Raw genomic sequence first — 55,449 nt, 5'->3', positions numbered from 1 at the left:
CCACCGACGGAGCCGGCCGGCCGGTGACGGCCATCTCCCCGACGTACGGCCGGCGGCGGCACGACCACGTACCGGGACCCCACCGCCGGCGGCTGGTCCGGCTGCCGGCCGCAGCGCAACCCCGCCGTACCGCCGCGCCCCACCAGGGACGCCCGGAACCGGGCGGAACCGGTGGCGCACACCGCCGCCGAACGCCCCACGCCCATCCCGGAGGTCGTCCCGTGGACGTCATGACAGCCCTGCTCACCCGCCGCGCACCGGCACGCCTGTCCGGCCCCGCGCCCGGCGAGCAGGAACTGCGGTACCTGCTCAAGGGCGCGGCCGCGGCATCCGGAGAAGCCCCCCACCCCTGGTACTGGGTCCTCCAGGACGACGGCGCGGCGCCCGCCGCCCCGCTCAGGGCAGGACTGGTGCTGGCACCCGACCGCACACCGCACCTGTCGGACGGGGAGCGCACCCAGCGCGCCTACGCGGCCCTGCACGCCCTCGAACTGCTGCTGCACGCCCGCGGCTACGCCAGCTCCTGGCACTCCGCCGACCACGGGGAACTTCCCGCCCCCTCCCCGCTGCTGCCCGAACTCGCCCCGGGCGAAAGCCTGCTGGGCCTGCTGTCCGTCGGCCGCCCCGAAACGCCGCAGGACCCCTCCCGCCGCCCCCTCGCCGACACCAGCGACCTGCTGTCCCGGAACACCCCGCCGGCCTCCGCGGGCAGCGCGGCGCAGAGCCCGTGCGGCAGGCTTCGTCCGCCGCTCCAACCGTCTTCGAGCGGCCTGGCGGAGGCTGACCGGTGGTTCGTCGACGGCCGGAAGGGGAGCCCGTGACCGCCCTGGACGAGACACCAGTGGGCCATCGGCGCGGCACGGCCGCCGAACTCGCGGCCGTACGCGCCGACATGCGCCGGGGCCCCAGCGACAGGGCCACCCGGGCGCAGCACGCCAAGGGCAAGCTCACCGCCCGCGAACGGCTCGCACTCCTCTTCGACGACGGCCGGTTCACCGAGGTCGAAGGACTGCGCAGACACCGGGCGAGCGGCTTCGGCCTGGAGGACAAGCGCCCCTACACCGACGGCGTCGTCACCGCCTGGGGCCGCGTCTTCGGACAGGTCGTCTTCGCCTACGCCCACGACTTCCGCATCTTCGGGGGCTCCCTCGGCGAGGCGCACGCCGAGAAGATCCACAAGATCATGGACATGGCCGCAACCGCCGGGGCCCCCATCGTGGGCCTGTGCGACGGCGCGGGCGCGCGCATCCAGGAAGGGGTGACCGCGCTCGCCGGCTACGGCGGCATCTTCCAGCGCAACGTCCGCAACTCCGGGGTCATCCCGCAGATCAGCGTGGTGATGGGCCCGTGCGCGGGCGGGGCCGCCTACTCCCCGGCACTGACCGACTTCGTGTTCATGGTGCGCGGCACCTCGCAGATGTTCATCACCGGCCCCGACGTCGTGCAGGCCGTCACCGGGGAACGGATCAGCCACGACGAACTCGGCGGCGCCGACGCCCACACCACCCTCTCCGGAGTCGCCCACTTCGCCTACGACGACGAGGAGAGCTGCCTCGCCGAGGTCCGCTACCTGCTGTCCCTGCTCCCCGCCAACAACCGTGAGCAGCCGCCCTGCGAGCCCGCCGCCGACCGGCCCGACCGGCTCACCCCGGCCCTGCTCGACCTGGTGCCCTCCGACGAGAAACGCGCCTACGACGTGCGCGAGGTCATCGAGGAGTTCGTGGACGCCGGCGACTTCTTCGAGGTGCACGAGGCCTGGGCGCCCAACGTGGTGTGCGCCCTGGCCCGGCTGGACGGCCATGTGGTCGGCATCGTCGCCAACCAGCCCGCGGCCCTGGCCGGAGTCCTCGACATCAAGGGCAGCGAGAAGGCGGCCCGCTTCGTGCAGATGTGCGACTCCTTCAACATCCCGCTCGTGACCCTGGTCGACGTGCCCGGCTTCCTGCCCGGCGTCGGCCAGGAGCACGACGGCATCATCCGGCACGGCGCGAAACTCCTCTACGCCTACTGCAACGCGACCGTCCCCCGTGTCCAGCTCATCCTGCGCAAGGCCTACGGCGGCGCCTACATCGTCATGGACTCCCGCTCCATCGGCTCCGACGTGTCGCTGGCCTGGCCCGGCAACGAGATCGCGGTGATGGGCGCGGAGGGCGCCGCGGGCGTCGTCTTCCGGCGCGAGATCGCCGCCGCGGACGATCCGGAGTCCGCCCGCAGACAGCGCATCAAGGAGTACCGCGAACAGCTCATGCACCCCTACTACGCCGCCGAACGCGGCCTGGTGGACGACGTCATCGACCCCGCCGAGACCCGCGTCAGGCTGATCGACGCACTCGCCGTGCTGCGCACCAAGTACGTGGCCCAGCCCTCCCGCAAGCACGGCAACCAGCCCCAGTGACGGCGGGCGGTCCCGCTACGGAGCGGCGGGCGGCTCGTCGGCGGCGTCCGCGACGAAGCCCTCGGCCGCCGCCGCGTCGACACCCAGCGAGGACAGCAGCCCGGCGCCGTCCTCCTCCTCCAGCAGCCCCAGCAGGACGTGGCCGCTGCCGACGCCGTCCCTGCCGAGCCGCAGGGCCGCCCGCCACGCCAGTTCGAGTGCCTTCTTCGCCCGGGCGTCGTACGGGATCAGCAGCGGATCGGCGTCGCTGCGCGCCGGCAGGGCGGCGAGTGCCGCGTCCCGGGCCCGGCCGGGGTCGGCGTCCTGGGCGCGCAGGGCGTCGACCGCGGTGCCCCCGGCGCCGAGCAGGCCGAGGAGGAGGTGCGCGGGGACGATCTCGGCGTTGCCGGCCTGCTTGGCCTCGTTCATGGAGGCGATGACGGCGCTGCGGGCGGGCAGGGAGAACTTCTCGAAGACGTTCGAGGGCTGGGCGTCGGGCTTGCCGACGAACCGCTTCTGGGCCGCCTGCCGGGTGACGCCCATGCTGCGGCCGATGTCGGTCCAGGAGGCGCCGGAACGGCGGGCCTGGTCGACGAAGTGGCCGATGAGATGGTCGGCGACCTCGCCGATGTGGTCGGCCAGCAGGACCGCGCCGGTCAGCCGGTCGAGGGCGCCGGTGTGGTTCTCGGTGATCGCCGTGATCAGCTCGTCGAGCCTGACCGGCGGAGTCGTCTGCGTCATGTGTCAACCGTAGGTTGTCACCCCTTTGGTGTCAACCGCGAGTTGACATGCCGGTCGTCCCTCGCGGCGCCCCCGGCCCGCCCGGCCGGACTCAGAGCCTGGTCACGAAGACGTGCGCGGCGCTTCGCGCGGGCAGTTCGGCGGCCTGCCCGCCGTTTTCGACCGTCACACCGCGGGGCGACGACGCCACGGTCACGACCGCGCCGGGCCGCACCCCGGCGTGCCGCAGCGCGTACATCAGCCGGGAGTCGGTCTGGACCGGCTCCGCGATGCGCCGTACGACCACGCCGGCGCCGTCCGGCCCGGGCTCCAGGTCGCCGAGGCCGACCGCGTTCTCGTCGGGGAAGGGGTCCGCGGCGCCCGTCCGGCCGAGCTCCTCCAGGCCCGGGATCGGGTTGCCGTAGGGCGAGTGGGTCGGGTGCCGCAGCAGCTCCAGGACGCGGCGTTCGACGGCCTCGCTCATCACGTGCTCCCAGCGGCAGGCCTCGGCGTGGACCTGCTCCCACGCCAGACCGATCACGTCGGCGAGCAGGCACTCGGCGAGCCGGTGCTTGCGCATCACGCGGGTGGCGTCCCGCCGGCCCGTCTGCGTCAGCTCCAGGCGCCGGTCGCCGGCGACGCGCAGCAGGCCGATGCGCTCCATGCGGGCGACGGTCTGGCTGACGGTGGGGCCGCTCTGGCCCAGGCGCTCGGCGATGCGGGCGCGCAGGGGGACCGAGCCCTCGTCCTCCAGCTCCAGGATGGTGCGCAGATACGTCTTCGTGGTGTCGATGAGCCGGGACATGCGGTTCGTCAGGCGGGGGTCTCGGCGGTGGCGGTCAGGACCGCGCGGCCGAGGACGTGGCCGGACATGGTGAAGCCGAGGGCGGCCGGGGTGGCGTCGGCCGCGACGCCGACGGACTCGACGCCGAGGGCGTGCACCACGACGAAGTAGCGGTGCGGGCCGTGCCCGGCCGGCGGCGCGGCGCCGACGAAGCGGGCGGCGCGGGCGTCGTTGGGCAGCTGGAAGGCGCCCGCGGGCAGGCCCGAGCCGGTGTCGTCGCCGGCGCCCTCGGGCAGCTCGGTGACGGTGGCGGGGATGTCGGCGACCGCCCAGTGCCAGAACCCGGACCCGGTGGGCGCGTCGGGGTCGTAGACGGTGACCGCGTAGCTCCTGGTGCCCTCCGGGGCGCCGCTCCAGGACAGCTGCGGGGAGAGATCCTTCCCGCCGGGGACGCCGAACATGCCGGAGAACTGCTCGGGCGGCCAGGTGCCGCCGTCGGTGACGGCGGTGCTGGTGACGGTGAAGGAGGCCGCCTCGGGGAGGCGGGCGAAGGGGTCGTTGGCGCTCATCGCGTGGTTCCTCTCAAGCCGTGCTGCGGGATGACGGTGGCGCGGCAGGCGAAAGGGCGCGCGGCGGCACCGCCGCCCCCTGCCGGCCGATGAATCGACTATAGCAACAATAATCGATTATCTTCGGGATCGTCTATGCTGGCGGCTGTGACTCAGACGGCCCCCCACCCGACCTTGCCGGCGAAGCAGATGCTCTCCGAGCAGGTCCACACACACCTGCGGGACGCGATCATGGGCGGGCGCCACGCCCCCGGTGACGCCCTCAAACCGCAGGACCTCGCCAAGGAGCAGGGCGTGAGCCTGGCCGTCGTGCGCGAGGCGCTCGTGCGGCTGGTCGGCGAGGGCCTCGCCGACCGGCTGCCCAACCGCGGCTTCGCCGTCCCGGCCGTCTCCGACCACCGCTGGCAGGAGATCGCGGAGGCCCGCCGCACCATGGAACCGGTCGTGCTGCGCATGGCCGTCGAACGCGGCGACGTCGACTGGGAGGCCCGCGTGCGGGCCGCCCACCACCGCCTGGCCCGCACTCCGGCGTACGTGCCGGGCGAGGGCGAGCACTACAGCGCCGCGTGGTCCGAGGCCCACCGGGTCTTCCACCGCACCCTGCTGGAGGGCTGCGGCAACCGCGTCCTGCTGGAGACCTTCGACCGGACGTGGACCGCGAGCGAACTGGCCCGCCGCTGGGCGGCCGGCCGCCACCCCGACCGGGACCACGCGGGCGAGCACCGCCGGCTGGAGGAGGCGGCGCTCGCCCGCGACGCCGACACCGCGGCCGAGGTACTGGCCGGGCACCTCGCCCTGACCGCGGCCGGACTGACCTGACGCATCCCCTGCGGACCGGTGAAGGGGGGCCTGACGCGCCTCGGCGCCCTCGCCGGGGGCGAGGGCGCCCCCGGCGAGACCCGCGCCCGGACATGTGCGTCGTGCGGCCTCCGGCCGTCGTGGCCCGTGGTGCCGTCAGCGTGCCGGCGCCCCCGGGGCCGCCGGCCCTTCGCCCAGCTTCCGCTCCCAGAACAGCTCGTCGCGCCAGGCGCCGTCCGCGTAGAAATGCTCGTGGGCGACGCCCCAGGAACGGAAGCCGTGTTTGCGGAGGACGGCCTGGGAGGCGAGGTTCTCGAGCTGGGTGTGCGCCTCCAGGCGGTGCAGGGCCAGTTCGTCCTCGGCGATCCGCAACGCCATGCCCACGGCACGACTCGTGTGCCCGAGTCCTTGGTGGCGGGAGGCGATCCAGTAGCCGAGGAATCCCTTCTGGAACGGTCCGCGCAGGATGGAGCTGATGGTGACCTGCCCGATGACGGTTCCGCCGACGACCACGACACCGGGCCAGGCGAGCCCCCTGGCGTGGGACTCCAGCAGCGACGTGATGACGGTGGCCTGCCCGTCGGGCGTGTAGAACTCCTCGGGTCTCGCGGGCAGCCAGCGCGCGTACACCTGCCTGTCCCGGCTGTGCGACTCGGCCAGCGCGGGTGCGTCGGAGGGGTCGATCAGACGGATCGACGTGGACCTCAAAATGCTTTGCTCCCCAAAATCCTCTGCTCCTTCGTCAGTTGCCGTAGTCGGTCGGCTGCGAGGGGGTCCTGCGCGGGTCGCGCTCGACGACGGGGTCGAGGATCTGGTCGATGCGCTCGACGGTCTCCTCGTCCAGCTCGATCCCGGAGGCCGTGGCGCTCTGCGTGATCTGTCCGGGCTTGGTGGCGCCGACGATCGCGGACGAGACGTTCGGGTTGTGCAGCACCCAGGCGATGGCCAGCTGGGGCATGGTCAGGCCGAGGTCCGAGGCGACCTCGCCGAGCTCGGCGACACGCTTCAGCACGTTGTCGCTCAGCGCCCCCGAGGCGAACTGGGAGGCGGCCGCGCCGGTGGCGCGCGATCCGGCGGGGGGCGGCTTGCCCGGGAGGTACCTGCCCGTCAGCAGGCCCTGGGCCAGTGGTGACCAGGCGAGCTGGCCGATCCCTTCGCGTTCGCACAGCGGGACGACCTCCTCCTCGATGACCCGCCACAGCAGGTTGTACTGGGGCTGGTTGGAGACGATCCGGTCGAGTCCCATGCTGCCGGCCAGTTCCAGAGCCTCCGAGATCTGGGCGGCGGTCCATTCCGACACACCCACGTAGAGGACCTTTCCCTGGCGGATCAGGTCGTCGAAGGCGCGCAGGGTCTCGGCGAGAGGGGTCCGCTCGTCGAAGCGGTGTGCCTGGTAGAGGTCGATGTAGTCGGTACCCAGGCGCCGCAGCGAGCCGTGCGCCGCCTCCATGATGTGCTTGCGCGACAGGCCCCGGTCGTTGGGTCCCGGGCCGACCGGGGAGAAGACCTTGGTCGATATCTCGACGGATTCCCGGCGTGTGTTTGCCAGCGCTTGACCAAGCACGACTTCCGCTTGAGTTCCCCCATAGACATCGGCGGTGTCGAAGGTCGTGATGCCCTGTTCGAGCGCTTCTCGGGCGATTCGTTCGGCTGACGCCTCTGTATAACTGATCCAGCTCCCGTACGTGATTTCGCTGACCTTCAGCCCGCTGCGTCCTAGTGATCGATGCTTCATGGAGCGGGAGTGTACGCCCGGCGAGCAGCTCGTTCCGAGTGCGTGAGATCGGTCAACTCGCAAGCGAACCAACGCAGTTGACGGAACGGGAGTCCTCGCTCAGTTGACCTTCGAGAGGGTGATCATGCGCGACCAACTGACCCGGCGACGGACCGCGGAGCCGGGCCCGTACGGGTTCGAGGACCTCTCGGAACTCATGTCGAGAATGACCGGGGACGAGAAGCACTCCGAGGCCGCGACCTCGACGGTGGACGCGCTCTGGGTGCTCTACGACCGGGTCCTGTCCGTCGGCCCGGACCTGCGCGAGGACCGGGACCGCTTCTACCTGTCCAAGGGCCACGGACCGCAGGCCTACTACGCGGTGCTGTGCGCCAAGGGGTTCTTCGGACCCGAACTGTTCGACATGTTCGGCGCGTTCGGGTCACCGCTCGGCTATCACCCCGATCGCACGCTCGTCCCGGGCGTCGAGATCTCCAGCGGATCCCTGGGACACGGCCTGCCCCTCGCGGTGGGGACGGCACTGGGACTGCGGGCGCGCGGACTCACCGACTCCCGTGTCTGGGTCCTGCTCGGTGACGGCGAGTTCGACGAGGGCTCCAATCACGAGGCGGTCGTCTACGCCGCCCGTGCCGCTCTGGACCGGCTGAACGTCGTGGTCGTCGACAACCACTCGGCGACCCAGGGCTGGCCCGGCGGTCTGGAGTCGCGCTTCGCGTGCGAGGGCTGGGCGACCCGGCGGGTCGACGGCCGCGACCACGACGCCCTGGAAGAGGCTTTCACGGCCCCGCACCCGGGCCGGCCCGGCCTGGTCGTCGCCGACGTGGGTGCCGCGGCCGACCGCTGACCCCCGACCCCCGAGACACCCAGACCTCGAGCCATCCGAAGGAGCGTCCTTGGCCGGCATCATGCGTCAGCGTTTCGTCGACGTCACGACAGAACTGCTGGACGCCCACGAGAACCTCGCCCTGGTGACCGCCGATCTCACCGCAGGTCTGTTCGGCGCCGCCCAAAAGAGCCACCCCGAACGCGTGCTCAACCTGGGCATCAGGGAGCAGCTGCTGGTGAGCGTGGCGGGAGGCCTGTCGCTGGCGGGAATGCGGCCGATCGCCCACAGCTTCGCCCCCTTCCTCGTCGAGCGGCCCTTCGAACAGATCAAGATCGACCTGAACCACCAGGACGTGGGCGCGGTCCTGGTCAGCGCCGGCGCCTCCTACGACATGGCCAGCAGCGGCCGCTCCCACCAGGCACCCGGTGATGTCGCGCTGCTGTCGACGCTCCCGGACTGGACCATCCAGGTGCCGGGCCACCCGGACGAGGCCGAGGAACAGCTGCGCGAGGCCGCGACGGGCGACGGACTCGTCTACGTCCGCCTGTCCAACCAGTCGAACCGCGAGCCGTACGGTCTGCGCTCCGGGCCGGGATTCCGGGTCCTGCGCCGCGGGAGACGGGCGACGGTCATCGCGGTGGGCCCCACGGCCGACTCCGTGCTGCGGGCCACCGAACAGCTCGACGTCACGGTCCTCTACGCCGCCACGATCCGCCCCTTCGACGCCGGGGGACTGCGCGCCGCGCTGCACGGACAAGCGGTGCCCTCCGTCGTCCTGGTCGAGCCCTATCTGGCGGGAACCTCGACGGCCGAGATATCCCACGCCCTGACGGACATACCGCACCGAGTGCTCGCTCTCGGGGTCGCCAAAGCGGAACTCCGGAACTACGGATCATCGCGCCAGCACTCCATCGCGCACGGCCTCGGCCCGGCGGGAATGCGTCAGAGAATTATTTCCTTCCTTTCCTCTTGACGTGCCACCCGCCCTCTTATCTACTATTCCCCGAACCGCCGTCCGGCGGAATTCGAAAAAACAAGAAAAGGAGAAAGCAAATGTCCATCAACGACAAGCTCGCCGCCACCACCGAAGAGGCCGTCCTGTCCGCCGCCGAGGCCGAGGCCGAGGTCGCGGAGCTCTCCAGCCACGACCGCCCGATGGTCGTCGGCGTCATCAACGAGGCCTGACAGCGCGCCCGTTCGGAGACGGCCCCCGGGCCGTCTCCGAACAGCCCACCCGACCGAAAGGATTCTCATGGGAATTCTGCATCCGCTTCCTCGCCTCATTGACGAAGTCGATCTCATGGGGACCTTCTGGAACAAGAAACACGGCTTTTTCAAAAACGCCTCTCCCGTTACGGGAATGCTGGACGAGGCGGCCATTCAGGAAACACTGGAAGTCGGCCTGCTGCGCTGGCCGTATTTCATGCTCCTGAAGGAGGGGATCCAGCCCGCGATCTCGGACTTCACACGGACCAGGAACGTCCGCGGCCAGAAAGTGAGCGGCTTCGCCGACGCCCGAAAGGTCCGCGCCCTCCTCGAGAACGGCGCCACGATGAAGCTCAGCCAGCTCGAGGACTGGCACCTGCCGACACGACAGCTCATGGACGAGATCGAGAGCCGGCTCCCGGCGGAGCTCAAGGCCTACGTCTTCTACACCCCGCGCGACAACACCGGCATGCTCCCGCACCGGGACCCCTCCCACGTACTGGCCCTGCAGATCGCGGGCGCCAAGGAATGGCGCATCTACGACACCCCGGAGCACGTCGACTCCCGGGGCGGGCTCCTGCCCGGCCTGGACGCGGACAGCCACTCGCACTCCTTCGTCATGGAGCCCGGGGACGTCCTCTACCTGCCGCACGGCATCCCGCACGTCGCGACGGCCCGTACGGGCACCTCGCTCCACCTGACCCTGACCCTCACGGAGCCGGCCCCGCTGGAACTCGTCGAGTCCCTGATGGAGGACTTCGGCGACGCGGCGGACCGGCTGGAGGCCGCCGCCCCGGGCATCCCCACCGAGGACAAGACCAAGGCGGTGACAAGCGGACTGCTCGACCACCTGGACCGGATGGATCCGGACGCACTCGTCGACTCCGCCGTGGCACGCATGCGGAACCGGAGGGCCTGAACCGATGGCGACCGACCTCTCCTCGCGAACGGACACCACGTCCCCGCGGACGGACGAGAACACACGGACCCAAGAGCCCGTGCGCACGCCCGGGAACCTCGCCGACCTCGTCGGCGACGCCGAGTCGTTCCTCACCGAGGTGTGGGGACACCGGACGGCCACCTTCACCTGCGAACCGGCGACGACGCTGCTCTCCACCGCGCACGTATGGCACGAGCTGGACTGCGGCGGGCTGGTCGCCCCCTACTTCGGCGTCCTCGGGGACGGCACCACGCCCACGAGCCCGGGCGTGTCCGAGACCCGGATCGTCCAGACCAAGCCCCGCCCGGGGTACGCGAAGCCCGCCGCGGTACGCGCACAGGTCGCCTCCGGCCACGTCTTCGTGCTGAGCCAGCTGGAGGACTGGAACGCCGGGATCGGCGCCCTGGCCGGCGCACTGCGCGGCCAGTGCCGTGCCCAGGTCACCACCGACGCCTACCTCTGGGCCGCCGGATCCGACGGCGTGCCGGCCCGGAACGACGGCGCCCACGCCCTGGTCGTGCAACTGGACGGCCGGACCCGCTGGACCGTGGACGGGCACGCCGGCGAAAGCGTCCTCGAGACCGGCGACGTCCTCTACGTCCCCGCAGGACGGGTACGGCAGGGATTCCCGGCCGGCACCGACGCGCTCCACCTGGTGATCTCCCTCCAGCAGCCGACGGCCCGCGATCTCGCCGAACTGGCCCTCGCCCGGTTCCTCAAGAGCCCGGCCGCAGCCGGGATCGCGGGAACGCACCACTTCCGGTCCCCCGCGCAGAAGGCCGCCTGGCTCCGTGACGAACTGCGCGCCCACCTGGCCGGCCACGACCACGAAGCGCTGGCGGAGCAGGCCGTGCGGCTCCGGCAACGAGAAGGCAGGGCGTAGGACCGTGAGCGAGCCCACCACCGAAGGCACCGCCGGGACCGCCCTGTTCGACCTCATCAGGGCACAACAGCGGCTCAAGAGGGCACACCGGCTCGGCAGCCGTCTCCTCGTCGAATCCGACATCGAGCGCGAGGGCCGACCCGACCTCGTCCCCTTCGTCCTGGGCTACTCCTTCGACCACGCCGGCGAACCGACCCTGCGGCACGCCCACGCGGGCGCCTCGTCGGTGACCGTCATCGGCGACGACGACTACCTGTTCCTCTCCGACCGGCGCCCCCCGGCACCGGACCCCGTCGGCGGCCGGTCACTGTGGCGGCACCGCGAAGGACGAGAGCCGAAAGCACTGCTCGGCACCGCCCGCGACGTGGTCTGCTACGCCGCCGCCGGACGGACGGCCGTCGCGGCGGCCTGGTTCCACGCGCAGGCGGACTCCTTCGCCGCGGACCGCGCGCTGCGGCGGGAGCCGGCCCGCCAGGGCCTGACCGCGGTGACCGTCGACGGCGACCTCTGGCCCCGCTCCGGCCACCGGTACGGCACCGAGGTGCTCAGACTCGTCGCCGTGCCCTTGGACACGGACACCGCCGGCCCGCAACCGCTGGACACCCCGCTCGGCCAGGACACCCTTCTGACCGGCCAGCTCGCGCTGACCCCCGACGGCCTGCGGTGCGCCGCAGGTCTCGTCCGCTTCCTTCCCGGCGGACACCGCCGCCACGGACTGCTGGTCTTCCCCCTCGGCGCACCGCACGACGCCCGGCAGGTCTGGGCCGACGACGACCTGAGCGACATGATCGCCTCCCCGGACGGCACCTGGTTCGCCTGCACCGCCGAACGGATCGCGGTCCCCGGGAGCGCACCCCGCCAAGAAGCGGTCCTGGTCTCGAGCGACGGCCTCGTCGTGCGCAGAGTCGGCCAGGACCACCGCGACTGGCTCCAGCCCCGCGCCTGGCAGGACCCCGGGAACCTGCTGTGCTCCGGCGAGCAGGACGGACAGCGCCACCTGTGGCGGGTCGCCGTCGACGGGGACGCCGTCACCCGGGTCGACACCGGCGGTTCGGTGCTCTCCGTGACGGCCGGCCCGCACGAGGCCCTGGCCGTCCGCTCCTCCATCGCCTCACCCCCCTCGGTCGTCGGCCTCGCACTCGCCCCGCCAAAGGCCCCCCGGACGGAGATCTTCGCCCCGGCCGCCGCGGCCACCCCCCACGGACTGCTGGAACGCCTCACCTACACGGCACCCGACGGCGCGAAATGGAGCAGCTGGCTCTGCCTGCCCGAGCACGTCGAGCGGGAACTGCCCGTCCTGGTCTGGTGCCACGGCGGACCGATGCTGAGCTGGACCGACTGGTCCTGGCGATGGAACCCGTGGCCGTTCGTGGCCGACGGGTACGCGGTCCTGATGCCCGACCCGCCCCTGTCGGTCGGCTACGGCCAGGACGCCATCGAACGGGGATGGGGAAAGTGGACCTCGGAGGTGGCCGCCGTGGCCGCCGGACAGGTCACGCACGCACTGCTCGATCCACGCCTGGACGCCGACCGCGTGGCGGTGATGGGAGCGAGCTTCGGCGGTTTCCTGTCACTGGCCCTGGGAACGCTCCTGCACGACCCGCGCCTGATCGTCAGCCACTGCGGCTGGGCCGACTTCCCGGCGGTCGCGCGAGCGTGCGACCTGCACTGGCACTGGCTGCGCGAGTACGGCCCGGTGGACTCCTCACCCTCCTACCGCTCGGAGAGCCTGCGCCTGGAGACGCTTTCGCCACGGACGAAGGTGCTGCTGTCCCACGGCTGCGAGGACACCCACGTACCCGTCGGTGAATCCCGCGCCGTCTACCGGACGCTGGACGCCCTGGGCATGGACGTCGAGCTCATGCTCGTCCCCGACGAGAGGCACAGCATCCTCAGACCCGCGAACGCCGCCGCCTGGCACCGGTGGGTGGCCCGCGCGTGCCGCGAGACACTCGGCGGCCGATCGGCCCGAAAGGAACTCAGCATCAGATGACGACCCTTGCCACCGACATCCCCGCAGGGGCCCGTACGGGTGCCCCCGCACGGGACGTTCCCGCCGGCCCGACCCCGAGCCTCGATCGCGCCCACTGGTTCCCGCCCTCCAAGGACGCGCCCGCCACCGCCTGCGGCACCTCCCTGCGGACCCGGACGCTGCAGGAGACCGAAGCACTGGCCCGGGCCTCCTTCACCCGGTGCGGCATCACCCGGATCGCCGACGTCACCGAACTCGACGACCTCGGCATCCCCGTCTTCAACAGCTTCCGCCCCACCGCGGCCCCCGGCCTCAACACGGTGACCAGCGGCAAGGGCATGACCCCGGCCGCGGCCCGGGTGTCGGCCATGATGGAGGCGATCGAACGGACCTGGTGCGAACAGCGCGCCGGCGAGCCCCCGCTGCGGGCCTCGTACGGCGAGCTCCGCGACGCGGGCGTCCCGGTCCTCGACCCGCGGCGCCTGATCCTCAAGCGGGGCCACACCTGGACCGAGGACACCTCCATCGCCTGGTGGCCCGTACGGGAACTGGCCTCGGACATCGAGATCCTGGTGCCCGCCCTCGCGGTCTTCGTCCCGTTCCCGAACGAGTGCGGGATGTTCCGGTCGAACACCATCGGCCTCGCCGTGGGCAACAGCCCGCAGGAAGCCCTGCTGCACGGGCTGCTCGAGACGATCGAGCACGACTGCACGGCCTTCGGCGAGACCCTCAAGAGCGGCTGGAACATCCGGCTGTCCTCACTGCCGGACGCGGCCCGGGAACTGGTCGGGCGATTCCAGCGGATCAGGATCGAGGTCCAGGTCTTCGCCTACGTCAACGAGATCGGGGTGCCGACCTTCTTCGCGACGACCGATGACACCCAGGCGGCCGACGGCATGCTCTTCAACGGCGGTGCAGGCTGCCACCTCGATCCGGTCGTCGCGGTGACCCGGGCACTGACGGAGGCCGCCCAGTCCAGGCTCGCGGTCATCGCGGGCGCACGGGAGGACTTCACCACCCAGGCCTATCGCCGGCACTCCTCCTACAAGGCACTGCAGGAGATGTACCGGAAGTGGAGCGGCGGACGGCCCACGGCGGACTTCGACGTGATCGAAAGCGCCGGCACCGGCACGACGGACGGCGACCTCGACATGGTCCTGGCGGGACTGGCGCACGCCGGGCTCCCCCTGGTGCTCGCCACGGAACTGGCCCCCGACGGCCTCCCCTTCTCGGTGACCAAGGCGATCGTTCCCGGACTCGAGGTCCACCACAACGATCCCGCCCGGCTGGGAACACGCCTGCACCGCGAGATGGTGCGGGCCGGACTCGCGAAGCCCCTGTCATGAGCGCCTCCACCGTCACGGTGTTCACGGGCCCCTCGCTGCGCCCCGCCGACCTGACGCACCTGCACCGGCTCGCCGAGGACCACGACCGGGCCCTCGACCTGCGCCCGCCGGTCCGCCGCCACGACCTGGCGTCCCTCATCGGCACCGAGTCCACGCGCAAGATCGTGATGCTGGACGGGGAGTTCGGCCAGAGCCTCGCGGTCAGCGTGACCGAGGTGCGCGCCCTCCTGTTCGCCGGGCACCGCCTGACCGGCGCGTCCTCCATGGGCGCCCTGCGGGCCGCGGAGTGCCGGACGATCGGGATGACCGGCAGCGGCTGGGTCTACGAGCGGTACGCGAACGGCTCGATCGAGTCCGACGGCGAGGTGGCGCTCCTCTACGACCCGGAGGACTACACGCCCGTCACGATCCCCCTGGTGAACGTCCGCTGGCTGCTGGCCGAACGGGTCAGGGACGAGGACCTCTCCGCCGAGGAGGCCCGCACCGCGCTGGAGATCGCGCGGTCGGTCAACTTCCGCGCCCGGCGCCACCCCGTCCTGCTCAAGCAGTGGAGACGCGGGCTTCCCGAAGGCGCCGCAACGGTCCTGGAGGAACACCTCGCCGACGAGCGCCTCGACGACTGGGACCGCAAACGGCTCGACGCGCTGGAAGCCGTCCGGGCGGCACTGGCGTCCTGAACCACGATCCGCACCCCGGACGGCGTCCTCGGCGCACCGGCGCCGACACCCCCCGGGACACAAGCCCACCCACCACGAGATCCCGGGCCCCGCACGGAGGCCCGGGACCGCCCCGGATCCCGGCAGGAGGACCGCATGCCCCGCTCCGTGACCGAAGAACAGAAAGCCGCCTACCGGCGCGACGGGTTCGTCCACATCCCCGGCATCATCGGCAAGGACGACGCCGCCCGCTACGCCAAGGCGGCACTGGCGGCCCGTGACCGCCAGAAGGACGTTCCTCCCGATCCGACGTTCACCCGCGTGATGCAGGTGTGGCAGCAGGACGAGATCCTCCGCGAGCTCACCCTCGACCCGGTCCTGGCCACCGCGGCCACCGCCCTGGCCGGGGTCCCGCTGCGGCTCTACCACGACCATCTGCTGATCAAGGAGCCGCACAACGACGCCCCCACCGAGTTCCACCAGGACCTGCCTTTCTGGCCGCACCTCGATTCCCGGCACTCCCTGTCCGCCTGGGTCGCCCTCGTCGACGTCCCCGCGAGGCGCGGCTGCATGACCTTCATCCCCGGCTCGCACCGCACGGAGGGCCTGCACCGCCAAGACGTGCGCGACGCCGACAACTTGATGCGGATGGCTCCGGAACTGGTGTGGAAACCCCGCGTCACCGTCCCCGTGCGGGCCGGCGACTGCACCTTCCACCACTCGCTGACCGCCCACAGCGCCTCCCCGAACCTCACCGACGACCCGCGCATCGCCCACGTGGTCGTCTACATGGACGCCGAGACGCGCTACGACCCGCGCAAACGCCCGGGCGGCGAACCCCTGGCCGAGCCGGCCGACACCACCACGGGACGCCCCTTCCCGGACGACGACTTCCCCCCGCTCCCCTGAGGACGGCCCGCCACAGGCGTACAACGCCCCACGCCACGGAGTTCAACGTGATCGCTTCTTTCGTGCGGAACAACTACGCATCGCTGAGGGGACCGGCACGCACACTCGGCCTGCTGCACTTCCTCGACAGCGTGGGCGGCGGGATCTTCATGTCCGGTTCGGCCGTCTACTTCGTCGTGGTCGCCGGTCTTCCCGCGGCACAGGTCGGCCTCGGCCTCTCCCTCGCGGGCCTTTCCGGATTCGTCTCCAGCGTGCTCATGGGCATGGCCGCCGACCGGATCGGGGCCCGGCGCCTGCTGTTCCTCGCCCTGCTGGCGATCGGACTGGCCTACTGCCTCTACCCGGCGGTCGGTTCGCTGCCGGCGTTCTTCCCGCTGGTGGGGCTGATCGGAGCGCTCGAATGGGGCAGCGGCCCGCTGTTCCACACCCTGATCGCGGAGCTGGTCCCGGAGGACGACCGGGTCGGCGCACGCGCGGCCCTGCGGTCGGTGTTCAACGTCGGCTTCTCCATCGGCGCCCTGACAGCGGCGGCGCTGATCGGCGCCGGAGGCGCCGCGATGCAGGCCCTGCCCCTGGGCAACGCCCTCTCCTTCCTGCTGGCGGCGGCAGTCGTGCTGCGGCTGCCCCGCACCCGCGCCCTGCCGGTCAGGACCGAACGCGTCTCCCGCTTCCGCGCACTGAAGGACACGCCCTTCCTCGGCGTCATCGGCGCGTCGAGCCTTCTGGCCCTCCACAGCGCCGTCCTCATGGTCGGCATACCGCTGTGGCTCGTGACCAGCGACAAGCTTCCCCGCAGCGTCATCCCCGTCGTCTTCGTGCTGAACACGATCCTGGTCGTGCTCTTCCAGGTGCGGTGCGCCAAGGGCTCCGAAACCCTGGACGGCGCCGTCGGCGTGGCACGCAGGGCGGGGCTGATCAGCATGGCGGCGTGCCTCGCCCTGGCCATCGGCAACGCGACGACGACAGCCTGGATCGCCGGCGGATTCGCCCTGACAGCGGTCCTCCTGGTCACGTTCGCCGAACTGTGGCAGTCGGCCAGCGCGTTCGGTCTCGGCTTCGGGCTCGCCCCCGAGGAAGCACGCGGGGAGTACCTGGGCGCGTTCCACCTCCACACGGTCGCCCAGGCGACCGTCGGACCGGCCGTGGTCTCCTTCCTGGTGACCCACCACGGCTCGTACGGCTGGCTCGTCCTGTGCCTGACCTTCCTCGTCGGCACGGCCGCGATCGCCCCCGCCGTGCGCCGGGCCCGCAAGGACGACCTGGTCCCGGCACCCCTCTGATGCTCCCGTTCGACATCCTCCCCAAGTCCTGCCGCGACGCCGCCCGCTGCCGCGACACCTGCCGCACCGCCCCCCGGTGCCGCCCCGCACCGCCGCCCCTGAGCCGCGCGGCCTGCCGGATCCGGGATCCCGGACACCCCTGTCAGGTTTCCTTGACATCCGCCACGTGTCAGGGCAGCCTGACACGCATGGGAGCTGAGGACACCCCGGCCTCGCTGGCGGGCCTGGTCACCGACAAGGACCCCGCCGTCGGCCTGGAGGCCGTCGTCGCGTTGCGCCGTCTCCTGGAGGAACTGGAGCGGCTGCACGTCGACAACGCCCGCAGCCAGGGCTGGTCGTGGCAGAGCATCGCCACGTCCCTGAAGGTCAGCAGGCAGTCGGTGCACGAGAAGCACTCGGGCAGGCGCAAGGCCATGGGCTTGGAGGAGTAGAAGTGTTCGAGTTCTTCACCGACCACGGGAAGCAGGCCGTGGCGGCCTCCCAGGACGAGGCGATCGCCCTGGGACACGACTTCATCGGCACCGAACACCTCCTGCTCGGCCTCCTGGCCACCGGATCCGGGACGGCCGCCGGGGTGCTGCACGGGCAGAACGTCGACCTGGAACGGGCCCGGCACGAGACCGTACGCGTCCTGGAGGCGGCCGGGATCCCCGCCACGGGAGGACGGCCCGCACGCGACGCCCTGTCCTCGCTCGGCATCGACGTGACGCAGATCCAGCGCCAGGCCGACACCTCCTTCGGCCCCGGCGCCTTCCAGTTCCCCCGGCCCGCCTACACCCCCGAGGCCCGCACGGCACTGACGAACACCCTCAGCGAGGCCCGGGCACTGGGCCGCGACACGTTCGGCACCGAACACATCCTGCTCGGCCTGCTCACCGTCCCCGAAGGCCACGCCCTGAAGATCCTGGCCTCCTTCCAAGCCGACCCCGCCGCCCTGCGCGAGACGATCCTCGCCCATGCCGCCCCGGAGGGGACGTGAGCACGGGACGCGTCACGGCGGTGAGCCGCAACGCCACTTACGCCTTCAGCAAGCCCAACCACCCCTCCGTCACCCTGCTCGCCGGCCTCGGAGTGGAGGGCGACGTCCACGCCGGCCCGACGATCCGCCACCAGTTCCGCATGACCTACGAACCGGACCTGCCCAACCTGCGCCAGGTCCACCTGATGCACGAGGAACTCTTCGAGGAACTCGCGCCCAAGGGCTACGAGGTCTTTGCCGGACAGCTCGGCGAGAACATCACCACCCGCGGCGTGGACCTCCTCGCCCTGCCCACCGGCACCCTGCTGCGCCTGGGAGCCGACGCGGTGGTCGAGGTGACCGGACTGCGCAACCCCTGCTCGAAGATCAACGACTTCCGGCCCGGCCTGCTGGGCGAGATGTTCGCCCTGGACCCGCACTCCGCCGAGTTCACCTTCAGATGTGGTGTCATGGCCGTCGTCCACCGCGGCGGAACCGTCCGTCCCGGCGATCTTGTCAAGGCCGAACTCCCGGCCCGCCCGCACCGCGCGCTGGAACGCGTCTGAGGGCTGCGACCGCACAGGCCGGCCGGCGCGAGAGAGCCGGGGCCGACCGGCGGCACCGGCCGGCCCCCGGCTCCGCGCGCCCCGGCAGCGGCGGGTCCAGGGGGCCGCCCGTGACGCCCCCGCGCCGGGCGTCAGGAGCCTTGGATCAGCTTCTTGATCTCGGGCAGCCCGGTGCCGGAGCCGGCGTTGACGAAGATGACGTCGTCGGCGGAGTCCTCCAACGCGATCGCGACGCCGGGATCAACTCCCTTGATCGCGTAAGCCGTTGCCGATGCCGGCGTCGCCTGCCCGTCGTTGTCGTCGCCGGGTGTGTCGTCGCAGCCGGGGATCGTGACGGTGCCGAGCTCGTCGCCCAGGACGAAGCCCTTCGCCTCGGCTCCCGTGTACGTGTGCTTCTCGTACTCGACCAGGGCCGCACAGGACGACGCGGCGTCACCGCCCTCGCCGCCGCCCGACGCCGTGCAGGCGGCGGACGCCGTGACCAGGGCCACGGCCAGCAGTGCCCACGCCGGTCCGGCCCTGCCGAACAGGGGTACGGCCTTCATCGGTCTGCCTCCTTCTGGAGCGTTCGCCCCGGTTCGGTGAATGCTGCGGAGGCCGAGGGCATCCCCCTTGCCCAAAGTCCCCGGAGGTGCCCGGCCTCATGAGTACCGACGCCGCAGATGCCGTATTCGTTCGATCGTGCGACCGGGGCGGGGAGGACTTCGGCGAGGCCCGTCATCCTGCCGGCACGGCTCGGCTCGGCTCGGGCCGTGGCCGGCGTCCGGACCGCTCAGGCGGGGACGGGTTCCGGGTCGGCGTCCTCGAAGGGCGGACAGGCGTGCCGGCCCATGCGCTCGGCCGCATCGATGTAGTCGGCGAGGGTGCCGCGGGACTGGGCGGGCCTGTCCATCCGGCCGGGCGGTCCTGTGCGGCGCCCGCCGGCGGCAGTTGGACGACGACGGCCACCCACGGAGGAACCGCCCGCAAGGAGGCGTGCGCCGGCCGGACTACGAAGGGTTCCGGCCTGCCGGGACCGCGGGCGGTGTTCCCCCGGAGCGCGCCGGAGCGGTCCGGGAGAGATCGCGTTCGAGCTCGTCCAGCGCCCGGCGGGCCGCCGCGAGGCGTGCGAGCAGCTGCCTTCGCTCCTCCGGCCCGGCGGCCGGGGGCGCTTCCCGCAGCGTCTCCTCCCTTTCCGTCTCCTCCCTTTCCATCTCCCGGGCCTCCTCCAGGGAGGTGATGACGACGCCGATGAGGACGTTGACGAGGACGAACGAGGCGAGCAGGACGTAGGAGGCGTAGTACAGGAGGCTCCACCGGGAGATCTCCATGCCGGCGTGGACGGCATCTCCGATGCCGTCCAGCGTCGTCAGCAGGAACAGCGTGAGCACCGCCCGGCCGATGGAGCCGAAGTGCGCGGGATCGTGGTGGCCGAAGAAGACCCAGCCGACCATGGCGTACACGTACAGCAGCAGTGTGCCGACGAGCAGGAAGCTCAGCGTGCCGGGCAGGCTGCGGGCGACGGCGGCCAGCACGATGCGCAGCTGGGGCAGGAAGCGGGCGGTGCGCAGCACCCGGGCCAGCCGCAGCAGACGCAGCACCGTGGTGTTCTCACGGACGACGGGCAAGAACGCGCACAGGACCACGGCGAGGTCGAAGAGGTTCCACGGGTCCTCGAGGAAACCGCGTGGCCGTTCGGCGTGCGCGGCCAGGCGCAGCAGGATCTCGGCGGTGAACACGGCCAGGCAGCCGTGCTCGGCCAGCCGTAACCAGCCCTGCCACTCGGAGACCAGTCCGGAGTACGTCTCCAGGCCCAGCAGTGCCGCGTTGAGGAGGATGACGGTGAAGACCGTCAGGGCGAACCACCGGGCCTCCGTGACACCGCGGCAGCGACGCGCCAGCCGCGGGCGGACGGACTGGCAGGTGACGTCACTCGCCTGATCGTGCTGCTCCGGCATCCCGCTGCCCTGGCTCCTCACGCGCGAACGCCCCCGGTCCCGCGGCCGGAAGGCGAGCTTGTTCGATGATCAATCTCCAGGGATACTTCTACACCACTGTAGATGGGCCGGGAGAGAGAAGACCTGATGTTCGGCATGAGTGAACTGGCCTTGATTCTTCTCGTCGTCATCGTGGTCCTCGGCATCAAGAAGCTGCCCGAGCTGACCCGGTCGGCCGGCAAGGCGGCCCGGATCTTCAAGAGCGAGACCAGGGCGCTCAAGGAGCAGGACCCCCCGAACCCGGCAGCCGGGCCCGGGAACGTCGTCCCCGGCACCGTGATCGGAAGGGACGAGGACTCCCCGCGCTCCTGAAGCACCGGACCGGAGGGGGAGTGCCGGACCGGAGAGGGAGTGCCGGACCGAAGGGGGAGTGCCGGACCGAGGCGGAGGCGCCGGGCGCCCCGGCGGAGACCGGGGCACCCGGCGGCGGTCCCGGCCGCAACGACGGAACCGGGGCGAGACCGAGGGGAGAGGGCGCGTGACGGAAGAGGATCCACGCCGTCGACGCAGGGCGCAGGGCGCACTGGAGACACAGGTGCTGGCCGCACTGCACGCGGCCCGCGGACCGGTGACCGCGGGCTGGGTGCAGGACCACCTGGACGCCGACCTGGCCTACACCACGGTGATGACCGTACTGGCCCGCCTCCTGGCCAAGGACGCCGTCACACGCAAACGCCAGGGCCGCTCGTTCGTGTGGACGCCGGCCGCGGACGAGGCCGGCCTCGCCGCACTGAAGATGCACAGGGTCCTGGACCGCGAACAGGACCGCAGGGCCGTGCTGGCCAGCTTCATCACCACGCTGCCCGAGGGCGAGGAGCAGCTGCTGCGCCAACTGCTGGACCAGGCCGACGGCGAGGACTGACCTCACGTGGGCATCTTCGTCGTCCTGCCGCTGGTGCTGCCCCTGACCTGCTGGCCCGTCGCGCGCCTCGCCGAGCAGCGCCTCCACCCCCGCACCGCCACGGTGCCGCTCACCGCCGCCGCCTCCGTCATGGCCGTGTGCAGCACCGTGTGCCTGGCACTGCTGGTGGTGGTCGGCACCGCACAGCTGCCCGGCAACCCGCTGCCGGACGGCTGGTCGGACCCGCAGGTGCGCGCGAGCGTGCCGCAGGACGAGTTCGCGGGAAAGGCGGCGATCCCCGCACTGATCGCGGTGGTCGCCGGGTGCCTTTGCGCCTTGCTGCGCCACCACCGGGTACGGGCACGGGCGCACGCCGCCCTGCAGGCGCTGCCGCGCACCGAGGTGGCGGTCCTGCCGGACCACCGGCCCTACGCCTACGCGCTGCCGGGCGGACCGCGCGACCGCATCGTGGTCTCCACGGCGATGCCGGCCTGCCTGGACTCCCGGGAGCGCCGCGCCCTGTTCGCGCACGAGCGCGCCCACCTGACCGCGCGGCACCACCGCCACCTCCTGCTCGTCCGGCCGGCCGCCGGCGCCAACCCGTTCCTGCTGCCGCTGCGCACCGCGGTGGAGTACACGGCGGAACGCTGGGCGGACGAAGAGGCCGCTCAGGACATCGGCAGCCGCAAGACGGTGGCCCGCGCGATCGGCAAGGCGGCCCTGGTCTCACGCGCCACCCCGGCACCCACGCTCGCGGGCTTCGCCGCGCCCGGCCCGCTTCCCCGGCGGATCGCGGCCCTCCTCGGGCCGGCACCCGCGGCCCGGGTGTGGCCGCCCGCCTTCACCGCGGTGGGCCTGGCCCTGTGGACCGCCGCGACGGGAACCCTCCTGTCGACGATGTTCTCCGCCAACTCGGCGCTCACCCTGCTGCTCCTGCTGCACGCGGCGACCCCGCTGTGACGGCCGCGCGCCACCGGGGCCGGCAGGCCGCCGTCCTGCCGGCCCCGGTGGCGCCCCGCTCCAGGGGGCCGATCAGAGATCGAACTCGTGGGGCGGCAGGTCCAGCGCGAAGCAGGCGTCGCGGACCACGGCACGCTCGGTGGCGTCGAAGTCGCCGTCGGCACCGCCGATGACGATGCCGATCTGGATCACCGCGCGTGCCCCGGCGGGCTTCTTCTTGGCCTTGGCGATCTCCTGCAGCACGCTGACCTTGCCGAGGCCGAAGTCGGCGGTCAGCCTGGCGAGGTTGTCCTCGAAGTGATCGGCGTGGCCTTCGGGGGAGTCGACGGCGGCGTCGGCCGACCGGCCGGTGCCAGACTCGACCGTCATGAGTGACTGGTCCCTGCAGCGAGAACACGGCGTCCGATTCGAGTGGGGCCCGACCGGTGCCCGGCAGATGGCGCGGGACGCCGCCTGCCTGGTGGTGGTCGACGTGCTGTCGTTCACGACGTCGGTGACCGTCGCCGTCGAAGCGGGCACCCAGGTCTTCCCCTACGCCTGGCACGACGAGACGGCGACCGCGTTCGCCCGGGACAGGGCGGCGGCGCTGGCCGTGGGGCGGCGAGCCGCCACCTCGGCCTCACCGTGGTCGCTGTCCCCGGCGGCACTCCGGCGAGCCCCGTTCACCCCCAGGCTCGTGCTGCCCTCTCCCAACGGATCCGCCATCGCCGCGGCAGCGGGCGGTGCGACAGTGGTGGCGGGCTGCCTGCGCAACGCCACCGCCGTCGGACGGTGGCTGGCCCGGCACCGCTACGGGACCGCGGAACGCCCCGTCGCGGTGATCGCCGCCGGTGAGCGGTGGCCGGACGAAAGCCTGCGACCCGCGCTGGAGGACCTGCTGGGTGCCGGGGCGATCATCGCCGAGCTGGAGTCGCGAGGCGTCGGCCCGCTGTCCATCGAGGCGACCGCCGCACGGGCCTGCTTCGTGCAGACCGCCGATGTCGTCGGCGCCGTGGCCGCCTGTTCCTCGGGCATCGAACTGGCCCGGACCGGGTTCGCCGACGACGTGGCCATCGCCGCCGGGCTCGACGCCAGTGCGGTCGTCCCCGTCCTCACCGACGGAGCCTTCGACCACGGCACCGACGGCACGGGGGCGTCGTCGAACCCGTGAAGTCCCGGCAGCGCCTTGCACGAGCCCGCCGGAACAAGTGCGATGTGATGACCGCTCCGGGCATACGCTACGATGATCTTGAACCGCCCGGTGGTCACACCGGCTGGTGATGCGTCGGTGGTCCAAGGAAAGACGCCCCGCTTCCTGCGGGGAAGTGCAGGTGCAAGGCCTGCCCGGCGCTCTGTGAAGACCCCTGTCGCGTTCCGCGCGACAGGGGTCTTTTCGTTGTCCGGCGGGGCCCACGACCGCCCCCGTCGGAAATCACCCGTGCCGGCGTTCGTCAGCGTGAGGCGGCCGCGCGCAACACCCATTCGTGCGTCGCCGCGGCACGCAGGGCGGTCTCCAGGTCGCGGACCTCGTCCGACAGGGGATCGTCGCCGCCGAAGACGCGGTCGGCGAGCTCGGCGAGTGTGTCGCCGTCGTCCGCCGCCGGGGAGAACAGCACGTCGTACAGCGTGTCGCAGCTCTCAAGCCGGACTTCGGCCGCCGCCACGCCGGTCCACACATCCGCGCACCGAAGCCGCAGCAGTGTGACGAACGACCGCAGGACGTCCCGCCGGACGTCCGGGTCGGCGCTGGCGCGCAACCGCGCCCGCAGACCGGCGTACAGCCGTGGCAGGCCGAGGCCCAGGACACGCGTACCCGCGTACGTCCACAGCGCCGATCCGGTGCCGGCGCCGCAGGCTTCCCAGCGGTCGTTCCACAACAGACGGGTGAAAGCGGCGCGCGCACGGTCGCCGTGCAGGGAGATCCCCAGGATCAGACCGCCGTTGCAGTCGACCGAGGCATGGTCCTCACCCCATGCGACGAGCCGGTCCAGCCACGCCGGGTCTTCGGTCCTCGGGGCGAGGACGGGAAGGAACTCGGGGAACAGGGCGGACCCCTCGTGCTTCTCCAGCGCCTCGCCGATCGCGTCCCGCAACTCCTCGCACGGCAGGTGCAGCAGGCCCAGGCACGCGTCCCGCGACACGTGGTGCGAGCCGTCGACGTGTTCCCACAGCAGGGGCGCGGCCGGGGCGTACCCCAGGCGGCCCACGGCGTGGAGCACGCCGGACGGCACGTCGTCGCGCAGCCGTCCCCCCTCGACCGTCGCCTCCAGCAGGCGCGCGGCCAGCCGCCGGTCGCCGTGACGGGCAAGGACCGGCACCAGCGCCTCGTGCGCGGCGGGCGCCGAGAGGAACAGCGGGAGGAGCGCCTGCGCGTCCGCCGGGCCGCCGTGCCGGAGCACGGCCTCGGCGGCCATGGACTCCCACGGCCCCGCCGCCCCCGGGGCGTCGTCGGAGCATCGGTCGAGTATGGCCCGTGTGGCCGGGGACAGCGTCAACTCGGCAACCGCCTCTGTGTGGACAACAGCGCCCATCATGGCCGAAGCCGTTCACGCGACGCCACGCCGTTTTTGCACCTCGCCGAGGTGCCCGGCCAAGGCTGTCCACGGCGGCTGCGGACGCCCCGCTGCGCGCGGCAGTGACCGACGACCCGACAGGGCCACCGCGTCCAGGGCGTGACGCGCGCCACAGGAACTTCGGGCGGGGCACGGAGAGTACCGAGTGTGAGTCATAAACAACCAGCGCAGTCCACGCGCGCGCGGATACGGGCGGGGGAGCGGGCGGCGTTCGCCGAGCTCTACGACCAGTACGCGCGGGCGGTCTACAACCACGCCCTGCGGCTGACCGGCAACTGGTCACAGGCCGAGGAGGTCATGTCCGAGACGTTCCTCGCCGCCTGGCGCGGCCGGGAGCAGGTCGAGCCGGAGGGCGGACCGTTGGGTCCCTGGCTGCTGGGCATCGCCACGCACAAGGCACGCAACGCCAACCGGAGCCTGCGCCGACGCCTCGCCTTCCTCGCCCGCAGCCCGCAGCCGCGTCCCGTGGAGGACTTCGCGGAGGAGACGGCGGGACGGATCGACGACGCCCGCCGGCTCGCGCTGGTCCACCAGGCACTGGGCCGGCTGCGCCGCCAGGAGCGTGAGGTGTTCGCGCTGTGCGTGTCGGCCGGACTCGACTACCGGCAGGCCGCGCAGACACTCGGCATTCCCGTCGGCACCGTACGGTCGAGGCTCTCGCGCGCCCGGGCCCGGCTCGCCCGGCTCAGCTCCGGGCAGGACGGCGCGAGGACGGAACCCCCCGGCCCCCGCGGAGAGACGGAGAGTGAGGCCGCGTTCGCGGCCCTGTTCCTGCAGGAGGGGACCCGATGAACGCCGACGGCCGACAGGCCGAGGACGCACTGGAGTTGCTGTCCGCGCCGGCCCGATGGGACCTCCCGCCGGAGCGGCACCTCCACTACAAGGACGTCCTGATGCAGCAGATCGACCAAGACCTCGCCCACACCCCCGCCCCTGCCCCGGCCACGGTGCCGCGCCGCCGGCCGACGCGTCCGGCCGTCCTGGTCCCCCTCGCCTCGACGGCGCTGGCCGCGGCACTGGCCGCCACCCTCACCCTCACCGGCACGGACGGCCACAGCCCCGCACCGGCGGACCGGGCCGCCACCGGCAGCGCCCGCCCCCAGAACGCCTCCGTCACCCTGAACCGGATCGCCGTCGCCGCCATGGCCAGTGACGCCACGCCGGTCAGGGACGACCAGTTCGTGTACGTCAGGAGCCTGACGGTGGAGAACAAGGGCACGTTCGAAGGCCCCGTGGAACTCGGCGCCCCGCACACGGTGGAGACGTGGACCTCGCAGGACCCCGGACCCCTCACGACCCTCGGCTGGATGCGCGAGTCCGGCAAGGACGCCGTCATGCCCGATGAGACCATCCCCGTCGAGTCGTCCGACCCGGTCCCGGCAGGCATCGACCACCCCACCTACACGTGGCTGTCCTCGCTGCCGACCGACCCCGACACCCTGCTCACCCGGCTGCGCCGCGACGTCCGCGTGTCCGACGGAGAATCCAGGGAACAGGCCGTCTTCTCCCTGATCGGCGACCTGCTGAGCCAGACGCTCATGCCGCCGCGGAACACCGCCGCGCTGTACAAGGCGGCCGCGAGGATACCGGGCGTCGAGGAGATCCCGGACGCCGTCGACGTGGCCGGCCGGCACGGCATCGCCATCACCCGCGAGGACGCCTCCTCCGCCACCCGCGACGAATGGATCTTCGACAGGCGCAGTCTCGCGTTCCTCGGCGCGCGCGGCTTCATCACCCACGACAAGCAGAAGGGCATCACGTCCGACACGCTGATGGGCAGCACCGCCGTCCTGCGGCGCGCCGTCGTCGACCACCACGGCGGGAAAACCGCGGGGACCGACAGCTGAACGGCCAGGGGCGAACCCGGACGGTCCGACCGGCCCGACCGGGTTCGCCCCTGCCTGCCGGGGTCCGGGGGAGGCGAGCAGGCCGGCGAGGCCTTCGAGCGCGCCGGGACCGGGGAAGAGGATGGGATGATCTGTCCTCTCCGGCACGCCTGACGGCGCCACGTGTGCCGGATCGCCGGCGACCGACCCCAGGAGGACGAAGGACCGATGACGCTGAACGTGGGCCAACGGGTGCGGCTGGCGACGGAACTCCGGCTGGCCGGCTCGGTGACCCCGGCCGGGGAGCCCCCGCGGGAGACGGGCGCCTTCACCGCCTCGGTGGCCCTGGCGGCGGGCATCGAGGGCACCGTCGAGCGGGTGGACGAGCACCACCGGGAGCAGGGCCACGAGGTCCGCGAGTACCTGCGCCTCAAGTCCCTCCTCGACGACTTCGGTCACCAGATGCCGCCGGCCAGCAGAAGCCAGCTGGAGGAGCAGGTCGACTCCTTGGAAGAGCAGTGGACCGCCTACCAGCGACAGATGCTCCGCGTCACGGCCCGCGTCCGCCTCGACAACGGATTCGTCCTCGACGACGCCCCCGAGGAGGCTTTCACCCCCGCCTGACCGGGTGCCGCGACACTCGCCGCCCGCGGGCCGGCCACGGCCACGCTCACGGGCAAAGCCAGGCCACAAGGCCAAGGTCACGGCCATGGCCACGGTGAAGCAGGGGCCGCCCTGCCGCGTGCCGACCGGTAAGGATTCCTCCCGGGCGCGGAGCGTCGGCAGAGGAACCGGGCCTGCCGCACTGCCTGGAGGGCGAAGTCCCGGGTCCGGCGCCCGGGGTCACGGCGAGCCGCCGGCAGCCTGACGCCGGGCCGTGCAACCACCCCGGCGACCGCCCTGGGGCCGACGCGGCCGGACTCCTGAACCTGTCCAAGGACCCGGGTAGCCCGCATGGTGGAACGGACGCATCCTTCCTGTTGACGGGTCGTTGGCCCGGCATGAAAAAGATCATGATGCTGACCGCGCTCCCCCTCGCGGCGCTGGCCCTCTCCGCGCCGGCAGCACAGGCCGACAACGACTCCAACTTCGGCCCCGGCGTGAACGCGGCAACCAACTGGACCTTCAGCGCGGCGTCCGTCTGCTTCCAGGAGTTGGCCGTCGTCCCCGTCGGCGGTGCCTCCCTGGGCAACGCGGTCAACCACTGCGTCAACGGCAACGTACTGAACCATTCCTCCTGAGCCCATGAGGGACAGCCGGGCCGGGCGACCTCTTGGCAGGACTTGGCCGGCCCGGCTGTCCGGTCCGTCCCGATCCGGCGGGCGTGCCGCGGTCCGAAACCCGGAGCCGGTCCCGTGCCGGGGCGTCCCGACTTCCCGGATCTGTGCAGGTCACCACGTGTTTCCGGGTGTCGACCTGGCAGGCCGTGCAGAAGGTGGCGGTGCGCATGCCGACGTGGAACGAGGGACCGGCCGCAACGACGCGTTCGCCCGTCGTGCGCTCCCTGCGCCGGGGCGAGCGGGCGCGCTCGGGGGCGCGCTCGTCCAAAACCGAGCAATTCGACGGCAGGTACGGGATCAGGAAGCCGTCGATATCAGGCATCGGCTACGGGAAGAGCGGCGCGCCGCGTTCGCGGCCATCCTTGACCGGTGCAGCGAAGTCGAGGCCACCTTCGGCCCGGTCATCGCTGCCCGTGCCCGGCCGGACTGGGACGATGACGCTGACCACCGGGAACTGTGGACTCCCACCAGCACTGCCTTGGACTCACTTCAGCGGGCTGTGACGGCCGTGGCTATCACCGGCCCGGACCACATGGCCCACTTGGCCGATGCCATCCACGAGGAAGTCCGGGCCAGGGCGAACGCAATGCGCCTTCCCGCGGCGGATTTCGCGCAGCGTGTCCGCATGTTCGCAGAACACGGCACGGTGCTGGAAGAGGCGCAGCGCACCTTCATCCAGGAGGCCAGGACCGTGCTTGCCACTCCGATGCGCTGACTTGAGGCAACAGCAAGAACGCATGAGACGGGACAGCAGTCCGGCTCCCCTGCTCCCGAGACCTGGTGGAGCCTGTTTCTGAACCCGCTGGCGCTACGGGAAGGCGTCACGGGTCTGTCGAACGAACGGTGAACACGACGGTCACCACTGGGTGATGAGCGGTGTGTCCGGTTCGTGCTGCCGCCAGGCGTCGGTGAGACGGGTGAGACGGTCAGGGGCGGCGATGCCGCGCACGGTTGCGATCTTGCCATCTGCGATGTCGAACGTCACGGCGCCGATGACCTGGCCGCCGATCACGAAGAGGACGGCGGGGGCGCCGTTGACGAGCGCGTAGTGGACGGCGGGCGTGCCGCCGGCGAGTCGCCGTTTCGCGGGGGTGGGTTTGAAGCCGGCCCGTGCGACGGCGGCGATGCGCTGCGCGGTGTCGAACTGCAGCAGCTTCTCGGTCAGGCCGGCGCCGTCGGAGATCGCGGTGGCGTCGTCGGTGAGCAGTGCGACCAGCCGTTCGGTGCGGCCCGAGGAGGCGGCGGCGAGGAATTCCTCGACGATCCTGCGGGCGGATGCCCGGTCGACTTCACCGCCGCGGCGGCGCGCGGCGGTGATGCGGCGCCGGGCCCGGTGGAGGTGCTGCTGGCTTGCGGACTCGGTGAGGTCGAGGATCTCGGCGATCTCGGCGTGACTGTGGGAGAACGCTTCGCGCAGGACGTAGACGGCCCGCTCGACGGGTGACAGGCGCTCCATGAGGGTCAGCACGGCGAGGGAGACCGATTCGCGCTGCTCGAACGTGTCGGCCGGGCCGAGCATCGGGTCGCCGTCGAGGAGCGGTTCGGGCAGCCAGGCGCCGGCGGTGCGTTCGCGGCGGGCCTGCGCCGAGCGGAGCCGGTCGAGGCACAGGTTGGTGACGACCTTGGTCAGCCATGCTTCCGGCACCTTGATCCGCTGCCGGTCGGCTGCCTGCCAGTGCAAGAACGCATCCTGCACGGCGTCCTCGGCGTCGGTGGCGGAGCCCAGCATCCGGTACGCCAGCGAGGCCAGCCGGTTCCGGCTGGCCTCGAACCGACTGGTGTCGAAGCGGTCAGTGTCGGCGCTGTCCACGCGGATCACCCTAGACAGTCTCTGGTCGGCTACGCGAACGCGTTCTCGGCGGACGCATCCGGGGCGACGACCAGGCGGCGCTTCCGCTTGGGCAGGCCGAAGGTCGGGTGCGAGGTGCTCCACAGCGACATCTTGAGGATGCCCGACTTGATCCGTGCGGCCTTCCAGCCGCCCATATGCTTCGGCTTCGCCTGCCCTTCGTCGTCAACCATCTGCAGAATTCCGTCCCGCCGCCCGAGGCTGATGTGGTTGCCCAGGTACTCCAGCTTGGTGTCCGGGATCCTGCGGCCGGTCAGGCGTCCCACGATCGCGGCCGTGGCCTGCATGCCGGTGTAGCCGGCCGAAGCGCAGGACATCGGCAGCGGCCGGCCGTTGTCGCCGATGGCGTAAGCGCTGTCGCCGACGGCGTAGACGTTCGGGTGCGAGACCGACCGCATGGTGCGATCGACGACGATCCGGCCGTTCTCGCCGACCTCCAGCCCGCCGGCGGCGGCGACGGGGCTGACCGCGAACCCGGCCGTCCACACGGTCGCGTCGGACGCCAGGGCGGTGCCGTCGGCGCACAGCACCCGCGCCGCTTCGACGGCTTCGACCTCGGTGTGCTCCAGGACGGTGATGCCCAGCCGGTCGCAGGCCTGGCGCAGGTGGCTGCGGGCACCGGCGGAGAGCCGAGCGCCCAGCTCGCCGCGGGCGACCAGCGCCACCGACAGGCCGGGCCGGGACTCGGCGATCTCGGTGGCGGTCTCGATACCGGTCAACCCGTCGCCGACGACCACCACATTCCGGCTTTCGCCCTGCACGCCCAGGCCGTCCAGACGCTCGCGCAGGCGCAGCGCCGAAGGCCGGGAGGCGACGTCGAAGGCGTGCTCGGCCGCGCCGGTGACGGCGCGGTCGTCGCCGTGGCTGCCGAGCGCGTACAGAAGCGTGTCGTAGCCGAGCTCGCCCCCGCCGTCGGCGTCGGCCACGGCGACGACCCGGCGCTCGGGGTCGACGGCGGTGACTCGGGCCAGGCGCAGCCGTATCCCCGTGCCCGCGAAGACATCGGTGAGCTGTGGAGCCTCGATCTCCTGGCCGGCCGCGAGCTGGTGCAGCCTCAGTCGCTGGACGAAGTCCGGGTCGGCGTTGACCACGGTGATCTCGGTGTCCGCCGGGGACAGCCGGCGGGCCAGGGTCCCGGCCACGTAGGACCCGGCATAGCCGGCGCCGAGGACGACGATGCGATGCTTCATGTGCTGCTCCTGTCGGTTCGCTCGCTCCTGGTGACTTGAGCGGAACAGCGCCCCGATCGCTGACAGGAACTGCATGTGGCATGGGTCACAGAGCGGCAGGAGTGGCAGCGAAGGATCGGCTGCTCTTCGGCGAGTTCGAGACCTCCCGCGCCCTTGGCCCCTACTACCAGCGCCACGGCTTCACCGTCCTCGACCCCCAGGACACGATCGACATCGGCACCCCGCTGACCGGTATGCCGATGCGGCTCTGCGCCGGCCCGGGGGAGACCTTCTTCCACCGATGGCGGGGCCCCATCAGGTAACTGGCCCGCCACGCGCGTCGACGGCCATCCAGAACGGGCGAAGCGGTCGCGCTGGCCGGCGGTCCGCTGGGCACTGCGGCGAGCCGCCCCTGGGTGTCAGCCGAGCCTGTCTCCACCTCCCCCCGTGGCCGCGTCCAATGCGTACAGGTAGCCGTCACCGCTGCCGATGTACACCACGCCCCACACGACTGCCGGTGAGGACCTCACTGGGCCGCCGGTTTTGAAGGTCCAGCGGCATCTGCCGGTGGCTGCGTCCAGCGCGTACAGGTAGCCGTCGTCGCTGCCGATGTACACCACGCCCTCCGCGACTGCTGGTGAGGACCTCACTGGGCCGCCGGTTTTGAAGGTCCAGTGGCATCTGCCGGTGGCTGCGTCCAGCGCGTACAGGTAGCCGTCGTCGCTGCCGATGTACACCACGCCCTCCGCGACTGCCGGTGAGGACCTCACTGGGCCGTCGGTTTTGAAGGTCCAGTGGCATCTGCCGGTGGCGGCGTCCAGCGCGTACACCTGGCCGACCCTGCCGTGACTCCGGAAATCCCTGCTGCCGATGTACACCACACCCCCCACGACTGCCGGCGATGAGCGCCCCACCACCCAGCCGGTTTCGAAGGCCCAGCGGCATCTGCCGGTGGCGGCGGCCAGCGCGTACACCTGGCCGTTCCAGCTGCCGATGTACACCACACCCTGCACGGCCGTCGGCGACGATCCCACCGGGTAGCCGGTTTTGAAGGCCCAGCGGTGGTGGCCGGTGTTGGCGTCCAACGCGTACACACGCCCGTCGTCGCTGCCGATGTATACCGCGCCTTGCACGACCGTCGGCGACGAGTGCACCCCGTGACCGGTTTCGAAGGTCCAGCGGCGTCTGCCGGTGACGGTGTCCAGTGCGTACACCCGGCCGTCCAGGCTGCCGATGTGCATCACACCGCGCATGCCCGCCGGCGACGACACCACCGCCCCCTCGGTGATGCCGGTCCAGCGACGTCTGCCGGTGTTGGCGTCCAATGCATGCACCTGCCCGTCCAGGCTGCCGATGTACACCATGCCCCACAGGACCGCCGCCGACGACGTCCCCACCGGGCCGGTACGAACCTTCCACGGGGTGAAAGCCCACGGCCTTCTCCTACTGGGCACAGGAGCCGGAAAGCCGACGGCCGAGATGGGCGGGGCAAGAGCCGGACTCGGAGAGACAGCCCGAGCGCGGATGACCTTCGGCGCGGCCAAGGCCCTGGGGTCCTCCAGCACCTTCGTGGGGGGAAGGACCGGAGGGCCGACGACTTGGGTGGGGGCCAAGGCCCTGGGGTCGTCCAGCTCCTTCGCCGGTGGAAGGACGGCCAGGGCGGCAGGCGGGCGGGGCGGCCTCGGCGGTGCGGCCGAGGCGATGACCGCGGTTGCGGCGAGACGGCCCAGGGCGCCCCGGGCCTGGGCGGCGGTCGGCCGGGCCCGGGGATCTTTGGCGAGCAGGGCGGCAACGAGTTCGTCGAGGGGTTGCGGGATCTCCGGGCGGCCGGCACTCGCAGGCCGGGGTGTCTCGTGCAGGTGGGCATGCATGACCGCTTCACTGGTCGGCCGCACGAACGGCGGCCGGCCGGTGAGCAGTTCGTGGAGCAGACAGCCCAGGGAGTACAGGTCGCCCTGGACACCGACCTCGCCGCGCACCCGCTCCGGGGCCGTGTAGGCGGGGGTCCCGATGACCTGGCTGGCCTGGGTGAAGACATCCACGTGACGGGCGACGCCGAAATCGAGAATCTTCACCCGCTCCTGAGGCGTTCCCTCACCGGTGACCATGATGTTGGCCGGCTTCAGATCCCGGTGCACGATGCGTGCAGCGTGCGCGGCACCCACCGCGTCCGCGATCTGCGCCGCCCACTCCAGCACACGGCCCACCGCCAGCCACCCCCGTCCCTGCCCCCGCAGGACCGCGGCCAGGTCCCGGCCCCGGAGGAGTTCCATGACGAGGTAGAACGTGCCGTCGGCGTCCTGGCCGAAGTGATGCACCGTCACCACGCCGGGATGGTCCAGAGCACCGGCGGTGCGCGCCTCACGCTCGAACCGCTCGACCTGCGCGGGGGAACCCTCGGCCAGGTGCATGACCTTGACCGCCACCCGGCGGCCGATACGCCGGTCCCACGCGGCCCACACCTGCCCCATGCCCCCACGGCCCAGCAACCGCTCCAGCTCGTACTGACTGCCGAGCACCCGGCCGATCATGTACGCCCCCCGCCCCGCCCGCAAGAACCCCGCCCTGCAGCCGCAGTCTAAAACGCCCACCACCCCCCAATCCCCTCAATCGCCCACCCCGCGCCCCGCCTCCGGCGCCGCAGCCGCGCCCCGGAACCGGCACCGCCACGGACCTCACACCCCTGCTGCACCCCGCACCCCCTGGACGATGATGCCGGTGCGCCGAAGCCGGACACACCCGATCGTGGCCCACGACCCCGCCCCCAGCAGGAGCACCCACCCCGACGGTGGCCGGGACCCGAGCCCCGGCCACCCCACCCTCACAGCTGCGCCCGGTTGGCTTCGACAGTGTGAGCCGGCCCGCTTGTCAGTGGGTTTCGGCCCCGCTTGACGATCGCCTGGGCATGACCGGTCAGTGTGCTTCGGCCCCGCCCTCGCGTCGCAGTGTGAGGTCCAGGGGGCGGCTGCGGCCTGTGGGGTATCCGTCGACGGGGAGATGTCTGTGATCGTCTGGGTGAACGGAGCGTTCGGCAGCGGGAGGAGCACGCTGGTGGATGAACTGCGGCCGCGCTGGCCCGAGGCTCTGGTCTACGACCCGGAGATGGTCGGCTATGTGCTGCGCGAGATCGTGGAGGTCCCGACCGGCGATTTTCAGGATCTGCGGCTGTGGAGGCGGCAGGTCGCGGATCTGGCCGTGGCACTCGTCGAGGAGTACCAGCGGCCCGTCCTGGTGCCCTATGACTCTCCAAGAACCGCCAGGCCCCACCGGTGTGGTTGTGGTCCTCAAAGACCAGCGCCGTCCCGGAGGACGTGGACCTGTGGTGGCAGGTGTTCCTCAGGAGATTCGACCTGGAGCACACATTCAGGTTCGGAAAGCAGACACTCGGCTGGACCGCCCCGAAGATCCGTACTCCCCAAGCCGCAGACCGCTGGACGTGGCTCCTGGTCGTCGCCCACACCCAACTCCGCCTCGTCCGGCCACTGGCCACCGAACTCCGCCGGCCCTGGGAAAAACCGGCCAAGCCCGAACACCTCACCCCAGCCCGGGTCCGCCGGGGGTTCAGGAACATCCGCGCACACCTGCACTGCCCCGCCCATGCTCCTCAACCAACCGGAACCGGACCCGGACGCCCTCCCGGCTCGAAGAACCGGCGGCCCGCCACCCGCTACGACGTCGGCAAGACCGCCAAACGCCCCGAGACCCTCAAGGCCATCGGCAAACCTGGAAGATCTTGGTAGATAAAGAACAAGCTGAGATCATCTCAACACCCACCGGGCCGCCGGGATGCGCGAGTACGCGGCGGCACACCACTGGCTCACCATCGTTCAACTTCCCGCTTACGCACCGGATTTGAATCCGGTGGAGGGCGTCTGGCCGCTGTTACGGCGCGGCCCTTTGGCCAACACCGCCTTCACCGACGACGAGCACCTCGAACGCACCCTCCGCCGGAGCCTGCGTCACATTCAGCTCCGCCTCGATCCGATCGACGACTGCCTTGCCGGCACCGAACCCACCCTCAACCATCGACCGACAACAGTCCGAAGACCTCAGCAACGCAGCCTGACCGACGCCTGACGTTCAGCGCGCTGGGCGGAAGAGCCCCGCCCGTACCCCACCCGTCCCGGGCTGACTCTGCCCCCTGTTGGCCGGGGAGGCTCAGATGTTGCTCAGACCGCTTGCCCGGCCTCTGCCGCGATGGTCGGATCACCACGTGTTCGAGCGGCACCGGCCGTTCACCGCAAGGGGGACTCGTGGAACGTGACCGCCGAAGTCTGCCAGTAAGCACTATGCGCGTAAAAGCCAGGACGGCAGCCGCGTACGCCGTTGCCGGCATGGTCCATCTCATGACGGCCGCGCTGTTCATCGGCAGCGTGTTGCTGATCGTCACCGGATTGCACACGGTTGTCCAGCCCATGATGGGCCTGACGCTTCTGGGCCTGGCTCTTGCTCTGCGTCCGCGGATCGGACAGCTGAATCCCGACCTGCCCACGCTGCGAGAGGCAGACGCCCCGGCGTTGTTCGACCTGTTGGGCGGCATAGCCGACACGTGCGGAGTGCAGCCCCCCGATACGGTCCAGCTCGCTCCGGAGTTCTCGGTCACCGTCACCCACTACGGGGTCCGCCGGAAGCGCTGCCTTGTTGTCGGCCTCCCGCTCTGGGCCGCTTACCCGCCCCAGCAACGCATTGCCGCGATAGCCCACGCACTGGCCTACACGGCTCCTCGCAACGCCCCCTCCCGCGCATTCGTCGCCATGGCCCTCGAGTCACTGACCGCCGGGACGGGGACCGTGCGAATCAACGACACCGCGTACATCTCCTGGAATCCCCATCCTCTCGCCTTCGATTCGGACCACGTGGCGGCCGGAGCAAGAAGCTTCGACATCCGGGGCAAGATCAGTGAGTTGGCGCTGTGGATCCCGAGGACGGCCATGGCCGCGACAGCGCGCCTGCTGCTCCGGCTCACGCTGCCGGCCGCCCGGGGCGCACTGCTGGAGGCGGACGACGCGGCAGCCCGTACAGCCTCCTGCGAGGCCGCTGTCGCCGCGCTGAACGACCAGGACCTTGCTCGCCCGGTCTGCGTGGAAGCGCATCGCCTGGTGATCGAGACGAAGACACTCGCCCCCAAACGATCCACCACAGCCCCCCAGCAGGACTTCTGGGAGAAACTCGCCCGTCAGGCGGCACGCCTGCGCGAACAACGAAGCGGTGATGCCACCCGTGGTTCTCTCGATGCTTCGCGCGTGGCCCGGTTGAGCGCTGCGCCGAGGCACCGGGCGGCGATCACTCTGGATGAGCCCGGCCTGACCCGTATCGCCGACGAGCTTCGCCTGCCCGAGAAGGCGGTGGTGGACAAGATGATGCGTGACGGCGTCGCTGAGGCACAGCAGCCCATTGCACTGCGTTGACGGCTTGGTCCGCGATGGAGGGGCGGGCGTGCTGCCTGGCGGTTCGGCTGATGGCTGATCAGCAGGCGCCTGCCGGGCGAGCACGAGGCCGGCGCTCGGCTTCCGCCTGACCAGGTGCATCCGATCGACGGGGCGGCCTACGGCAGCGTGCCCACCCGTACGGGTCTGCCGTACGGATTCGGCATGAGAGCCTCACGCCCGTGGCCACTGAAACCGAGGCAGGAGAGCTGTTGCACCGGCGCGGCCGGCGGACGGCATTCACGGTCGCTGGGAGAGTGAACGCGTGGGCCACGCTGGTGAGCACCATCGAGCGCGGCTACGGCGACGACATCTACGAGTACACCAACGACCTCTACTGCCGAAACTGGCTGCACGAGGCGTGGCCCCTGCTGGACGAACACATCGTCCAGCTCTGGACCCCGCAGATCAAAGCTCTGGACGACCGGTACAAGGCCGCGACCATCGACGACGACGGCCAAGCACTCGACCAGTTCCACAGGCTGCCCGGTCCCGACCTGTGGTGGCGCCGCCACCCCCGCATCCTCACCGGAGACCTCGGACGTTCGCTTCGTTCGGCCGGTGCCATCAGCACCGGCCCTGACACGGCATGACCCTCAACCGCGTGGAATTACGGGACAGCCCTTCGGCAGAGACGAAGTACTGGTCCGTTGCCGAAGACCAGGAGATCATCCGCATCCCGCACGCGACGTGGAGCAACGCCCTCACCCAGCTCGATGCCGGCGCCTTCGTCGACGTCCTCATCCCGGTCACCACCATGGAAGCGTGGGCCACTGGCGCACGACGGTTCTTGATCACACGCCGTGTGTAGCGGGCCTTTGTGAGCTCTTGGAGGAGGACCGCGCCCGCTCTCACCCCGGTGGCCGCCATTACTGCCGTCCTCGCGACCGCCCTGTCCGCTGCTCCGCCGGCCACTGCCGCACCGGGCGCGTCGGTCTGGCGGGCCGTCCGGAAGGAGGCGGTGCGCATGTCGGCGTGGAACGAGGGACCGCGGTCGCGACGACGCGTTCGCCGATCGTGCGCTACCTGCGCCGGGGCGAGCGGGTGCGCTCGTGCGTCGTTGCCGTCGGCCAAAGCTCCTGGTCGCAGTACCGCGAGAATTACGGCCCACCGAGGATCGCCCTGGACGACTCCAACTGACCTGCATAGACAGTCAAGGGTTATTGGCCTCTACCGCCGGATTCAACGAACTACTGGCAGAAACACGCGCTCGGGCCGGGGACCGGTCCCGGCGGTGCCTATCCCCGGCGGGGAGAGGCTGTGTGCCGCGGGTCGGCACATACTCGGTGCCATGAACGGGACATCACGGCTCGGGGACTTCCTGCGGACGCGGCGCTCCCAGCTGCGACCTGAAGAGGCCGGCGTGCCCACCTACGGGGAGCGTCGGCGGGTGCCGGGTCTTCGCCGCGAGGAGCTGGCGCTGCTGGCGGGGGTGAGCGCCTCCTACTATGCCCGCCTGGAGCAGGGGCACTCGCTGGGCGCCTCGCCGGAGGTGCTGGACGCGATCGCCCGGGCCCTGCGCCTGGACGAGTCCGAGCACCGTCACCTGCACGACCTGGCCCGACCGCCCAGGTCCCGCAGCGGGCGGCGCCCCGCGCCCGAGCGCGTGACAGAGGCGACCGCCCAACTGCTGGACGCGCTCGGGGACGTTCCCGCGATAGTGATCGGCCGGCGCAGTGACGTCCTGGCGTGGAACCGGCTGGGCCATGCGCTGTTCGCCGGGCACCTCGACCCCGCTGCCCCGGACGTACCGGCGCAGCGTCCCAACATGGCCAGGCTGGTGTTCCTCGACACTCATACCCGGGACCTGTACGCGGACTGGCCGGGCAAGGCCAGGGCGGTGGTGGGGAATCTGCGCCTGGCGGCGGGCCAGTACCCGCAGGACGCCGCACTCCACCTGCTGCTGGGTGAGCTGAGCACGAAGAGCGGGGACTTCGCCTCGATGTGGGCCGACCACCGGGTCAGGGCCTGCGCGGTGGCCGAGTACGAGATGCGCCACCCCCTGGTCGGCCCACTGAGCGTGATGCAGCAGACCCTGAGCCAGGGGCCGGGCCCCGGCGTCGTCGTCGCCACCACCGCTGCGGGCTCGCCCTCGCGAGCCGCCCTGGAACTTCTCGCCCAGGCCACCGCCCGTCCCGTCCCTGCCCGTTCGGACAGCCGGCTCAGCACCGGCTGACCTCGTACCCCTCCTTCCGGTCGGCCCCGCGCATGTCGGTCCCGGCCGGGCATCCCTCCGCCCTCATGCGGCAGCGTGCTGCTGCCGCATGCCCGAAAGCAGTGAAGGATCCCCCGTGTTCACCAAGCTCTCCAAGGCCGCCGTGTCGGCCGTCGTCCTGGCCGCCGCGGTCGCGATGGCCGCTCCGGCCCCGGCGTCGGCTGCCTCCGACCCGCTCAGGTGCGCGCGTACCGCCGTGCACTTCGACCTGGCCAAGGGCCAGACGCCGGAGAACATCGCCCTGGGCCCGGACGGCACCGTGTACGTCACCCTCGCCAAGGCCCGCCAGGTCGCCGCGGTCTCCCGCCGCGGTGGCGTACGGATCCTGGCCACCCTGCCCGAACCCGCCGACGGCGGCATCCACACCCCGGCGCTGGGCTTCCCGCTGACCACCGGCGTCGTCCGGGCCCAGGACGGCACCCTGTACTTCCTGTACGCCACCGGCACCGCGGACCTGACCGGCGTATGGCGTCTGCGCCCGGGCGGCCGGCCGCAGCGCATCGCCGCACTGCCCGCCACCGGCCTGCCCAACGGCCTGGCCCTGGACGCCCGCACCCGCACCCTGTACGTCACCGACTCCACCCTGGGCACCGTCTGGCGCGTACCCGCCTCCGGCGGCACCGCCACCGCCTGGTCCACCGACCCGGCGCTGGCCCCCGCCGGGTTCCTCGGCGCCAACGGCCTGAAGATCCACAACGGGGCGCTGTGGGCCACCAACCTCGACAAGGGCACCATCGTCCGCATCCCGGTCCTGGCCGACGGGCGCGCCGGCACCGCCCAGGTCGGCGCCACCGGCCTGACCGGGATCGACGACTTCGCCTTCACCGGTCACGGCGACCAGATCATCGCCGCCCTCAACACCGTCAACCAGGTCGCCCTGATCCGGCCCGACGGCACCCGCACCACCGTCCTGACCGCCGCCGACGGCCTCCAGGGCCCGACCTCCATCGCGCTGCACGGCAACACCGTCCACGTCATGAGCGCCGCCTACCTCACCGCGAAGGACCCCAACCTCGTCCTCGCCCACCTGGCCGGCTGAGCCCCGCCCGGCAGCATCGCCCCGGCGCCCGGCATCTGCACATCCACCTTCCACGTGTCCTGAAGAACCGGGCCACCGGCAAGGGCCCGGCCCCGCATCCGTGGTGCCGGGCCCTTTCACGTTGCGACCCGCCGTGCTGAGGAAGAAAAACACCTGCTGACGGGCACGACGTGAAAACCGGTGCGTCTGGGGCCAATTGTCCTGTTACCGAATGCGGACAAAACCGAGTGAACAATGCTCGTCCCGGCGTCATCTCATGGGGTGCAGCGAAACAGCCGATGCGGCCGGCCGCCCTGCGAGAGCAGGGGAAGGCGCCGTGTCCTGACAGACCATGGGGGAGCTTTCATCATGACCGCGTACCGTGCCCGCCGCCGTACCGCCCGCACCGCCGCTCTGGCCGCCGTCACCGCCGCGCTGGCGCTGGGCCTGACCGCCTGCGGCGGCGCGGACGGCGGCTCGAAGGCGGCGGGGGGCGACCACAGTGCGGGGACCGCCCAGGGCCGCTCCGCGTCCGGCCAGGACGCCAAGGGCGGCGCGGCGCAGGCCGACAGCAGTGGTGACACCAAGGAAGGGGCGCCCCCGGCGACCGCCGCGGGCGGTGCGCAGGAGAGCGCGAGCAAGAGCACAACGGCCGGCGCGCAGCAGTGCCGCGGAGACGAGATGCTGGTCACCGCGGTGCACCGGTTCGCCGGCCGGCAGGGCGACCACCTGCTGCTCACCGCGGTGAACCAGGGCACCAAGCCCTGCTGGGTCACCTCCTACCCGGCCGTGGTACTCGACTCGAACACCGACGACGTCGCGCTGCCGCACTCCACGAAGGACGCCCCGGGCGGCGACAAGCACATCACGCTCCGGCCCGGAGGCAAGGTGTACAGCGCGGTGAACCTCTTCGACCACGGCTCCAAGAACCACACGGCGCAGGCACTCTCCTTCGCGCTGCGCGGCGAGGGCGGCCGCCCCGGCCCCTTCTACTCCGTCGTCGGCAAGGGCCAGAACCAGAAGTTCACCTGGAACGAGGCCGACGTGCTGAACTGGAACGCCAGGAAGCCGTACGACTTCTGACGGTCCGCCGGCCGGTGACGCGTCACCGCCTTCCCGCACGTCCACGGCCGGCAACGCGCAAGGCCCCCGGGCGGGCGGCCGGCGGACCGGTGACTCGGCGAGATCACCGGAGACCGCCCTGCCCGCCCACACGCTCAACCGGCCAATTGCAGCGCTCGGTCACAGGTGGCGAACCTGGTCTACTCCAGCCCGCGCTTGCCCGGTGCCCAGAACGGCTTGGTGAGTACCGCCCGTCGGTCCCAGCCGGCCTCTCGCACGAGCACCTGCCGCACGTGCTGCACGGTCCGCGCCTCCCCGGCGACGTACGCGATCCCGCCTGGCTCAGGGGCGAGGCGTCGCACCGCATCCGGGAGCGAAGTGCCACTCCTGATGATCCAATTGAGGCGGTCCGAGTACGGCAGGGGGAGCCGGTCGGCAGCCGTCTCCGTTTCGACGCAGCCGGAGATCCGCGCCCCGTCAGACAGTGCGCCCAGTATCGCGCCAAAGGCGACCGACGCCGTCTCCTCCCCTACGAACACGTGGTGCGCGGCGTCGGGCCGCAGCACGAACGTCCCTTCCGGCTTGCGCATTCGGACCCGGTCGCCGACTGTGGCGCTGCTCCCCCACCGTGCTCCGGGGCCACCCCCGGGGTGATCCAGTACGCACAATTCGACGGCGCCCTCCGGGTCGTAGCGCCAGATCGAGTAGGTGCGCAGAGTCAGCCCGTCGCCGACCACGACCCTCACCTGCTGTCCGGGGCGGACGGTCAGCCCGGACAGGGCCTCGCCCTCGATGCGCAGGCGACGGAGTCGGGCGGCGACAGGTTCGGTCTCGGTGACCGTGCCCCGAAGCGTCAGCAGGTCCAGGAGGGGGGAGAGCAGGGCAGCCATGGGACTCCTCGGAAACTCGTCGATGCGGTGGGGCGCTGAAGGCCGACATTGAACCGAACGCGACACTATCGCGTTTCGTTCAAAACACGATAGTGCTCGTCTTTGCGTGTGCCCGCGTTCGGCTACGCCGGGCTCCTTTGGCGCCGCGACCAGTAGGCCGACTTCGCGAAGGTCGGGGCCCTGCAGGTGACGGCAACAACGGGGGTCGCGCCGCCCCGCGCCCGATGCGCCTGGACCAGATCCAGCTTCGCCCGGGTGTGCGGGGGAGGGCGCTGACCCGGCCGGACCGGCATGGACAGGTGATGGTCTGCAGGTGATTGTCAGTTGCTGATCGTCACTGTGATGTCAGTGGAATACTGGGTTTGACCAGGGACAAGTCGCTGACCTTCTCCGCCGGTTACTTGTGACGCGAGTGGCGAAAGCCGGTGTCGACGTCGTGCAGACCGGCAGCTGCGCCGCGACATCGAGGCGCCCGTCAAGAACTCCTGGCCCGTGTACCTCGTCCTGGGCCCGCTCCTGGCCCGCGCGGTCCTCGACCTCGCCGCGGCAGATGCCGCAGCCAGTCTTCCGCCGGCCGAGCGGATGCGGGCATGGCCGCGGATCGCCGCCGCAGACCAGCACCTGTACGGCCGGCTCCTCGCCGTCGCGCCACCAGTGCTGGACCTCCTCCTGCCGCATGCCAACTGGTCCGTCCCGGCTGAACGTCTTCGACCGCTGGCACGAGCCGGGTGCAGGTGGGGCCATGTGCCGCGGTGCAACCCATGCTTCACCGGCCGCGAATTGGTCCTGGATCCCAGCTCGTGGACGCTGACCTGCGGGGTCTGCCGATAAGCCGATAAAGCGCAGGTGGGGCGACTTCCGAGGGGCGGATACCCGGACCGCGAGGGCCTGTTGAATGCACCGCCAGCCGTTGCGAATGAGCCGTCCTCGCCGAAACCGTCGCCTTTACGGACGCTCCCGCAGGGTGGGCCTACCGTCGTAGACGGACGAAGGCCACCCCATGCCCGGGGCGGCCTCCGAAAACGTCCACCCAGCACGCATATGCACGGAAGGACTCCGCCCATGGAACCACAGCGCAACTGGATCTCCCTCGGCCTGGAACGCCGACGTCCCACTGCGGCCGACTGGACCATCGCCAGCACCCTCGGCTTCCTGCTGCACCTCCAGCCACACGTCCCCGAACTCGCCGCTCCCGCGCGTCTACGACCTGTCCGGCCGATCATGCGGGGGCCGGATTGAGTGCCTCTTGGCTGGCTTTGCCGACGAGAACGGGTTCTGGCTCACTTTCCGTGGAGGGCTGACTGAATGTGATGTCAGTGGCAGGGCAGAGGATGCCGGTATGACACTGCTGCCGATCACCGCGCCCTCGTCCCTGCTGGACGTCCACCGTCTCGACCCCGAAGCCGGCGGATGGGGATTCAGGGTCGATCACGCGGTGGCGACGGCGGCTGGCGACACCTACGTGCTGACCGGCCTGCGCCGCTACCGCGGGCACGCGGCCGGCTCGGCCGACCCCGCCGAGCAGGATTTCGGCTACCAGCTGATCACCCGCTACGGCTCCGACGGAAAGCCCACCGCCACCACCGTGTTCGGACAGGCGGTCCCGGGCGGCGGCCCCTCGGCCATACCCGAGCGCGACGGGACGACCCTGGCCGTCCTCCCGGACGGCGCGGTCGCCGTCAGCTCCAAGCCCGGCAGCACCCACCTCCTGTCCCCGGACCTGGACGAGGTACTCGCCTCCTGGCCGATGTCCTGGGGCTGGGAGAACCGGCAGGATCCCGCGGAGGACCCGTTCGCCGCGTCGATCGCCGTCACCCCCGCGGGTCGGCTGCTGTGCATGACCTCCGAGTACGGGCTCAGCAACTGGGCCGGCGCCCACGCCAACATCGTCGCCGTCTCCGAACCCGGCACAGCCCTCGGACCGGGCCGCAAGCCCGTGCTGCGTGCCGTCGCGACCCTGGACGCGCGCACCGATCACCAGAGCGACACCGACGCGTACGCACACGTGCGGTACGGCGACAAGCCGGTGGGGCGCGGCAACCGGCCCTCGCCCTCACTGACCGAGTCCCTGTCGGAGCTCACCGGGACCAGCGGCAGCCTCTACGGCTACCTCGACTCCACGATGACCCGCCCGGCGGCACTCGGCGACGACCTGTTCGTCGTCCCGGTCTTCGGGAAGACCTACCGGTCGACCAACCGGGGGCAGGAGTTCAGCTTCGCCCTCGTCGACGACCGCGGGGTATTGCAGGGCCGGCTGGGAGGCTTGCACCTGCGCGAGGACAGCCCGTTCACCGGCTTCGACTTCACCGTCGTCGCCGACCCGTACCGTGCCCGTGCCTTCCATCTCAACCGCTACGGCCTGTACGCGTGGAGCGCCGACGGAGTGCTGCGCGCCCGGATGTCCACCGCGGACAAGCCCTTCAAGCCCCTCGTCCACTTCGCCCTGCTGGAGTGCACACCCGCAGGGGAGCTGCTCCTCGCACACCGCAAGCAGCGCCTGCTGCTGCGGGTGCCGGTGCCGCAGGACCTGGACGACCTGGCGGCGGCGGTGGAGACCACGCTGAAGGGCTACGGGCGCGAGCGCACCGCGCTGAAGAAGCAGTACTCACCCGTGAACTGGCTCTGGTCGGACAGCGCGGCCACCGTGAACCATCTCTGACGATCCGTCATTTCGATCGCGGTACCGGGTGCGGTGTGACTGTTACTGACCTTTTCGGATTGGCTTCGGAGCGGGCGAGCGGTGCTGCCAGGCCCGGCCCCGACGCCCGCCACGCCAACCCGGGGCCGTCCCGCAGTCGGTCGGGTCAGGCTCAGGGGCCTTCCGAGGCTATGGGGTGATCCATCGCCTTCCGGACGGCGGGGACCAGGTCCGCGATCCGTTCGAGTTGGTCGTGCTGGGAGCGCAGGTCCAGGGCACCGAGTCGTGCGACGATGTGGTGGGTGCCGGCGGCAACGTACTGTCCCAGGCGCTGGAGCACTTGGCCGGCGGAGCCGGTGACGACCGCCTGGATCCTCTCCGACGAAGAGCGAGGAGAAGCCCAGGCGTTCGGCCCGGCGGCCGAAGGCGACCAGCTCGCAGGGGTCGCCGGCCGGGCCCCACCGGGCGGTTCCGGCCGGAAGCAGCACACCGATGTCCATGCCGGCGATGTTCACAACCGGCGCGGGCGGCGACAATTCCCTGCGGGGAATGGCCCGGGACCCGCCGCCGCTACAACAGGTCTGTGGACTTTCCTCGTGCGCTTCGCGAACGGCGTACCCGCCGCCATCTCAGCCAGCTCGACCTGGCGCTTCGGGCGGGCACCACACAGCGCCATCTCAGCTTCATCGAATCGGGCAGGTCCGCCCCGGCCGGAACATGGCCGTGCGCCTGGCCGAGTCGCTGGAACTGCCACTGCGGGAGCGCAACGAGCTGCTGCTGGCCGCGGGGTACGCACCCGCCTACCCCGAGAGCACACTCGACGATCCGGTGCCGGCTCCCGTGCGCACGGCGATCGCCCACATCCTTCGCGGGCACCTGCCGTACCCCGCGTTGGTTGTGGACCGCAGCGGTGACCTGATCGCCGCGAACACCGCATTTGACCTGATCACCGAGGGGGCAGCCCCTGAGCTGGTCGGTCCGGGCACGAACATTTACCGCCTCGCGCTGCATCCCGACGGCCTGGCGCCCCGCATCCGCAACCCCGCCGAATGAGGCCGCCACATCCTGGCCCGCCTCGGCCACCTGGAAGACCTGCGCGCCGAGCTCACTCGGTACGTTCCTCAACTGGATCGGTCCGCCGGGCTGCTCGGTTTCGCAGTTCCGCTCCTCCTGCACTCCTCGTACGGTGAGCTGAACCTGATGACGACGGTGACCACGTTCGCCACTGCCGCGACAGCCGCGCCCGTGATCGGCAGTAGTCGGGCTTGACGACCGAGGTTCCGGCGGGAGGCGTGACCATGACTTGGACGCCCTGTGCCTTCCGGGGAACGGTCCTTCGATCGCTAGACCCTTGCCGATCTCCAACGGTTGTACGTCCGGTGTCTCCTCCGCCTCGGGATCACACCTGCCGGAAGCCGCGAACCCCGCCCCGATGTCGGCACCGGTCTGCCGGTGCGAGGTCGCCGGAGACGGACCGGTGCCCACCGGCTGAGCCACCGTGGCCCGCCGGCCGACGTGCTCACCCGCCAGATGAAACGCTCAGTCTCAAGCGCGCGGCATCAAGGGCCACGAAGCCGTCGCCCGCCGCGGCCTGCTCGCCCCCCCGTTACCCACGGGCAGAAACGGCCGCAGCCGCTCCCGCTCCATGCCTGTCAGATCATGCCGCGTCATGCTCAGGACAACGATCCGAACGTGGACCAGTCACGTGGTCGTTCGGGTTCTATTCGACCCGGACCTCAGTGTTCTGGCATGCGTGCAGCAGCCACCTACCGTCATCCCGCTTGGTCATGACGTAGAGCGGAGCGCCTTCCGTATCCCCCTCCGGCAAGTGGTAGATCTGCCGAACCTTGACAGCCGCCACGTCGGGCCGCAGGAATTGCGTGCGCACTGCCTCGTAGGTGACCTCACCGTCCCAGCCGACTGCGGGCAGCACGGCGCGGGTGAACTCGGCGATCGCGTCGAAGCCGATCAGGACCTTGCCGTGGCCGGTCGTCCAGAAGGCGTCGGGGTGGAAGAGCGCGAGGAACCCCTCGACGTCTTTGGTTCGCTGAGCGCGCTCGACAGCAGTGACGACCTGTTCGACGGCCTTGATGTCTGCGGTTTCGGTATCCATGCAGATCACCCTGAGACCCCAAGCCAACTTGAGGTCAAGGTCCAGCGTGAGATCGCCCGGACAGGTTCTAGCCCGTGCCGTTGCCCCTGTGCAGGAACTGCCGACGCCCCGGGCGGCCCTAGGAGGACGCGCGGCTCGTCTACCGCGCGGCGACGGCTTCGATCTCCAGCAGCCAGGCCTCGTCGTAGATGCCCGTGATGATGACCGTCAACGCCGGAGCGTGGTCGCCGAGTACCTCGCGGCGGATGGCGGAGTTCTCCTCCCGGTACACCCTGTCCGACAAGAAGGTGGTCACCTTGACCAGGTCGGAGAGCCCCATCCCATGATGAGCCAGGGCTGCGGCCAGGTTGGCCCATGCCTGACGGCACTGCGCAGCGAACCCTTCTGGAAGGGTGCCGTCCGGAGCCACCGGAATCTGCCCGGAGACGTGCACCAGGCGCGCAGGAGCGGTGACCTCGTACGAGTGACGGTAACCACCGCCATCGGGGACTATCGGGCCAGGAGTAATCATGCGCGGATGGTCGCAGCACGGCAGAGCCACAGCAACCGAGATGACCGACCTGGCCAACGCGCCACATCAGCCGACCCGTTGACCGCCCGGACAGGACCTGGCCGGAGGCGTCGGCCATCTGCTGTTCGTTGTGGTGCCTGAGCGCAGTACGGGCCGCGAGGACATCGGCTGCCATCAATGTCAGACCTCGGGCCTAAGGTGTGCAGGTGATCTTCAGAAGGAAGCAGAAGGCCGCGGACCTGGCCGCCGTCATGACAGAGCTGGAGCAGGCCGTGGCCGCTCGCGACGGCGGCCGCACCGAGCGTGCGTTCAAAGCGGCGATGAGCGGCCTGCAGTCGGCGACAGGCACCGAATGCGTGCCGGTGGGACCCCGGTTGGCCGCGCTACTCCCCGCCTTTCCGCCCACCGGTCCGCGCCCGATGCTGGCGACGATGGCCGGCTTCTGCGTGGAACGCGGTGCCGATCCGGCGGCCTGTGCGGAGCCGGTCCTCGACGGCACCCACCGGGACCTGCTCGATGCCCTGGAGTTCGCCCGCCGCTGGGCCGCCGCCGACGGTGCCGGGGACGAACTTCCGGAGGCCGACGAGAAGATCATCGACGACGCGCTGATGGCCCGGCTGGGCGGCGAGGCGCACGAGGCGCTGCGGCTGGCGCTGGCCTGGTGCTCGGTCGAGCAGTGGCAGCCCCCCGCACTGGCCGTGCTCTGCCGCAGCACCGAGGTACGCCGTCGGCACGCCTCCGCACTTCTCCCCGCCTGCCGCGACCTGGCGGCCCTGGAGCGGCACGATCTCAAGTGCCTGGCCTACGCGCTGGCGATCCTGGACGACGAGCCCGTGATGGTGTTGCACCGGCCCACCGGGACCGGGTTCGAAGTGCGCATCGGCGGCATCGGGGACAACTTCCAGCTGCACACGCTGCTCGCGCACGTGCTCGTCGGCGGCGGCCACGTGCCCGGCACCGCACCGTCGGCGGAGAGCGTCCGCCTGGCCACGGACCCCGAACCCGCCCAGGGGCACACCGGGGCCGTCGCGACCGGCACCTTCGAACTCCTCGCCCCGGACGGGGAGCGGATCTGGAACGAGGGGCTGCCCGACGACATCCCCGTTGTGGAGGGACGCCGCCTACTCGTGCTGGACGAGCCGATGTACCAGCGCAGTTGGAACGCCGACCGGTTCTTCCCGGCGCTCCCGGGGACGGCCGAGCTGACTCGTGTGCTGTCCGCCGACGAGGTCCAGACCTGGTTCACCTACACCTGCTGGACGTCCTGACCCGGTCACCCGGCGCCACCGCTCGGCGTCGGCTGCCGCCGCGGCCAGAAGTCAGGGCTCGAGCCTGGCCTCTATCGAACAAGAAGCGCGCCGGGGTGCTGTCGAAATTGCTGAGCAGCTGCTGTCGATTTTCGGGCTCTGGCTCAACAGCATCCAGAAGTTGAACCAGAGCCCGCGAAATGACAGCACTCTCAACCTCTGGCCGGCTGAGGCCGCTACCGCAGAGCCGGGTCGGTCCTACGGCGCGACCCCCGTATCTGGCCCACGCCCAAAAGAACCAGTCCAGAGAGAAGCAGCGCGTTCATGCTGAAGAAACGGATCTCCCAGGACGGGCTCGGCAGCATTCCGAAGTAGAACAGGCCCTGCACTACGCAGGGCGTGCCCACCAACAGCACTCCCAGTCCATAGACCCGCGGCCGGGCGACACGGCGGCGCACCCACGGCAATGTCCACCCCGTGCACATCGACGCAGTCCCCAGGGAGATCGCCAGCACGCCCAGCGTCATCCCAACTCCAACGACCCAATCCACGATCGCTCCTCCAGCTCACGAGCATGCGCACCCGAGACCGCACCAAAAGTACGAGACAACACCGCTGTCCCCCCAGCCGACGGTCTCGGCGACCTTGACGGGTCCAGCCGAGGGCACTGCGGCGGGACCTCTGCAGCGACTCCGGGCGATCGAACGAGGTCGTTCGTGCAGCGGCGCGCTCCATCCTGACGTCTTGGACCACACCCGCTCCACGGTGTGCGAGTCGAGGGCAGACGGTATGGGAGCGGGGCGAGCGGTGGGTCAGGGAAGGATCAGCGGCGACCGCGTGAGCCCCGAGCGCCGTATAAAACGCCCCACCAGCACACCAGACAGCTGCCAGGGGTAGCCTTCCCGTCCGTTCGGAAGTCTTTGGAGGTCTCCTGGTGCACACCACCGTTTTCCTGCTGCGGGGCGCACTGGGCCTTGGCGGCGCTCTGATGCTCACGTGGGAGCTGAACCGTCAGGCTTCGGGACCAGGCTGGAGGAAGCCGCGGGTCTTCACTGCTGCGGCTGCCGGACTGCTTGCCGCACTACTGACCGCTTACGCCTAGAGGCCGTCAGCCGACGTGCCCCTTCCCGTACCCATTCGATCGGGAAGCAACGGCGGAGGAAGAATGCAGGAAATGAAAGAGCTGGCCCGCGCCGAGGGCAAGCTTGCGATACGGCGACTCATTCTCCCGTGGGTTCATGTGGCCGTGGCCGTCACCTGCGCCGTCCTGTCGTGGCTTGTCCCCGCCGAGGCGGTCCGGCCGGTGGCCTACGCGGCGGCACTGTGCCTGCCCCTCTGGGGGGTGGCGGTCTCCGCGCGGTTCGGACGCACCATCTGGCTCCATGAGTTTCCAGGCCCCGCAGGTACCGACGGCGACCGCGAAGACGACGAACCGGATTTCATACCGGGGCCGGCGGCCCATATCTGGGGCATGCGCTTCACCTTCGTCGTGATCGGAGCCGTCGAGGCAGGAGCGGTCGCCCTGCTCCCGGAGACATGGATCCCCTGGGCCCTGTCCGCGCTGGCGGCCTGGGCGCTGGGTGAAGCAACTCGACAGCAGGGGCGTCTGCGACGGTCGCGTGAGCTGTGCCGTGAGGCAGCCGACAAGCCGTGGTACGCGGAGTACCGGGTGCTCATGGACGAGCGCGCACGGCAGCTGTACAGGGAGTGAGGAGTTGGCGCCCGGCCTGTCGTGAGCCGGTCGCGGGATACTCGGGCTACAGAAACCGTGTTCGACTGATCAAGTCTGCCGAGCGGTAAGCGGAAGGATTCTGAGACTCCTCTGCACGGGAAGGGACCCCAGAATGTGCGTCCCCGCCGCCCAGTACCGCGCGTACGGTGGCGATACGACCCGCCAGGAGGACCCGATGAGCGCGCAGCCCGAGGAAGCCCCAGCCCCGCCGGCCCCCGCGGCCGCCGTCCAGTTGCTCCAGGATCTGCGCGCCGACCGCCGCGCCGACACGTGGGTGCCCGCGTTCGAGCAGGACTGGGCACGCGCGTTGGACGACGCCCGGCACTCCTTCAGCCTCGCCCCCGTCCACACCGTCGTCCGCGCCTGGAGGGCCCGCCTCGCCGCGGCTCCGGCCGTCGACGCCTTCCTTGCCAGGGGCTGCGACGACTCCGACGGCATCGACCTGGACCAGGTCCTTGGAGCCCATCCGTGAGCGAGCCGCCGCCCTGGCCCGCCTGTCCCCTCAAGCCGCAGGAACGGCGAAGGAACTGCCCGACCACGCGCGCGAGATGCTGCGGGACGTCCTGGACATCGCCGGCCGCGACCCGTGGTCGTTCCCGCCCTTCAACGCCCGCGACCCCGAGGGCGAGGACGTCCGCTCCGCCTCGGTCGGAGCCCTCACCGCCGTCTACTGGATCAACCGCCCGGCCGGACGCCTGTACGTCGTCGACGTCGTCTGGCTCGGCTGACCTGTCGCCCGCCCCCCCCGCATCGCGGAACGGTGCTCGTGCGTGTGCGGCGCACGACGGGAGGCCGGGACAGGGCGGGCCCGACCATGGCCCGCTGGCCCCGCCAGCTCAGTATCCCGACGGGACACAGCCGCACCGGGACCTGCCCCGTCGTCCCGGGCCGTGGCCTGTGCGACGTTGACCGCCATGGTCACGAAGGCGATCAGGACCCGGGCGGTGATGGAGTCCCGCGGATGCCCGGGAGGAATCTTGAGTTCGGCGAGTTCGGCGTGCGGCATCGAGGGCCGCGAAGCCATCGCCCGCTGGCTGGATGCGTTCGCTGGGTACATCGCTGCCCCGATCACCGCCTGGCGCGGGTGTGTCATGTTCCGGTGTGGAGAGGGGTGATGGCGGGGGCTGGGGAGCGGTGTCGCAAAGCGTCGGTAAGAGCTGTGAGAGTGCGGGTGCGGGTGCCGCTTGTGGGGCGGGACTGGCTGGTCTGCCGTCGGGCGAGTTTGAGCAGGAGGCGGGCGCGGCCGTCTTCGACGGGCTGGTCCTCGGTGAGGACTTTGCTGAATGCCTTTATGACGGCGTCCGCGCCGGCGGCTGGTGTGGGGCAGGAACGGGTCGGGGGGCGGGCGGTGAGTTGTTCCTGGCTCGCTTCGTTGCGGGCGTCGTCCAGGAGTCGGTGGAAGTGGTCGCTGTCGCCCCCGAGGACGCGTACGAACGTCTCCAGGACTGCGTGGTGGGGCAGGAAGGAGGCTTCGAGGATGGAGGCGACGGCGCTGGTGCTCAGCAGCCATCGGCTGGCGATGGCGACGTCGTTGGGGGCGGGGCGGCCGGCGCGCAGGTGCAGGGTCTGGATGGCGACGCGGAGCCGCTCGGTGGCGGTGCGGGGAGTGTCGTCGGGGTCCGGAGGTGTTTCGCGGTTCTTCTGGCTGAGCTTCTCGGACTCCCAGACGGTGCGCAGGACTTCGGGGTCGGCGCCGCAGGCGTGGGCGAACCTACTGGTGAGTTCCCAGGTCGGGACACGTTCGCCGGACAGGATGCGGGACAGGTAGGAAGCGGAGCAGCCGATCTTCTCGCTGACCTCCTTGTTGGTCAGCTGTGCGGTGCGGATCAGCATGGACAGGATCGGCGCGAGCCTGTTGTAGGCGGCTCCCGTGGATTCGGCGGGGGCGGTCTGCTGCTCGAGGTCGCCGCCGGGCGGGCAGGCCGCGCCGGGCTGCTCATTGTCGGCAGCGGATTCTTCCGCCGGTTCGCAGGAACGGGCCGGGGCACTGCTGAAGAGGCCAGTAAGTGAGGTCAGCACGGTTTCGGTGCGGTTGAAGCGGGCCAGACAGCGCAGGATGTAGCGCTCGCTGTAGCGGTGGCGCGCGGTGTCCTCGCTGATGCGCAGGGCGGAGCTGATGCCGGACCAGGTGACGCGCCGGTAGCGGGCCCGCCCGACGACCGCGGCGGTCAGCCCGTCGAGCTGCTCGTGCAGCTGGGCGATGCGCTGCAGGGGTTCTTCACCATCGCAGGACGGCAGGAGCCGGGCGAGGTCGCGGGCCCCGTCCTGGATGTCCCGGGCAATCTCGACGAGCAGTTCATCCCCTGCCGAGGGGCCGTAGGCCGCAGGGCGATGCACGGAGCCGGCGCGCGGCACGGGGCGGTCCTCTGCCGGGCCGTTCGGCGCGGGCGGGTGCGGTTCGGCAGGCGGGGCTGCGGTGTCGCCGTGCAGGCGGCGCCGGTGGGCGGCCTGACGGCAGGCGTCCCCGCAGTACTTCCGCGGCCGGCCCTTGCCCGGTCCGCCGGTCAGAGCAGTCCCGCAGTGCTCGCATGTGGTGCTCACAGATATATCCATCCCGTCACGGAAAGGGTTCACAGAGGGTTATTCGGAGCTGAGGCAGCCGGATTTCCCCGGGTTTCGTCACACCCCGCACGGCTCGGGAGCCTGGGCCCGGTGGTGACCGGGCCCAGGCAGCCGTGGCCAGGAGGCGAAAGGCCGGTGCGCCAGCCCCGTCCCCCGGCTGAGGGGCTGTCAGCGCCGGTGACGACGGAGACGCAGGGCCTTGAGCAGGGCGCCGGACAGTACACCGCCCAATGCGTAGACGGCTTCCGGAGGGAACGTCACTTGTACGACGGGCCGGAAGATGAGCACGTACCCGGCGAACAATGTGCCGATGAACGCAATGAATTCGTGCGTGCCAAACCGGTTCACGTAACGAAATGTTTCGTTACGACGATTACGCTCGCTGGCAGCGAAGTGGCCGGAAGGCCGTTTGGCTCGGCGGCGCCGAGGGGTAGATCGCCCCATGGGGCACTCCTTTGTGTCGCAGAAAGCGTGCGGGATCTCGGACAGGGTTTTGCCGACACGGTCGAGGTCCCGCACGCACCTGAGGGTGAAGCTATCGATACACAGTGCGATGTGCTAATCACTCATATGCCGCACAGTGTGCGATTCTCCGAGTCTCTCCAGGACGGCCGACTTTCGTCGCGGCCGCAGCAGAAAAGTCCCTGACTTACGTAGCGCCGCGTGTCGGCCATGTCTCATATCCGACCGTGCAACTTTTCCGACTTTTTCTGCCCGAGAAGGGCTAAGAATGCCGGAAAGGCCTTCGATTCTTACCCCGCTAAAAACTCTGAAGTCAAAAATCGCGTAGAATCGATCAATCGTGGCTCTTAACACGATCCGGGACATGCAATTGCAGGATCGAGCCTGCAGGGGTGCATCCTTCCGGAGCTCCACCCACTGACGGAGACAGAGTCCGAAGCGCATGACTCGTCCCCGGCGCACCCGACGAGCTCGGGAAGCAGCGGTCTGAGCGCCGCCAGCAGCGCGAGACCGACGAGGTGGAGCCTGCAGACCGAGGTGGGGATCCACCGTTCCCTGACCCGCAGCCAACGAGCCGCCTTGGCCCCCGGCCGGAGACCGTCATGACCTGTCGGTCCCGGACCGAGCGTCATGACCACGGCCCGGTGGTCGGGTTGCGGGATCTGTTGCGCCAGGCGTTGCGTGCCCCGGATTCCGCGGCCTGCCGCTCGTGCAGCTCAGCCCGCGTGGTCGGGGGCTTCCGAGATTGGGCTGACATCCCCTCCTACGCCACCCAGGCCCGACCCCGATACCAGGAAAAGGGAGGTGTGGGGGTGATGAGGTGCGGGCCGGGCGGCGGGCGAGAGGACCGGGCGGCCGGGCCGCGTGTTGCGCACGGCCGCCGCCGCGCGGTCCCGCCGGCACATCGGTGCCGGACGCGACGGCCTGCGCGCCCAACCTGCGGCCTAGTCCGTGCTGCTGTTCCTGCGCAGGAACAGTCGGCGCGGGGGCGCGGCTGCAGGGGCTGGGACCGCTCACGGCCTGGTCCACGGAGGCGGTGCTGCCGCGGTGACCACGGAGTGGTGCAACCGCAGGACATCCCGGCGCGCAAGCATCGGTGATGCGTGCCGTACGGAGTCATCTCTCGGTCCCCGACAAGTACTTTCTTGCGAGCGTGAATCCTCAACTTGGTTGCAAATCAAGTGACTTGATGCAGGAAGACGAGTTGCCGACTGTTAGGATGCCGGTTTGGCAACCTTAAGTTGATCAAGGAGCGCATCGTGAAGAGACGTGTCCTCACTGTCCTTGGCGGCGTAGCCGCCTCCACCCTTCTCACTATCGGCACGGCTTCGGCTGCCACAGAAATCGACACCGCAGACGCCGCTGGCTGGCCGGGGGGCGCGTTCACGCCGACATGCGCCTCCACAGACGAGGTCCAGGGATGTTTCCGTCCTGACGGAGAGTGGTTCAGCATCCTCGACAGGGAAGCCGACGGGCACTCTGCCGTGATCGTTTGGCGTCTCGTCAACAACGAAGAGGTGGTGCGCAATGGCTCCATCTGGCACACAGCCGGAGCGAACCCCCCTGTGTGGCGCTACCAGAACAAGAGCTTCCCAGAGCACTACATAGTGGAATTCAAGGTGTGCATCGGAGAGGCGAGCAACCACGACGTCTGGAGTGACACCTGCAGCCCGTACGAGCAGAGATGGACATCATCCTGACGAGCCGGACCCTCCCTCTCGAAGCCGGGGGAACAGCAGCGTTCGGTGAGTCTCGGAGCAGCCGGATGCGAACTGATGGTCTGCGGGAGAGTGTCAGTGGAGCGTTGTCGTCTGAGTGGCAGTAGCGCAGGCGTGGCGACCTGATCGTTGGCACTGGCGGGGGTGCTCACCCGTTGCTGGCATGAGTGACGAAAGGCCATGTCATTCTCACGCCGACTGTCACCACCGCACCGAGAACCAGGAGAGCCGCGCCACCAGCAGCGCCGACAAGAGTGGTGAGGAGATCACCGTTCATACCCTTCCTGACACCGCAAGAGGCCGCACAGTTCCCCAACTCCACCTTCGGGGGCCTGGCACGGTGCCACGGGACCACGGGCCGACTTCGAAATCCTCGGTACGTCACCGACTCGGATAAGGCTCTAGAACACCTCGGGGGCGCAATGGAAAACGACCATCTCAGGAATACATCCGACACACCCAACGGCTATTTGACAGAATTCATCGTGAGAATTGAACCGTCATTCTCACGACTCCGAGTCGGGGATGTGGTGTGAGTCAAGAACTCATCCCGTTCGGGAATTGACGCATTCTCGGATGGTGGGTCGGTGGTGGGGTGTCATCCCATAATCTATCCCGTCATCAGTTTTGACGCACAGTCCGATGTTGACGTTCTGTCAGGGTCGGGCGAGGTGACGAGAGCCGGCCCCCCACCACCGCTGCCTGCTGCTGCCGCTTTTCGCTCGGGTCGCGGAGCGATCCGAGCCCCGGACCAGCGCGGAGCGTTGGTCCGGCAGGCGGTCGCGGAGCGACTGCCTGCCCCGGGCGGAGCCCGGGGCCTCCGGCGCGCAGCGCCGGGAAGCGTCGCGTAGCGACGCCGCGTCGTGTCTGCGGAGCAGAC

At 70.8% G+C, this 55,449-nt stretch carries 57 protein-coding genes and 5 pseudogenes; 44 read left to right on the top strand and 18 right to left on the bottom strand.

Annotation, left to right across the window (positions count from 1 at the left end; translation table 11 throughout):
• Positions 1-221: 221 nt before the first annotated feature.
• Together ACFW6B_RS29660 and ACFW6B_RS29655 are read left to right on the top strand one after the other, a co-directional pair.
• Positions 222-821: a hypothetical protein gene (locus tag ACFW6B_RS29660; protein WP_386600696.1), complete on the top strand. Its 600-nt coding sequence runs from the start codon at positions 222-224 to the stop codon at positions 819-821.
• Positions 818-2,395 carry an acyl-CoA carboxylase subunit beta gene (locus ACFW6B_RS29655; RefSeq protein ID WP_386600694.1) on the top strand — a complete coding sequence of 526 codons (1,578 nt, stop codon included), beginning with the start codon at positions 818-820 and terminating at the stop codon, positions 2,393-2,395. Before ACFW6B_RS29660 ends, ACFW6B_RS29655 begins: the two co-directional genes overlap by 4 nt.
• 15 nt (positions 2,396-2,410) lie before the next feature.
• On the opposite strand, the gene ACFW6B_RS29650 is transcribed toward ACFW6B_RS29655, so the two are convergent.
• The 3 genes from ACFW6B_RS29650 to ACFW6B_RS29640 all read right to left on the bottom strand — a co-directional run bounded on the left by ACFW6B_RS29650 (position 2,411) and on the right by ACFW6B_RS29640 (position 4,447).
• Complete coding sequence (locus ACFW6B_RS29650; protein ID WP_386600692.1) at positions 2,411-3,115, bottom strand: Clp protease N-terminal domain-containing protein; 705 nt, start codon at positions 3,113-3,115, stop codon at positions 2,411-2,413.
• 91 nt (positions 3,116-3,206) lie between these two features.
• The gene (locus ACFW6B_RS29645) at positions 3,207-3,899 is read right to left on the bottom strand and encodes an iron dependent repressor, metal binding and dimerization domain protein (protein ID WP_386600690.1); all 693 of its coding nucleotides are present in this window, start codon (positions 3,897-3,899) and stop codon (positions 3,207-3,209) included.
• 8 nt (positions 3,900-3,907) lie between these two features.
• Positions 3,908-4,447, bottom strand: a complete 540-nt coding sequence (locus ACFW6B_RS29640; RefSeq protein ID WP_386600689.1) for a YbhB/YbcL family Raf kinase inhibitor-like protein — start codon at positions 4,445-4,447, stop codon at positions 3,908-3,910.
• Positions 4,448-4,594: 147 nt separating this feature from the next.
• On the opposite strand from ACFW6B_RS29640, the gene ACFW6B_RS29635 reads away from it, so the two are divergent.
• On the top strand, positions 4,595-5,266 hold the full coding sequence (locus ACFW6B_RS29635; RefSeq protein ID WP_386600687.1) for a GntR family transcriptional regulator: 672 nt from the start codon (positions 4,595-4,597) through the stop codon (positions 5,264-5,266).
• A gap of 135 nt (positions 5,267-5,401) precedes the next feature.
• Here ACFW6B_RS29635 and ACFW6B_RS29630 read toward each other — a convergent pair whose 3' ends face one another.
• Both ACFW6B_RS29630 and ACFW6B_RS29625 read right to left on the bottom strand, forming a co-directional pair.
• A complete protein-coding gene (locus ACFW6B_RS29630; RefSeq protein WP_386600686.1) occupies positions 5,402-5,953 on the bottom strand; it encodes a GNAT family N-acetyltransferase in 552 nt (183 codons plus the stop codon).
• 34 nt (positions 5,954-5,987) lie between these two features.
• Entirely contained in the window at positions 5,988-6,980 is a 993-nt protein-coding gene (locus ACFW6B_RS29625; RefSeq protein WP_386600683.1) for an aldo/keto reductase family protein, read from the bottom strand.
• A 124-nt stretch (positions 6,981-7,104) separates the two neighbouring features.
• Between ACFW6B_RS29625 and ACFW6B_RS29620 the strand changes: the two genes are divergently transcribed.
• The 13 genes from ACFW6B_RS29620 (at position 7,105) to ACFW6B_RS29560 (ending at position 18,522) form a co-directional block, all read left to right on the top strand.
• Positions 7,105-7,824 (top strand): thiamine pyrophosphate-dependent enzyme, encoded by a 720-nt coding sequence (locus ACFW6B_RS29620; protein WP_386600748.1) that lies wholly within the window; start codon positions 7,105-7,107, stop codon positions 7,822-7,824.
• A gap of 61 nt (positions 7,825-7,885) precedes the next feature.
• Complete coding sequence (locus ACFW6B_RS29615) at positions 7,886-8,779, top strand: transketolase family protein (RefSeq protein WP_386600747.1); 894 nt, start codon at positions 7,886-7,888, stop codon at positions 8,777-8,779.
• Positions 8,780-8,859: 80 nt separating this feature from the next.
• Complete coding sequence (locus ACFW6B_RS29610; protein ID WP_386600681.1) at positions 8,860-8,991, top strand: hypothetical protein; 132 nt, start codon at positions 8,860-8,862, stop codon at positions 8,989-8,991.
• Positions 8,992-9,166: 175 nt separating this feature from the next.
• The gene (locus ACFW6B_RS29605; RefSeq protein ID WP_386600679.1) at positions 9,167-9,931 is read left to right on the top strand and encodes a JmjC domain-containing protein; all 765 of its coding nucleotides are present in this window, start codon (positions 9,167-9,169) and stop codon (positions 9,929-9,931) included.
• 79 nt (positions 9,932-10,010) lie between these two features.
• Positions 10,011-10,835, top strand: coding sequence for a JmjC domain-containing protein (locus tag ACFW6B_RS29600; RefSeq protein ID WP_386600677.1), 825 nt, complete (start codon positions 10,011-10,013; stop codon positions 10,833-10,835).
• Positions 10,836-10,839: 4 nt separating this feature from the next.
• Entirely contained in the window at positions 10,840-12,828 is a 1,989-nt protein-coding gene (locus tag ACFW6B_RS29595) for an alpha/beta hydrolase family protein (RefSeq protein ID WP_386600674.1), read from the top strand.
• On the top strand, positions 12,825-14,153 hold the full coding sequence (locus tag ACFW6B_RS29590) for a YcaO-like family protein (protein ID WP_386600673.1): 1,329 nt from the start codon (positions 12,825-12,827) through the stop codon (positions 14,151-14,153). Before ACFW6B_RS29595 ends, ACFW6B_RS29590 begins: the two co-directional genes overlap by 4 nt.
• On the top strand, positions 14,150-14,830 hold the full coding sequence (locus ACFW6B_RS29585) for a TfuA-like protein (protein ID WP_386600671.1): 681 nt from the start codon (positions 14,150-14,152) through the stop codon (positions 14,828-14,830). Before ACFW6B_RS29590 ends, ACFW6B_RS29585 begins: the two co-directional genes overlap by 4 nt.
• Before the next feature lie 135 nt (positions 14,831-14,965).
• On the top strand, positions 14,966-15,718 hold the full coding sequence (locus ACFW6B_RS29580) for a phytanoyl-CoA dioxygenase family protein (protein WP_386600669.1): 753 nt from the start codon (positions 14,966-14,968) through the stop codon (positions 15,716-15,718).
• 47 nt (positions 15,719-15,765) lie between these two features.
• Positions 15,766-16,998 (top strand): MFS transporter, encoded by a 1,233-nt coding sequence (locus ACFW6B_RS29575; RefSeq protein WP_386600668.1) that lies wholly within the window; start codon positions 15,766-15,768, stop codon positions 16,996-16,998.
• A gap of 188 nt (positions 16,999-17,186) precedes the next feature.
• Positions 17,187-17,429, top strand: coding sequence for a hypothetical protein (locus tag ACFW6B_RS29570; protein WP_386600666.1), 243 nt, complete (start codon positions 17,187-17,189; stop codon positions 17,427-17,429).
• 2 nt (positions 17,430-17,431) lie between these two features.
• Positions 17,432-17,977 carry a Clp protease N-terminal domain-containing protein gene (locus ACFW6B_RS29565; protein WP_386600664.1) on the top strand — a complete coding sequence of 182 codons (546 nt, stop codon included), beginning with the start codon at positions 17,432-17,434 and terminating at the stop codon, positions 17,975-17,977.
• Positions 17,974-18,522, top strand: a complete 549-nt coding sequence (locus ACFW6B_RS29560) for an MOSC domain-containing protein (RefSeq protein WP_386600662.1) — start codon at positions 17,974-17,976, stop codon at positions 18,520-18,522. The genes ACFW6B_RS29565 and ACFW6B_RS29560 overlap by 4 nt, the downstream gene beginning before the upstream one ends.
• A 131-nt stretch (positions 18,523-18,653) precedes the next feature.
• Here the strand turns inward: ACFW6B_RS29560 and ACFW6B_RS29555 are convergent, their stop codons facing one another.
• Together ACFW6B_RS29555 and ACFW6B_RS29550 are read right to left on the bottom strand one after the other, a co-directional pair.
• Positions 18,654-19,067, bottom strand: coding sequence for a DUF6281 family protein (locus ACFW6B_RS29555; RefSeq protein ID WP_386600659.1), 414 nt, complete (start codon positions 19,065-19,067; stop codon positions 18,654-18,656).
• A 444-nt stretch (positions 19,068-19,511) separates the two neighbouring features.
• Positions 19,512-20,459 (bottom strand): ion transporter, encoded by a 948-nt coding sequence (locus tag ACFW6B_RS29550; protein WP_386600657.1) that lies wholly within the window; start codon positions 20,457-20,459, stop codon positions 19,512-19,514.
• Positions 20,460-20,585: 126 nt separating this feature from the next.
• Here ACFW6B_RS29550 and ACFW6B_RS29545 point away from each other — a divergent pair, with 126 nt between their 5' ends.
• From ACFW6B_RS29545 to ACFW6B_RS29535, 3 genes are all read left to right on the top strand, one after another.
• Positions 20,586-20,810, top strand: a complete 225-nt coding sequence (locus tag ACFW6B_RS29545; protein ID WP_386600655.1) for a twin-arginine translocase TatA/TatE family subunit — start codon at positions 20,586-20,588, stop codon at positions 20,808-20,810.
• A gap of 166 nt (positions 20,811-20,976) precedes the next feature.
• Entirely contained in the window at positions 20,977-21,360 is a 384-nt protein-coding gene (locus ACFW6B_RS29540; RefSeq protein ID WP_386600652.1) for a BlaI/MecI/CopY family transcriptional regulator, read from the top strand.
• 6 nt (positions 21,361-21,366) lie between these two features.
• The gene (locus ACFW6B_RS29535) at positions 21,367-22,299 is read left to right on the top strand and encodes a M56 family metallopeptidase (protein ID WP_386600650.1); all 933 of its coding nucleotides are present in this window, start codon (positions 21,367-21,369) and stop codon (positions 22,297-22,299) included.
• Between the two features lie 72 nt (positions 22,300-22,371).
• Here the strand turns inward: ACFW6B_RS29535 and ACFW6B_RS29530 are convergent.
• Positions 22,372-22,596 (bottom strand): annotated as a pseudogene (locus tag ACFW6B_RS29530) (TerB family tellurite resistance protein); the annotation flags it as partial.
• A gap of 70 nt (positions 22,597-22,666) precedes the next feature.
• On the opposite strand from ACFW6B_RS29530, the gene ACFW6B_RS29525 reads away from it, so the two are divergent.
• Positions 22,667-23,449 carry a 2-phosphosulfolactate phosphatase gene (locus ACFW6B_RS29525; RefSeq protein WP_386600648.1) on the top strand — a complete coding sequence of 261 codons (783 nt, stop codon included), beginning with the start codon at positions 22,667-22,669 and terminating at the stop codon, positions 23,447-23,449.
• A 280-nt stretch (positions 23,450-23,729) separates the two neighbouring features.
• On the opposite strand, the gene ACFW6B_RS29520 is transcribed toward ACFW6B_RS29525, so the two are convergent.
• Entirely contained in the window at positions 23,730-24,692 is a 963-nt protein-coding gene (locus ACFW6B_RS29520; RefSeq protein WP_386600645.1) for a hypothetical protein, read from the bottom strand.
• A gap of 306 nt (positions 24,693-24,998) precedes the next feature.
• Here ACFW6B_RS29520 and ACFW6B_RS29515 point away from each other — a divergent pair, with 306 nt between their 5' ends.
• The 5 genes from ACFW6B_RS29515 (at position 24,999) to ACFW6B_RS29495 (ending at position 28,672) form a co-directional block, all read left to right on the top strand.
• The gene (locus ACFW6B_RS29515) at positions 24,999-25,643 is read left to right on the top strand and encodes an RNA polymerase sigma factor (RefSeq protein ID WP_386600643.1); all 645 of its coding nucleotides are present in this window, start codon (positions 24,999-25,001) and stop codon (positions 25,641-25,643) included.
• Positions 25,640-26,698, top strand: coding sequence for a CU044_5270 family protein (locus tag ACFW6B_RS29510; protein WP_386600641.1), 1,059 nt, complete (start codon positions 25,640-25,642; stop codon positions 26,696-26,698). The genes ACFW6B_RS29515 and ACFW6B_RS29510 overlap by 4 nt, the downstream gene beginning before the upstream one ends.
• A gap of 207 nt (positions 26,699-26,905) precedes the next feature.
• Positions 26,906-27,301, top strand: coding sequence for a hypothetical protein (locus ACFW6B_RS29505; RefSeq protein WP_386600639.1), 396 nt, complete (start codon positions 26,906-26,908; stop codon positions 27,299-27,301).
• Between the two features lie 377 nt (positions 27,302-27,678).
• Positions 27,679-27,918, top strand: coding sequence for a hypothetical protein (locus ACFW6B_RS29500; RefSeq protein WP_386600637.1), 240 nt, complete (start codon positions 27,679-27,681; stop codon positions 27,916-27,918).
• A 214-nt stretch (positions 27,919-28,132) separates the two neighbouring features.
• The gene (locus ACFW6B_RS29495; RefSeq protein ID WP_386600635.1) at positions 28,133-28,672 is read left to right on the top strand and encodes a hypothetical protein; all 540 of its coding nucleotides are present in this window, start codon (positions 28,133-28,135) and stop codon (positions 28,670-28,672) included.
• A 141-nt stretch (positions 28,673-28,813) separates the two neighbouring features.
• Here ACFW6B_RS29495 and ACFW6B_RS29490 read toward each other — a convergent pair whose 3' ends face one another.
• A complete protein-coding gene (locus tag ACFW6B_RS29490) occupies positions 28,814-29,767 on the bottom strand; it encodes a sigma-70 family RNA polymerase sigma factor (protein ID WP_386600633.1) in 954 nt (317 codons plus the stop codon).
• A 29-nt stretch (positions 29,768-29,796) separates the two neighbouring features.
• Positions 29,797-30,996, bottom strand: a complete 1,200-nt coding sequence (locus ACFW6B_RS29485; RefSeq protein WP_386600631.1) for an NAD(P)/FAD-dependent oxidoreductase — start codon at positions 30,994-30,996, stop codon at positions 29,797-29,799.
• A 101-nt stretch (positions 30,997-31,097) separates the two neighbouring features.
• On the opposite strand from ACFW6B_RS29485, the gene ACFW6B_RS29480 reads away from it, so the two are divergent.
• Positions 31,098-31,298 (top strand): hypothetical protein, encoded by a 201-nt coding sequence (locus ACFW6B_RS29480; protein WP_386600629.1) that lies wholly within the window; start codon positions 31,098-31,100, stop codon positions 31,296-31,298.
• A gap of 96 nt (positions 31,299-31,394) precedes the next feature.
• Here ACFW6B_RS29480 and ACFW6B_RS29475 read toward each other — a convergent pair whose 3' ends face one another.
• Positions 31,395-33,494: a PQQ-binding-like beta-propeller repeat protein gene (locus ACFW6B_RS29475; RefSeq protein WP_386600626.1), complete on the bottom strand. Its 2,100-nt coding sequence runs from the start codon at positions 33,492-33,494 to the stop codon at positions 31,395-31,397.
• A 484-nt stretch (positions 33,495-33,978) separates the two neighbouring features.
• Between ACFW6B_RS29475 and ACFW6B_RS29470 the strand changes: the two are divergent.
• The 10 genes and pseudogenes from ACFW6B_RS29470 to ACFW6B_RS29425 all read left to right on the top strand — a co-directional run.
• Positions 33,979-34,212 (top strand): annotated as a pseudogene (locus ACFW6B_RS29470) (TmrB-like protein); the annotation flags it as partial.
• A gap of 29 nt (positions 34,213-34,241) precedes the next feature.
• Positions 34,242-34,715: pseudogene (locus tag ACFW6B_RS29465) on the top strand (transposase); the annotation flags it as partial.
• A gap of 16 nt (positions 34,716-34,731) precedes the next feature.
• Positions 34,732-35,052: pseudogene (locus ACFW6B_RS29460) on the top strand (transposase); the annotation flags it as partial.
• A gap of 269 nt (positions 35,053-35,321) precedes the next feature.
• The gene (locus ACFW6B_RS29455) at positions 35,322-36,383 is read left to right on the top strand and encodes a M48 family metallopeptidase (protein WP_386600625.1); all 1,062 of its coding nucleotides are present in this window, start codon (positions 35,322-35,324) and stop codon (positions 36,381-36,383) included.
• A gap of 200 nt (positions 36,384-36,583) precedes the next feature.
• Positions 36,584-36,994, top strand: coding sequence for a hypothetical protein (locus tag ACFW6B_RS29450; RefSeq protein ID WP_386600623.1), 411 nt, complete (start codon positions 36,584-36,586; stop codon positions 36,992-36,994).
• 11 nt (positions 36,995-37,005) lie between these two features.
• Positions 37,006-37,212, top strand: coding sequence for a hypothetical protein (locus ACFW6B_RS29445; RefSeq protein WP_386600620.1), 207 nt, complete (start codon positions 37,006-37,008; stop codon positions 37,210-37,212).
• Positions 37,213-37,376: 164 nt separating this feature from the next.
• Positions 37,377-37,541 (top strand): hypothetical protein, encoded by a 165-nt coding sequence (locus ACFW6B_RS29440; protein WP_386600618.1) that lies wholly within the window; start codon positions 37,377-37,379, stop codon positions 37,539-37,541.
• 151 nt (positions 37,542-37,692) lie between these two features.
• On the top strand, positions 37,693-38,577 hold the full coding sequence (locus ACFW6B_RS29435; protein ID WP_386600615.1) for a helix-turn-helix domain-containing protein: 885 nt from the start codon (positions 37,693-37,695) through the stop codon (positions 38,575-38,577).
• Between the two features lie 115 nt (positions 38,578-38,692).
• Positions 38,693-39,655, top strand: a complete 963-nt coding sequence (locus ACFW6B_RS29430) for an SMP-30/gluconolactonase/LRE family protein (protein ID WP_386600613.1) — start codon at positions 38,693-38,695, stop codon at positions 39,653-39,655.
• 348 nt (positions 39,656-40,003) lie between these two features.
• Positions 40,004-40,717: a DUF4232 domain-containing protein gene (locus tag ACFW6B_RS29425; protein WP_386600611.1), complete on the top strand. Its 714-nt coding sequence runs from the start codon at positions 40,004-40,006 to the stop codon at positions 40,715-40,717.
• Positions 40,718-40,896: 179 nt separating this feature from the next.
• On the opposite strand, the gene ACFW6B_RS29420 is transcribed toward ACFW6B_RS29425, so the two are convergent.
• Positions 40,897-41,586 carry a siderophore-interacting protein gene (locus ACFW6B_RS29420; protein WP_386600608.1) on the bottom strand — a complete coding sequence of 230 codons (690 nt, stop codon included), beginning with the start codon at positions 41,584-41,586 and terminating at the stop codon, positions 40,897-40,899.
• Between the two features lie 1,062 nt (positions 41,587-42,648).
• Between ACFW6B_RS29420 and ACFW6B_RS29415 the strand changes: the two genes are divergently transcribed.
• Complete coding sequence (locus tag ACFW6B_RS29415) at positions 42,649-42,825, top strand: hypothetical protein (RefSeq protein ID WP_386600606.1); 177 nt, start codon at positions 42,649-42,651, stop codon at positions 42,823-42,825.
• A gap of 100 nt (positions 42,826-42,925) precedes the next feature.
• Positions 42,926-44,245: a hypothetical protein gene (locus ACFW6B_RS29410; protein ID WP_386600604.1), complete on the top strand. Its 1,320-nt coding sequence runs from the start codon at positions 42,926-42,928 to the stop codon at positions 44,243-44,245.
• Positions 44,246-44,396: 151 nt separating this feature from the next.
• Here the strand turns inward: ACFW6B_RS29410 and ACFW6B_RS29405 are convergent, their stop codons facing one another.
• Positions 44,397-44,564 (bottom strand): hypothetical protein, encoded by a 168-nt coding sequence (locus tag ACFW6B_RS29405; protein ID WP_386600602.1) that lies wholly within the window; start codon positions 44,562-44,564, stop codon positions 44,397-44,399.
• Positions 44,565-44,807: 243 nt separating this feature from the next.
• On the opposite strand from ACFW6B_RS29405, the pseudogene ACFW6B_RS29400 reads away from it, so the two are divergent.
• Positions 44,808-45,454 (top strand): annotated as a pseudogene (locus ACFW6B_RS29400) (helix-turn-helix domain-containing protein); the annotation flags it as partial.
• Positions 45,455-45,944: 490 nt separating this feature from the next.
• Here the strand turns inward: ACFW6B_RS29400 and ACFW6B_RS29395 are convergent.
• Positions 45,945-46,337: an SgcJ/EcaC family oxidoreductase gene (locus tag ACFW6B_RS29395; protein WP_386600600.1), complete on the bottom strand. Its 393-nt coding sequence runs from the start codon at positions 46,335-46,337 to the stop codon at positions 45,945-45,947.
• A gap of 139 nt (positions 46,338-46,476) precedes the next feature.
• Positions 46,477-46,848, bottom strand: coding sequence for a RidA family protein (locus tag ACFW6B_RS29390; RefSeq protein ID WP_386600598.1), 372 nt, complete (start codon positions 46,846-46,848; stop codon positions 46,477-46,479).
• 206 nt (positions 46,849-47,054) lie between these two features.
• On the opposite strand from ACFW6B_RS29390, the gene ACFW6B_RS29385 reads away from it, so the two are divergent.
• The 4 genes from ACFW6B_RS29385 (at position 47,055) to ACFW6B_RS29370 (ending at position 50,555) form a co-directional block, all read left to right on the top strand.
• Positions 47,055-48,116, top strand: coding sequence for a hypothetical protein (locus ACFW6B_RS29385; protein ID WP_386600595.1), 1,062 nt, complete (start codon positions 47,055-47,057; stop codon positions 48,114-48,116).
• Between the two features lie 1,144 nt (positions 48,117-49,260).
• Positions 49,261-49,806, top strand: a complete 546-nt coding sequence (locus tag ACFW6B_RS29380; protein ID WP_386600593.1) for a hypothetical protein — start codon at positions 49,261-49,263, stop codon at positions 49,804-49,806.
• Between the two features lie 196 nt (positions 49,807-50,002).
• A complete protein-coding gene (locus ACFW6B_RS29375; RefSeq protein WP_386600591.1) occupies positions 50,003-50,299 on the top strand; it encodes a DUF6247 family protein in 297 nt (98 codons plus the stop codon).
• Positions 50,283-50,555, top strand: a complete 273-nt coding sequence (locus ACFW6B_RS29370) for a hypothetical protein (RefSeq protein ID WP_386600589.1) — start codon at positions 50,283-50,285, stop codon at positions 50,553-50,555. Before ACFW6B_RS29375 ends, ACFW6B_RS29370 begins: the two co-directional genes overlap by 17 nt.
• Positions 50,556-50,916: 361 nt before the next feature.
• On the opposite strand, the gene ACFW6B_RS29365 is transcribed toward ACFW6B_RS29370, so the two are convergent.
• Together ACFW6B_RS29365 and ACFW6B_RS29360 are read right to left on the bottom strand one after the other, a co-directional pair.
• A complete protein-coding gene (locus ACFW6B_RS29365; protein WP_386600586.1) occupies positions 50,917-52,368 on the bottom strand; it encodes a helix-turn-helix domain-containing protein in 1,452 nt (483 codons plus the stop codon).
• 189 nt (positions 52,369-52,557) lie between these two features.
• Entirely contained in the window at positions 52,558-52,908 is a 351-nt protein-coding gene (locus ACFW6B_RS29360) for a hypothetical protein (RefSeq protein ID WP_386600585.1), read from the bottom strand.
• A gap of 1,202 nt (positions 52,909-54,110) precedes the next feature.
• On the opposite strand from ACFW6B_RS29360, the gene ACFW6B_RS29355 reads away from it, so the two are divergent.
• The gene (locus tag ACFW6B_RS29355; RefSeq protein ID WP_386600583.1) at positions 54,111-54,551 is read left to right on the top strand and encodes a hypothetical protein; all 441 of its coding nucleotides are present in this window, start codon (positions 54,111-54,113) and stop codon (positions 54,549-54,551) included.
• The last annotated feature ends 898 nt before the right edge of the window (positions 54,552-55,449 follow it).

It is taken from the genome of Streptomyces sp. NPDC058751, from assembly GCF_042746485.1.
In the GTDB taxonomy this organism is placed as follows: Bacteria; Actinomycetota; Actinomycetes; order Streptomycetales; family Streptomycetaceae; genus Streptomyces.
The sequence above is the reverse complement of the archived record's forward strand: the minus strand, read 5'-3'. Positions and strand labels throughout refer to the sequence as shown.

Excerpts from the sequence above, each read along its gene's own strand:
- ACFW6B_RS29640 (WP_386600689.1), bottom strand. The coding sequence starts at position 4,447 with ATGAGCGCCAACGACCCCTTCGCCCGCCTCCCCGAGGCGGCCTCCTTC.
- ACFW6B_RS29505 (WP_386600639.1), top strand. The coding sequence starts at position 26,906 with ATGACGCTGAACGTGGGCCAACGGGTGCGGCTGGCGACGGAACTCCGG.
- ACFW6B_RS29625 (WP_386600683.1), bottom strand. The coding sequence starts at position 6,980 with ATGAAGCATCGATCACTAGGACGCAGCGGGCTGAAGGTCAGCGAAATC.
- ACFW6B_RS29585 (WP_386600671.1), top strand. The coding sequence starts at position 14,150 with ATGAGCGCCTCCACCGTCACGGTGTTCACGGGCCCCTCGCTGCGCCCC.
- ACFW6B_RS29455 (WP_386600625.1), top strand. The coding sequence starts at position 35,322 with ATGACGGCCGCGCTGTTCATCGGCAGCGTGTTGCTGATCGTCACCGGA.
- ACFW6B_RS29645 (WP_386600690.1), bottom strand. The coding sequence starts at position 3,899 with ATGTCCCGGCTCATCGACACCACGAAGACGTATCTGCGCACCATCCTG.
- ACFW6B_RS29580 (WP_386600669.1), top strand. The coding sequence starts at position 14,966 with ATGCCCCGCTCCGTGACCGAAGAACAGAAAGCCGCCTACCGGCGCGAC.
- ACFW6B_RS29610 (WP_386600681.1), top strand. The coding sequence starts at position 8,860 with ATGTCCATCAACGACAAGCTCGCCGCCACCACCGAAGAGGCCGTCCTG.
- ACFW6B_RS29395 (WP_386600600.1), bottom strand. The coding sequence starts at position 46,337 with ATGGATACCGAAACCGCAGACATCAAGGCCGTCGAACAGGTCGTCACT.
- ACFW6B_RS29485 (WP_386600631.1), bottom strand. The coding sequence starts at position 30,996 with ATGAAGCATCGCATCGTCGTCCTCGGCGCCGGCTATGCCGGGTCCTAC.
- ACFW6B_RS29415 (WP_386600606.1), top strand. The coding sequence starts at position 42,649 with ATGGAACCACAGCGCAACTGGATCTCCCTCGGCCTGGAACGCCGACGT.
- ACFW6B_RS29375 (WP_386600591.1), top strand. The coding sequence starts at position 50,003 with ATGAGCGCGCAGCCCGAGGAAGCCCCAGCCCCGCCGGCCCCCGCGGCC.
- ACFW6B_RS29520 (WP_386600645.1), bottom strand. The coding sequence starts at position 24,692 with ATGGCCGCCGAGGCCGTGCTCCGGCACGGCGGCCCGGCGGACGCGCAG.
- ACFW6B_RS29380 (WP_386600593.1), top strand. The coding sequence starts at position 49,261 with ATGCAGGAAATGAAAGAGCTGGCCCGCGCCGAGGGCAAGCTTGCGATA.
- ACFW6B_RS29590 (WP_386600673.1), top strand. The coding sequence starts at position 12,825 with ATGACGACCCTTGCCACCGACATCCCCGCAGGGGCCCGTACGGGTGCC.
- ACFW6B_RS29605 (WP_386600679.1), top strand. The coding sequence starts at position 9,167 with ATGCTGGACGAGGCGGCCATTCAGGAAACACTGGAAGTCGGCCTGCTG.
- ACFW6B_RS29435 (WP_386600615.1), top strand. The coding sequence starts at position 37,693 with ATGAACGGGACATCACGGCTCGGGGACTTCCTGCGGACGCGGCGCTCC.
- ACFW6B_RS29570 (WP_386600666.1), top strand. The coding sequence starts at position 17,187 with ATGGGAGCTGAGGACACCCCGGCCTCGCTGGCGGGCCTGGTCACCGAC.
- ACFW6B_RS29555 (WP_386600659.1), bottom strand. The coding sequence starts at position 19,067 with ATGAAGGCCGTACCCCTGTTCGGCAGGGCCGGACCGGCGTGGGCACTG.
- ACFW6B_RS29510 (WP_386600641.1), top strand. The coding sequence starts at position 25,640 with ATGAACGCCGACGGCCGACAGGCCGAGGACGCACTGGAGTTGCTGTCC.
- ACFW6B_RS29620 (WP_386600748.1), top strand. The coding sequence starts at position 7,105 with ATGCGCGACCAACTGACCCGGCGACGGACCGCGGAGCCGGGCCCGTAC.
- ACFW6B_RS29615 (WP_386600747.1), top strand. The coding sequence starts at position 7,886 with ATGCGTCAGCGTTTCGTCGACGTCACGACAGAACTGCTGGACGCCCAC.
- ACFW6B_RS29425 (WP_386600611.1), top strand. The coding sequence starts at position 40,004 with ATGACCGCGTACCGTGCCCGCCGCCGTACCGCCCGCACCGCCGCTCTG.
- ACFW6B_RS29410 (WP_386600604.1), top strand. The coding sequence starts at position 42,926 with ATGACACTGCTGCCGATCACCGCGCCCTCGTCCCTGCTGGACGTCCAC.
- ACFW6B_RS29500 (WP_386600637.1), top strand. The coding sequence starts at position 27,679 with ATGAAAAAGATCATGATGCTGACCGCGCTCCCCCTCGCGGCGCTGGCC.
- ACFW6B_RS29545 (WP_386600655.1), top strand. The coding sequence starts at position 20,586 with ATGTTCGGCATGAGTGAACTGGCCTTGATTCTTCTCGTCGTCATCGTG.
- ACFW6B_RS29550 (WP_386600657.1), bottom strand. The coding sequence starts at position 20,459 with ATGCCGGAGCAGCACGATCAGGCGAGTGACGTCACCTGCCAGTCCGTC.
- ACFW6B_RS29525 (WP_386600648.1), top strand. The coding sequence starts at position 22,667 with ATGAGTGACTGGTCCCTGCAGCGAGAACACGGCGTCCGATTCGAGTGG.
- ACFW6B_RS29650 (WP_386600692.1), bottom strand. The coding sequence starts at position 3,115 with ATGACGCAGACGACTCCGCCGGTCAGGCTCGACGAGCTGATCACGGCG.
- ACFW6B_RS29390 (WP_386600598.1), bottom strand. The coding sequence starts at position 46,848 with ATGATTACTCCTGGCCCGATAGTCCCCGATGGCGGTGGTTACCGTCAC.
- ACFW6B_RS29420 (WP_386600608.1), bottom strand. The coding sequence starts at position 41,586 with ATGGCTGCCCTGCTCTCCCCCCTCCTGGACCTGCTGACGCTTCGGGGC.